Source organism: Nonomuraea sp. NPDC005692 (assembly GCF_040631115.1).
GTDB lineage: Bacteria > Actinomycetota > Actinomycetes > Streptosporangiales > Streptosporangiaceae > Nonomuraea.
This window is the reverse complement of the sequence record NZ_JBEXYU010000030.1, coordinates 57,129-112,102: the sequence shown is the minus strand read 5'-3', so window position 1 is coordinate 112,102 and position 54,974 is coordinate 57,129. Positions and strand designations below refer to the sequence as shown.

The window sequence follows — 54,974 nt, the reverse complement described above, 5'->3', positions numbered from 1 at the left end:
AGCGTCCCAGCCTGCCGTCCACCCGCAGCGGCCCGCAGCCGCGCTCGGCGCGGGCGGCGTTGGTGAGCGTGACGACCCGGGCGGCCATGCCGGGGATCACCTTGGCCTGGTCGCCGCCGCCGGTGAACACCTGGGTGGGGTCGTCCTTGGCGTCGAAGCCGGCGATCTGCCCCTCGGGGGTCTTCGTGGGCTTCGGGGTGGATCTGCCGCGCGGCGTCCTGACCGTACTGGCCTGTCGCGGGATGCGGTCCAGCTCGGGCTGGGCCTTCTGCACGGCGGTGGGGGCGGGACGCGCGGTGGCCGCGGCCGGCGGTGCGGTCTCGTTGAGGTAGATGTGGGCGGTGGGCTCGACGTCGTCGGACAGCCGGCCGAGCAGCACGCCGGTGAACAGCGCGGCCATCAGGCAGGCCAGCACACCCAGGCTGTTCCGGCGCCGCGCGCCCCGCTGGGTTTGCCGGGTGTGAGAGTTCCGCCACATACCGCAGCTAACGATAGAGATGTCGGGTACTGGGAAAGAAGGGATCCCAGGGAAACGAAATGGAACCGTTCTGCTGTCAGGTAGAATCGTGCAGGGTTACCGGTCTTTTGACCTGCGCGCCTGTAGGCGGGTAACCTAATCGTTCGTTGTGTGCATAGGTCCAGCGTGACCGATGCGCGGCGCGTCCGGCGTCATCTCCCATCATCAAGCCCATCGGGCTCGGGAGACGGAAGGTCCGGGCTGCCGTGTGCCCGCACCGACCGACCCATGTAGCTGTCGCATCCGACAGCGCCGAAGACGCGAGCAAAAGAAGGCTACGACCGTGCGCACGTACTCACCGAAGCCCGCCGACGTCCAGCGTCAGTGGTACGTCATCGACGCGACCGATGTCGTGCTGGGCCGGCTGGCCAGCCACGTCGCGAACCTGCTCCGCGGCAAGCACAAGCCGATCTTCGCCAACCACGTCGACACCGGTGACTTCGTCATCGTCATCAACGCCGACAAGATTGCGCTGAGCGGTAACAAGCGTGAGCAGAAGAAGGCGTACCGTCACTCGGGCTACCCGGGCGGTCTGCGTTCCGTCACCTATGGCGAGCTCATGGACAAGCGGCCGGAGAAGGCCGTCGAGAAGGCCGTCAAGGGCATGCTGCCGAAGAACTCCCTCGGCCGGAAGATGGCCAAGAAGCTGAAGGTCTACGCGGGTTCCGACCACCCGCACCAGGCCCAGCAGCCGGTGCAGTTCCAGATCACCCAGATCGCCCAGTAGTAGTTCGAAAGAGTTAGAGGAGAACCGTGGCTGAGCCCACCGGTGTCGAGACGGTCGTCGAGACCGAGCTGGAGGAATTCTCCGGCGAGGACTTCCCGTCCGAGTACACCACCGAGTCCGCTGCCAGCGCTGACGCGCCCGTGCGCAAGCCCGTCACCACGGGTAACTCGTACGGCACCGGTCGCCGCAAGGAGGCGATCGCCCGCGTGCGCATCGTCCCCGGCACCGGCAAGTGGACGATCAACGGTCGTTCGCTGGATGTCTACTTCCCGAACAAGGTCCACCAGCAGATCGTCAACGAGCCCTTCGTGGTCCTCGGCGCCGAAGAGGCGTTCGACGTCATCGCGCGCATCGACGGCGGCGGCGTCACCGGCCAGGCCGGCGCGCTGCGCATGGGCCTGTCCCGCGCCCTGGCGATCCTGGACGTCGACGTCAACCGCCCGCCGCTGAAGAAGGCCGGCTTCCTCACCCGTGACGCCCGCGCCACGGAGCGGAAGAAGTACGGCCTCAAGAAGGCCCGCAAGGCTCCGCAGTACAGCAAGCGCTAAATTGGCGCGCCTTTTCGGCACCGACGGGGTACGTGGGGTCGCTGGTCGCGACCTCACGGCCGAGCTCGCCATGGACCTGTCCGTGGCGGCCGCCCATGTACTCGGTGATGCGGGCGCGTTCGCGGCCACGGGACGTCGTCCCGTGGCCGTCGTGGGCCGGGACCCGCGAGCCTCCGGGGAGTTCCTGGAGGCCGCAGTGGTCGCCGGCCTCGCGGCGTCCGGAGTGGATGTGCTGCGCCTCGGCGTGCTGCCCACCCCGGCCGTCGCCCATCTCACCGCCGCGCTCGGCGCCGACCTCGGCGTCATGCTGTCCGCCTCGCACAACGCGGCGCCGGACAACGGCATCAAGTTCCTGGCCAGGGGCGGCTTCAAGCTGTCCGACGCGGTCGAGGACGAGATCGAGCGCCGGCTCGGTGAGAGCTGGTCCTTCCCCGTCGGTTCGGGGGTCGGCCGCGTGCGCGACGCGTACGGCGAGGCCGACCGCTACATCTCGCACGTCCTGACCACGATGACCGCCGCGCTCGACGGCCTGCACGTCGTGGTCGACTGCGCGCACGGCGCCGCCCACATGGTCGCGCCCGAGGCGCTGGTGCGTGCGGGCGCCCGGGTCGAGGCCATCGGCGCCAGACCCGACGGGCTCAACATCAACGCCGGGCACGGCTCCACCCACCTGGACAAGCTCCAGCAGATAGTCGTGTCCAGGGGCGCCGATCTGGGCGTGGCCTACGACGGCGACGCCGATCGCTGCCTGGCGGTCGACCACACCGGCACGGTCGTCGACGGCGACCAGATCATGGCGGTGCTCGCCGCCGCCATGCACGGCGACGGCCTGCTGTCCAAGGACACCGTGGTCGCGACCGTCATGTCCAACCTGGGCTTCAAGCTGGCGATGCGCGAGACCGGCATCACCGTGATCGAGACCGCGGTCGGCGACCGTTACGTCCTCGAACGCATGAAGTCCGACGGGTTCAACCTGGGCGGCGAGCAGTCCGGTCACGTCATCCTGCTCGACCACGCCACCACGGGCGACGGCCTGCTCACCTCGCTCCACCTGCTGGGCGTGGTGGCCAAGTCGGGCGTCCCGCTGAAGGAGCTGGCCTCGGTGATGACCCCGCTGCCGCAGATCCTGATCAACGTCAAGGACGTCGACAAGGGCAAGGCGTCGGTGCCCGAGCTCATCGCCGCCGTGGCCGAGGCCGAGGCGGAGCTGGGGGAGACCGGTCGGGTGCTGATCCGGCCGAGCGGCACCGAGCCCATGATCCGGGTGATGGTGGAGGCCGCCTCCGAGGAGCACGCCAACCAGGTGGCGGGCCGCCTGGCCGACGTGGTCCGTACGGCCTGCGCCTCCTGACGCGCCTGGGCGGGTACGGCCTCGCGCCGTACCCGCCGGGCCGCTACTCGTCGCCGGTGAGGGCGAACACCCGCAGCCTGCGGCCGGCCCAGAAGACCGCGCCCACGGTCACGACGACCAGCGCCGGCACGGCGAAGCCCATCGCGACCTTCGACCCCAGGAAGGGCGAGTCGGAGATCTGGTCGGCGATGGCCATGGCCCACTCCTGGATGGAGAACTTGCTCGCCCCCTCGATGAAGCTCACCACGGTGACCTCCCAGACGAGGGCGTAGATGACGCCGATCGTGACCGCGTGCTTGGTCACGACCCCGAGGAGCAGGAAGAGCCCGGCGTAGGCGATGCCGGCGATCAGGGCGCCGAGGGCGAAACCGGCCGCGATGCCGTCCTCGCCGCCCACCAGGATCCAGGCCGCCACGTACGTCGGCAGAGCCCCGAACACGGCCATGAGCGAGGCCGCCACCCCGAACTTGGTCAGGGCGATCACGGGCCTGGAGATGGGCTTGGACATCAGGTGGATGACGGTGCCGTCGTCGATCTCCGGCGCGATGACGCCGGTGCCCGCGATGACCCCCAGCAGCGGCAGCATCGCCTTGATGGCGAAGTCCTTCATCAGGTCCACGGCCAGCTTCTGGTCGGCGCCGGTCACCACGCGCAGCAGCACGGCCAGGGCGATCAGGGCCAGCGGGAGCAGCAGGAGCAGGATGATGCGGCGACGCCCGAGCAGTGAGCGGTACGTGATGCCCGCGACCACGGTGTTCATTCAGGTGCTCCTGTTGATCAGGTAGGCGAAGACGCTCTCCAGGTCCTCGTCGGCGGGGGAGACCTGGTGCAGGCGCACACCCTCGTCGCGGGCGACGCGGGGGAGCAGCCGGGCGAAGCGCCGCAACTCGGTCGCCTGGACCTCCAGGCCGTCCGGGCGGAGCGTGATGCCGCCGGCCGACTCGTCGCGGATCAGGGCCGCGGCGAGCTTCCTGTCGTCGCTGGAACGGATGACGAACAGGTGGGGCCTGTCGGTCATCAGGCGCCTGATCTCGCGGAAGTTGCCCGAGGCGGCGTGCCGGCCGGACACCAGGACCTCGATGTGCTGGGCGACCCGCTCGACCTCCTCCAGGATGTGCGAGCTGAACAGGATCGTCTTGCCCGCGGTGCCCATGGCGCGGATGAGGTCCATCAGGTGGAGGCGCTGGCGCGGGTCCATGCCGTTGAACGGCTCGTCGAGCAGCAGCACGGCCGGGTCGTGGACGAGGGCGGCGGCCACCTTGACCCGCTGGCGCATGCCCTTGGAGTACGTCTCCACCCGGCGGTCCTTCGGCTCCTCCATCTCGACCGTCGCCAGGGCCTTGCGGGCGGCCTCGACGGGGTCGGGGAGGCCGTGGAGGCGGGCGGCGGACAGGACGAACTGCCAGCCGGTGAGGAAGCCGTACACGCCCTCGCGTTCCGGGACCAGGCCGATATTTCGGTAGATGTGGTGGTTCTTCCAGACCTGGGTGCCGTCCAGCGTGACCGAGCCGCCGGACGGCGCCAGGAACCCGGCCATCATGTGCAGCAACGTCGACTTGCCGGCGCCGTTGGGCCCGAGCAGGCCGGTGACGCCGGGGCCGATCGTCATGGTCACGTCGTTGACCGCCACCACGTTGCCGTACCAGCGGGACACCTGGGAGAGCTCGATCTTCATCGCGAGGCCGCCTTCCTGTAGCGCAGCGCGAGAGCGGCCAGGCCCACGCCGATCAGCACCACCAGGATCGCCGCGGAGGCGGGACCGTTGGGATACTGACCCTCGGCGTGGGTCGGGGTGCCGAACAGCCACGACTGCACGGAGTCGACCAGCCAGAACGGGTTCATCAACCAGGCCCAGGCGGCCCCCGACTCGTTCCCGGTGTTGAGCATCGTGCCGTAGAGCAGCGGCACCGACGCCGAGGACAGCAGGTAGACCGTGATCACCGAGGCCACCCCCAGCCCACGCCGCGGCGTGAACGAGGCGAGGGCCAGGCCGAACGCCGACAGCAGCAGCGCCAGCACCAGCGCCATGAGCAGCGCGCCGAGGTACTCGCCGGTGGCGGGCGGCCCCGGCATGTCCACGACCAGCTCGCCGATCCACAGCAGCGTCAGCGGCCCGGCGACCAGCAGGAACAGCGCGGCGGTCATCGCGATCACCTTGGCGGCCACGTACTGGAAGACCGAGATCGGCCGCGACAGGTACAGGGGCAGCACGCGGTGGCGCAGGTCGGGGGCGACGACCGTGGGGGCCTGGGAAGCCAGGAAGATGGCCACCACGGCCTGCATGAGGACCGCGAACCCGCTGTAGGGGATGCCGCGCTGCTGGGCCAGCGCCATGAGCGCGATCGACACCACCATGGGCAGCAGCATGATGACGACCAGCGCGAACGGCACGATTTTGCTGCGCGCCGGACGGCCGAGGCCGAAGATGCCGCGCAGGCTGTGGACGGTGAGCGCGCGGGTGGCGTACGCGCCGCCCATGCGGGGGCCGTCGTAGTGCCGGTAGCCGATGTCGTAGATCTCAGACATTGGCCGCCTCCTCCCTGAAGACGTCCTCGATGCGGTGGCGTCCCTGTTCGAGGCGGATCAGGCACAGGTCGAGGTCGACGGCGGCGTCGCGGACGGCGTCGTAGGTCTCGGGCCCGAGCACCTTGACGACCAGCAGGCGGCCCTGCTGGGAGACGGTCTGGCCGGTCTCGGTCAGGCGCCGGGCCAGGGGCTCCAGGCCGTCCTCGACCTCGACCGTGACCGTCTGGGTGGCCTGGGTGAACTCCGAGATCGCCGACGAGCGCAGCAGGCGGCCGCCGTCGATGACGATCACGTGGTCGCAGATGCGTTCCAGCTCGCCCAGCAGGTGGGAGGTGACCAGCACGCTGATGCCGAACTCGGTGCCGATACGCCTGATCAGCGTCAGCATCTCGTCGCGGCCGCGCGGGTCGAGCCCGTTGGTGGGCTCGTCGAGGAAGACGAGTTTGGGGTCGTGCACGAGAGCCTGGGCCAGCTTGACCCGCTGCTTCATGCCGGTGGAGTAGCCGCCGATCGGGCGGTAGCGCTCTTCGGCCAGGCCCACGTGGCGCAGCACGTCGGCGGCGCGCTCGCGGGCGGCCGTACGCGGCAGCCCGGAGATCCTGGCGAGGTGGACGACCAGCTCGGTCGCGGAGACGTCGGGAGGGAGGCATTCGTGCTCGGGCATGTAGCCGACGAGCCGGCGGATCTCGGCGCCCTGCGCGGTCACGTCGAGGTCGAGCACCCGCGCGGCGCCCTGGCTGGGCGGCAGCAGGCCGAGCAGCATCTTGATCAGTGTCGACTTGCCCGCGCCGTTCGCCCCCACCAGCCCGGTGACGCCGGATCCCACGGTCACCGTGAGCCCGTCGACCGCGGTGACGGTGGGGAAGCGTTTGGTCAGCCCCTCGGTGGCGAGGATGTGCATGTGGCGGACCCTACCCGGCGCGGGGTGGGCCTGGCCTCGTTCACACGGATGAACGCTGTCCTACTTGAGGCCAGAATTTCCGCTGGACCAGGAGCGTGGCCGTACCCGAGATGATCATGCCGAGGATGTTCACCGCGAGCTGCGAGACCGACCCCGCGACCTCCGCCCAGTCGCCGAGCCCCAGCGCGACGGCGAGGTAGCCGGCCGCCGGGACCGTGGTGACCGAGATGAACACGCCGATCAGGGCCGAGGACTTGCCCGCCGTCACCGACAGGACGCCCGCCGCCCCCGCCAGCAGCGCCACGATGAACGACCATTTGTCCGGCTTGACGATGAACTGCACCTCCGCGTTCACCTTCAGGTTGCCGATGTCGATCCAGCCCAGCCAGTTGGAGACCAGCGCGCAGGCGAAGGTGATGGCGATGGCGACGGTGAAGCCGATGACCAGGGTCCGCAGAGCGGTGGTGATCAGGCGTCCGCGCCGGCCCAGCAGGCCGAAGCAGATCGCGGCGATCGCGCCGAACTCCGGGCCGAGCACCATCGCGCCGACGATCAGGATGGGCGAGTTCTGCAGCACGCCGATGCCCGCGAGCTGCGTCGCGATGGCCAGGAAGGCCAGGTAGGCCCAGGTGATGCGGGACTCGCTGGAGACCTTGTGGGCCAGCTCCTCCCACACCACCGCGTCGTCGGGATCGCCGGGCGCCTCCTCGACCGCCGCCGTGGCGGCCCTGGACAGCGACAGGTCCACCTGCTCGATGGCGATCGAGCCGACGTCCTCCACCCACTTGAGCCGGCTGATCACCACGTTGGCCGCCTCGCGGGCGGCGTCGCAGAGGACGACGTCGCCCGCCGGCTCGCGGGCCGCCCCGGGCAGCACGATGACGTTGGTGACGCCCGTGCACTCCTGCAGCAACGCGACGGCCTCGTCGGTGCGGTCGGCAGGGATGATCAGTCGCAGATGCAGCACCCCGCCATTGTTGTCCATCGGACATTGACGTTGCGTTGACCGCCGTACGCGAGGCTGCCTCACATGACTCGCTTCAGATGCCACGATCACGGTGAGGACTGCTGGTTCGCCGACATCGACGACCAGGAGTGCGCGGGCCGGTTCGCCGCCTACGTCTTCGACGAGGTGTTCAGGTCCGGCGAAGCCGTACCCGCCTGACCGCGTGGTCGGCGCCCTTCTGCAGGACGAGATCGGCGCGTCCCCTGGTGGGGGCGATGTTCTCGACCAGGTTGCGCTCGTTGATGTCGCGCCACACGTTGACCGCGAAGTCCGTGGCCTGCTCGTAGGTGAGCTCGGCGATGTACTTGAAGTAGGACTTCGGGTCCTCGAAGGCCGTGCGGCGCAGCTTGTGGAACCGTTCGACGTACCAGGTGCGGATGTCCTCGACCTTGGCGTCCACGTAGATGGAGAAGTCGAAGTAGTCGTTGACGGCCAGGGACGTGGGCGGGGCGGGCTGGAGGACGTTCAGGCCCTCGATGATCAAAATGTCTGGATTTTTCACGACCTGGCGGGCGCCGGGGACGATGTCGTACTCCAGATGGCTGTAGACCGGCGCGTACGCCTCGGGAGCGCCCGCCTTGACCTCCGCCACGAACCTGACCAGCGCGCGCCGGTCGTAGCTCTCCGGGAAGCCCTTGCGCTGCATGATGCCCTTGGCCTCCAGCACCGCGTTGGGGTAGAGGAAGCTGTCGGTGGTGATCAGCTCCACGTGCGGGTGCTCGGGCCAGCGGGCCAGCAGGGTGTGCAGCAGCCGCGCCGTGGTCGACTTGCCGACCGCGACGCTCCCGGCGATGCCCAGGATGTACGGCACGCGCGTCCCCGCATCGCCGAGGAAGGCGCTCAGCACGCTGCTGCGCTGCTTGGACCCGGTGAAGTGCAGGTTGAGCAGCCGGGTCAGGGGGAGATAGATGTCGGTGACCTCGGTGAGGTCGATGGGGTCATCGACGCCGCGCAGGTCTTCCAGCTCGTCTGCGGTGAGAGTCAAGGGCGTGTTCTTGCGGAGCTCGCTCCACTGCTCCCTGCTCAGTTCCACGTAGCCGTTGTTCACCTAGGCAGCGTAGCGATGGGGGACAAATGCGATCATGGGCGGGTGCGCCGCGGCGGATATCCACAGCCTGTGGATAAAAACGTGGGATTACCAAAGGATGATTCCGGGAAGAAAGACCGGTCCTGACGATCCGGGCGTGCCGGAACCGGCGGGCGGCTACTGTTCCGGACGTAGCCTCCCGGGAGGTCTTGTGGATCGCCGTCGCTTCCTCGCCAACGTGCTGGCCGTGGCCGGGCCCTTCGCCGGGGTCGCCTGCGCCGGGGCCAGGGGCGGCGTGCGGCCCGCCGTCGGCTACGGGCCCTTGAGACCGGTCGCCGACCTGCGCGACGGCAAGGTGCGCCTGCACCTCCCCGACGGGTTCCGGTACCGCTCGTTCAGCGCCGCGGGCGAGAAGTTCTCCGACGGCACCACCGTCCCGGGCAGGCACGACGGCATGGCGGCCTTCAGCGGCCCCAAGGGGGGCACGATCCTCGTCCGCAACCACGAGGTCACCGGGCCGGTCGGCGCGTTCGGCGACAAGGGCACCGCCTACGACCCGGCGGCCGGCGGCGGCACCTCGACCCTCCACGTCACCCGCCACGGCGAGGTGATCAGGAGCGGCCCCTCGCTCAACGGCACCATGACCAACTGCTCCGGCGGGCCCATGCCCTGGCGGGCCTGGGTGAGCTGCGAGGAGACGGTCAACGGCCCCGACGTGGGCGACGACCCGTCCGGCGGCGACAACAGCAAGCTCAAGCGCAGGCACGGCTACCTGTTCGAGGTGCCGGTCGGCGGGGTCGCGAGCGCGCGCCCGATCAGGTCGGCCGGCCGCTTCCCGCACGAGTCGGCCGCCTTCGACCCCTCCACCGGAGCCGTCTACCTCACCGAGGACAACTTCTCCTTCCCCTCCGGCTTCTACCGCTACCTGCCGCCCAAGCACCCGATGCGGGAGGGGCGGCTGCTCGACGGCGGCCGGCTGCAGATGCTCGCCGTCAGCGGCGTCGAGCGCGCCGACCTGTCGCGCGGGCAGCGGGCGGGGGCCGCCTACGCCACTCGCTGGGTGGACATCGACGAGCCCGACCCCCGCTTCACCGGCAGGCCGCCGTACGAGGAGGCCGTCCAGGCGGTGGGCCGGCAGGGGCGCGCGGGCGGCGCGGCGATCTTCGCCAGGCTGGAGGGCGCGGTCTTCCACCAGGGCGTGGTGTACTTCGTCTCCACCCAGGGCGGGGCCACCGCGCCGGGTGACCGGCCGCCTCCCGGGTTCGGCGACGGGCGGGGCCAGGTGTGGGCGTACGAGACGTGGAGCGGGCGGCTCAGGCTGGTCTACGAGTCGCCGCGCTCGTCGGCGCTCGACCTGCCCGACAACGTGACCGTCAGCCGGCGCGGCACGCTGGTGCTCTGCGAGGACGGCGACGGCGACAACTTCCTGCGCGGCCTCACCAGGACGGGCGAGATCTTCGACTTCTGCCGCCTCCAGCCGATCCCGGGCGATCCGGGCGCCGAGTTCGCCGGCTCGACGTTCGGGCCGGGCGGCCAGACGCTCTATGTCAACGTCCAGGCCGTCCAGGGGCGGTCGTTCGCCATCTGGGGGCCGTGGGAGCGCGGCCTGTTCTGAGTAGCCTGGGACGATGATCCTGGGTATCGGAGTGGACATCGTCGACATCGCCCGCTTCGAGGCGGCTCTCGAACGTACACCGCAGCTGCGCGAGCGGCTGTTCACCGACATCGAACGGCCGCTGCCGGCGCACTCGCTGGCCGCCAGGTTCGCCGCCAAGGAGGCCGTGGCCAAGGCGCTCGGCGCGCCCAGGGGGCTCGGGCACCTGGAGGCCGAGGTGCGCTGCGACGAGCTGGGCAAGCCCGAGCTGCACGTGTCGGGCAAGGTCGCCGAGGTGGCCTACGGCCTCGGGGTCAAGCGCTGGCACCTGTCGCTCAGCCATGACGGGGGCGTCGCCGTGGCCTATGTGATCGCGGAGGGATAGCTTCGGATCATGCGCGCGAGGGAGTGCCGTCGCGTGGCGGAGTGGCGGGAGCGAAGCGACCAGAGCGGGGAAGGGCGGCGGCATATGGCGACCGAGCAGCCGAACGGAGTGAGGCCATGAGGACCGCCTACACCGCCGACCAGATCCGGGACGCCGAGCGCACGCTGATGGCGCGCCTGCCCGAGGGCACCCTCATGCAGCGGGCCGCCCACGGTCTCGCCGCCGCCTGCGCCGACCTGCTGGGCCGGGTGTACGGCGCCCGCGTCGTGCTCCTGGTCGGCAGCGGCGACAACGGCGGTGACGCCCTCTACGCAGGTGAGCGCCTGGCCCGCCGGGGAGCCAGGGTCGAGGCGGTCCTGGCCGGCGCCAAGACGCACGAGCTCGGCCTGCGCGCCTTCCTCGACGCCGGAGGCCGCGTGGCCGGCCCACCAGCCGTGCGGGACGCCGACCTGATCGTGGACGGGCTGGTGGGCATCGGTGCCACGGGCGCGCTGCGCGAGCCGTACGCCCGGCTGGCCGAGGAGGCGAACGCGGCCCACGGCACGATCGTCGCGGTCGACGTGCCCAGCGGCGTCGAGGCGAGCACCGGGCGGGTCGCGGGCGCGGCGGTGCGGGCGCGGGTGACGGTGACGATGGGGGCGTACAAGACGGGGCTGCTGGTCGATCCGGGCGCCGCGCACACGGGCCGGGTCGAGCTGGTCGACATCGGGCTCGGCCCCTTCCTGCCCGACCCCGACGTCGCGGCGCTGACCCGCGCGGACGTGGAGGACCTGCTGCCCAGGCCGGGCAACGAGTCCGACAAATACCGCAGGGGCGTGCTCGGGGTGGCCGCGGGCAGCGACCTGTACACCGGCGCGGCCGTGCTGGCCGTGGGCGGCGCGCTGCGGGCGGGCGCGGGCCTGGTCCGCTACGCGGGCACCCACGAGCCGGTCCAGCAGGTGCGCGCCCATTGGCCGGAAGCGGTGATCACCCCGCTCGACCGGCCGTCCGTCGAGGGCGTGGGCCGCGTCCAGGCGTGGCTGCTCGGCCCGGGGCTCGGCACCGGCGACTGGGCGCACGAGCTGGCCGCCCGAGTGCTGGCCTCGGACGTCCCCGTGCTGATCGACGCCGACGGGCTCACGCTGGTGGCCCGCGACCGGTCGCTGCTGCGCAGGCGGGCGCCCGTGCTGATCACGCCGCACGCGGGCGAGCTGTCCCGGCTGATCGGCGTGAGCCGCGACGACATCGAGGCCGCCCGGCTGGAGCACGCCCGCCGGGCCGCGGCCGAGCTGGGCGTGACCGTGCTGCTCAAGGGCTCGACCACGGTGGTGGCCGAGGAGGCCAGGCCGGTCCGCGTCAACGAGACCGGCACGTCGTGGCTGGCCACCGGGGGCACCGGCGACGTGCTGTCGGGCGTGGCGGGCGCGCTGCTGGCCCAGGGGCTGTGCTGCTACGACGCGGGTTCGGTCGGCGCGTACGTGCACGGGCTGGCCGGCCGGCTGGCCGCCCGCGGCGCCCCGCTCACCGCGGCCGGGGTGGCGGCGGCCGTTCCGGAGGCCATCCGCTCCGTCCACGGCGAACCCCGTCCCTGAGCGGCGCGAACCGCGCTCGACCACCCGTCTGAGCTGCCACACTGGAGAGATGTACTCCTCGATGGCCACCCCCGCCGAGGCGCGGGTCGACCTGTCCGCCATCCGGCACAACGTGACCCTGCTGAAGGAGCGGGCGGGCGGCGCCGAGCTGATGGGGGCCGTCAAGGCCGACGCCTACGGGCACGGGCTGGTGCCCTCGGCCAGGGCCGTCCTGGAGGGCGGCGCGTCCAGGCTGGGCACGGCCTTCGTCGCCGAGGCGCTCGCGCTGCGCGACGGCGGCGTCACCGCGCCCGTGCTGGCCTGGCTGATCACCCCCGGCGAGCCCCTCGACCGGGCCGTGGCCCACGACATCGAGCTGTCTGCCGCCCATGAGGGCCTGCTCGACGAGATCGCGGCCGCCGCCCGGCGCGTGGGCCGTCCGGCCAAGCTGCACCTGGAGGCCGACACCGGCATGAGCAGGGGCGGCGCGCCGCTGGCCGCCTGGCCGGGCCTGCTGAGCAGGGCGCTCGCGCTGCGGGCGGAGGGCGTCGTCGAGATCGTCGGCCTGTGGTCCCACTTCGCCTGCGCCGACCTGCCCGGCCATCCCTCGGTCGAGCAGCAGCTGGAGGCGTTCGAGAGCGCGCTGAAGCAGGCCGAGCAGGCGGGCGCCGCCGGGTCGTCGGTGATCAGGCACCTGGCCAACTCGGCCGCCGTCATGACCCTGCCCGCCGCCCGCTTCGACCTGGTCAGGCCGGGCATCGCCATGTACGGCCTGAGCCCCGTCCCCGAGCTGGGCGACTTCGGGCTGCGTCCGGCCATGACCCTGACGGCCAGGATCGCGCTCGTCAAGCGGGTCCCTCAGGAGTCGGGGGTCTCCTACGGTCACCTCTACGTCACCGACCACGAGACCACCCTCGGCCTCGTGCCGCTCGGCTACGCCGACGGCATACTCCGGCACGCGTCGGGAAGAGCCGAGGTGCTGGCGGGCGGGCGCCGCCGGAAAGTGGCGGGCCGGGTGTGCATGGACCAGTTCGTGATCGACGTCGGCGACGACCCCTTGTCGCCGGGCGACGAGGTGGTGCTGTTCGGTCCCGGCGACGGGGGCGAGCCGACTGCCCAGGAATGGGCGGATACCCTCGGCACGATCACTCATGAGATCGTGACCAGGATCGGTTCCCGGGTGCCACGGGTCCACCAGCATGTGACGGCGGGCACTCCGGAGCGGCCATGAGCGGAGAAGGATCGGGGACATGACGACGACAACACGGCGGCGCAGGGTCGGAATCGCCGGCGCGATCGTCGGAGCGGCGTCGGCCGGTGTCGCGGCGGCGGCTCTGGCCAAGCGCTACGCGGTCGGCCGGATCAGGCTGCGGCACGACGAGGAGGCCAGCGAGCCGTTCGGCGAGCTGCGCGGCAGGGAGCGCACGCTCGTCACCTCCGACGGGGTGGCCCTCCACGTCGAGATCGACGGCCCCGAGGACGCGCCGCTGACGATCGTGATGTGCCACGGCTACTGCCTCAACCTCGAATCGTGGCACTACCAGCGCAAGGAGCTGCGCGAGAACCACCGCGTGGTGCTGTGGGACATCCGCTCCCACGGCCGCTCGCAGCGCGGCACGGCCGACGACAGCACGATCGACCGGCTGGGCCAGGACCTCGCCGAGGTGATCGAGGAGTTCGTGCCCGGCCCGTGCGTGGTGGTCGGCCACTCGATGGGCGGCATGACGATCATGGCGCTCGCCGACAGCCATCCTGAGCTGTTCGGCGACAAGATCCGGGCGGTCGCCCTCATCGCGACCTCGGCGGGCAAGCTGGCCGAGCTGACGCTGGGGCTGCCGGCGATGGTGTCCAAGGCCGTGCACAAGGTGGCGCCGTCCACGGTGTCGCTGCTGGGCAGGAAGGGCGCGCTGATCGACAGGACCCGGCACGCGGGCAGCGACATCGCGTTCCTGATCACCCGCTACATGGGCTTCGGCGACTCCGCGAACGTGAGCCCGACCGTGGTCGACTTCGCCGAGTCGATGATCAGGCAGACCCCCACCGAGGTGTTCGCCGCCTTCTACCCGGCCCTGATGAACCACGACAAGCTGTCCGCGCTGCACGTCCTCGACCCGGTCCCGACCGCCATCGTCTACGGCGAGCGCGACTGGCTGACCCCGCCCGACCACAGCAGGGCCATCGCGGCGGCGCTGCCCAAGGCGCAGGTCACCGAGATTCCCGACACCTCCCACCTGATCCAGCTGGAGCGCCCGGGGATCGTCAACGACGCGCTGCGCGACCTGATCAAGCGAGTGGAGTTGTAGTGCGACTGGCGACAGCGGAGGACATGCGGGCCTACGGCGCGCGCCTGGCGGCCCACCTGCGGCCCGGCGACCTGATCGTGCTGTCCGGCCCGCTCGGCGCGGGCAAGACCACGCTCGTCCAGGGCATCGCGGAAGGTCTCAAGGTACGCGGGCCGATCACCTCGCCCACCTTCGTGATCGCCAGGGTGCATCCGTCGTTGCGGCAGGGCCCGCCCCTGGTGCACGCCGACGCCTACCGGCTCGGCGGCGACCTGGAGGTCGACGACCTCGACCTCGACGCCTCGCTGGAGGAGTCGGTCACCGTGGTCGAGTGGGGCGAGGGCCTGGTCGAGGGGCTGGCCGAAGACCGGCTGGAGATCCACATCGACCGGGAGACCGGCGACGACGCCCGCCTGGTGACCCTGCGCGGGGTGGGCGACCGATGGGCCGACACGCCGTCTGATCCGGCCGAAGGCTAAAACCTCCGTCAATTTCCGGCAAAGCTGTCACCCTTGACGTACCTGACCGAAGACATAAATCATGATCGTTGGTCAGGGATTTGCCCAGAATTTCTGGGTATCAGGAGGGGCGACATCCACATTTTTGGTGGATGCTGGGTGCAAGACGGCAAAGTGGGGTGCGGCGGTGCTCAGGGTCAGGCGAGTCGCGTACGCGGGTGCCATCATGGTGGTCGGGCTGACCGGGTGTGCGGCCTCGGCCGAGACCACACCGACAGGCACACCGACGGCCACAGCCACGACGTCCACCACCGCCACCACGACGACCACGGCCACCCCGACCGCCCCGCCGGCCACCAAGAGGCCGAGCATCGCGGTCCAGGTCAACCCCGACCGGGTCACCGCGGGGGAGACGTCCAAGGTGTGGATCCTGGCCAACTGCCCGCTGCCGTCCGGCGGCCCGGCCCACACCGGCACCGCGACCTCGCGGGCGTTCCTCAACGGCGTCCCGCTCAACCCCGTGCCGGCCGGGTCGGCCACGCCGACCGCGACCAGCAGCCCGGCGAACGGCTCGCCCTGGGTGCGGGGCGAGGCGACGGTCTCCGGCACGGTCAAGCGCGGCTCGTACACCGTCGACGTCAAGTGCGACGGCACCAACGACGTCGGCAAGGCCACGCTCAGGGTGGCCAGGGCCGAGGCCGACCCGACCGGCGTGCCCACCAAGGCGCCCAAGGCGGGCGGCGGCGGCACCTTCGGCCGTGACGTCGACGACGAGTCCTCGATCCCGCTGGGCCCGGCCGGCGCGCTGGTGGCCCTGGTCCTCGTCGGAGGCGCGGTCGTGATGGTCAAGCGGCGCAGCCGGGCTTGACCGATGGCACGTCCAGGACGGGTGGTGCTCGCGGGCGCCGTCACGGGCCTGCTGCTGGTCGCCTTCGGCAAGAGCATGCAGAACTCCTCCACCCCGGCGGCGAGCGTGGTGCCCAAGAGCATCGACATCCCGTCGCTCGATCTTGAGGCCCCGCTGATGAAGCTCGGGCTGAGCAAGGACGGCGAGGTCGAGCTGCCGCCGTACGAGAAGCCGAAGATGGCCGGCTGGTACAGCGGCAGCGCGGTGCCCGGCGAGAAGGGCGCATCGGTGATCATCGGCCACGTCGACACCAAGACCGCCCCCGCCGTGTTCTACAAGCTCAGGCAGTTGCGCAAGGGCGAGACCGTCAAGGTGGAACGCAGCGACGGCAAGGTCGTCAGCTTCAGGGTGGACGCCATCGAGCAGGTCTCCAAGGACCACTTCCCCGCCCGGCGGGTGTACGTCGACGACGGGCTGAAACTCGTCACCTGCGGCGGAAAGTTCGACTCCGCCAAAGGCGAATATGTCGACAACATCATCGTCTACGCGTCCCGAGCCTGATCATGGAGTAATGAGCACTGACCACAACCCGCCGGCGTCCGGCGCCCGCGTGCCCTGGCAAGAGGTCCATCCACTGGTGCGCGAGGCGGTCGAGGGCTTCCTCGGCAGCCGCGTCGTGGAGGCCGTCACCCAGGAGGGCGGCTTCTCGCCGGCGGCCGCGGTGCGCCTGCGGACCGAGGACGGCCGGCGCGCGTTCGTCAAGGCCGTCGGTCCCGAGCCCAACCCCGACAGCGTGCGCATCTACCGCTCCGAGCTCAGGAACGCCGCCGCGCTCCCCGAGTCGGTCCCCGCGCCCAAGCTGCTGACGGCGTTCGAGCTGGAGGGCTGGGTGACCCTGGTCTTCGAGGACGTCGAGGCCGCGCACCCCGCGATGCCGTGGCGGCGCGACGAGCTCGACCGGGTGTTCACGGCCCTGAAGGAGATGTCCGCCGCGCTCACCCCGTCGCCGATCGAGGCTCCCACGGTCGGCGAGGTCATGGGCGACTCCTTCCAGGGCTGGCGCAGACTCCTCGGCGAGGACACCGCCGGGCTCGACCCGTGGGCGCTGCGCCACCTGCCCGAGCTGGCCGAGCTGGAGTCCGGCTGGGCGACGGCGGCGGCCGGCGACACCCTCGTCCACGCCGACCTGCGGGCCGACAACATCCTGCTCACGCCCGACCGCGTCTACGTGGTCGACTGGCCGTGGGCCTGCCTGGCCGCGCCCTGGTACGACCAGGTGGCCATGCTGCCGTCGGTCGGCATGCAGGGCGGTCCCGCCCCCCACGAGCTGTTCGACGATCCCGACCCGGCGGTCACCGCCGTGCTCGCGGCCCAGACCGGCTACTTCGTCCGGAACGGCCGGCTGCCGGATCCGCCTGGCCTGCCCACGCTCAGGGCGTTCCAGCGGGCGCAGGGAGTGGTCGCGCTGGAGTGGCTCAAACGGCGTACCGGCTGGGTGTGACCCGTCCGGCGGGTAGGCTAAACAGTCGTGCTGGTCCTGGCCTTTGATACCGCGACGCCCGCCGTCACCGCCGCCCTCCACGACGGCGAGCGGGTGCTCGCCGAGTCCACGACGATCGACGCCCGCCGCCACGGCGAGCTGCTCGTCCCCACCATCGAACGCGTGCTGACCGAGTCGGGCGCCGCCCTGCGCGACGTGACGGCCCTCGTCGCGGGCAGCGGCCCCGGGCCCTACACGGGCCTGCGCGTCGGCCTGATGACCGCCCAGGGGCTCGCGACGACGCTCGCCGTCCCCGCGTACGGCATCTGCACCCTCGACGCGGTCGCCTACGGCAGCGGGCTCGGCGAGCCGTTCCTGGTCGCCACCGACGCCCGGCGCAAGGAGGTGTTCTGGGCGCGCTACCAGGACATGCGCACGCGTGCCGACGGCCCGTTCGTCGACCGGCCCGCCGACGTGCCCGTCGAGGGCCTGCCGGTCGTGGGCGCCGGCGCCGGGCTCTACCCCGACGTCCTGGGCCGCCACGACGCCCCGCCCTATCCCTACGCGGGCGCGCTGGCCGCGCTGGCCGCCGAGCGGCTGGCCGCGGGCGTGCCGCTCGACCCGCCGCGGCCCATCTACCTGCGCAGGCCCGACGCCGTGGTGCCGGGCGCGCCCAAGAGGGTGACGGCGTGAGACTGCGGCCGATGACCGAGGCCGACCTGCCCGCGGTCATGGCGATCGAGCGGGCCACGTTCCCGCTCGACGCGTGGAGCGAGGGCATGATGCGCGGCGAGCTGGCCGACATGCCGCGTTCGCGCCACTACGTGGTGGCCCTGGCCGACGACGAGATCGTCGCCTACGCCGGCATCGCGGTCGCCGCCGACCAGGCCGACGTGCAGACCATCGCCGTGCTGGAGAAGCACCAGGGCACCGGCTTCGGCAGCGCGATGCTGACCGAGCTGCTGGCCGAGGCGCGGCGCAGGGGCGCGCGCGAGATCTTCCTGGAGGTACGCGCCGACAACCCGCGCGCCCAGGCCGTCTACCGGCATTTCGAGTTCGAGGAGATCGGCACCCGCCGCCGCTACTACGACGACGGCACCGACGCGATCATGATGAGAAGGAAGCTGGATGGCTGACGCACCCCTGGTCCTGGGCATCGAGACGTCGTGCGACGAGACCGGCATCGGCATCGTCAGAGGCCACACGCTCCTCGCCAACACCATCGCCTCCAGCATGGACGAGCACGCCAGATACGGCGGCGTGGTGCCCGAGGTCGCCTCCCGCGCCCACCTGGAGGCCATGACGCCCACCGTCGAGGCGGCGCTGGCCGAGGCGGGGCTCAAGTTCTCCGACATCGACGCCATCGCCGTCACCGCCGGGCCGGGCCTGGCCGGGGCGCTGCTGGTGGGCGTGGCCGCCGCCAAGTCGTACGCGCTGGGCCTCGGCGTCCCGCTCTACGGCGTCAACCACCTGGCCGCCCACGTGGCCGTCGACCAGCTCGAACACGGGCCGCTGCCCAAGCCGTGCATCGCCATGCTGGTCTCCGGCGGCCACTCCTCGCTGCTGCTGGTGCCCGACGTGGCCCAAGACGTCATCTCGCTCGGCTCGACCGTCGACGACGCGGCCGGCGAGGCGTTCGACAAGGTGGCCAGGGTGCTCGGGCTGCCCTTCCCCGGCGGCCCGCACATCGACAGGGCCGCCCGCGAGGGCTCCGGCACGGCCGTGACCTTCCCCCGCGGCAAGATCGACGACGGCACGCTCGACTTCTCCTTCTCCGGGCTCAAGACCGCCGTCGCCCGCTGGGTCGAGGCGCGCGAGGCGTCCGGGCAGTCGATCCACGTGCCCGACGTGGCCGCCTCCTTCCAGGAGGCCGTGGTCGACGTGCTGACCCGCAAGGCGTTGCAGGCGTGCAAGAAGTACGACGTGCACGACCTGCTGATCGGCGGCGGCGTGGCGGCCAACTCGCGGCTGCGGGCGCTGGCCCAGGAGCGCTGCGACGCGGCGGGCGTGCGGCTGCGCGTGCCCCGGCCGGGGTTGTGCACCGACAACGGGGCCATGGTCGCCGCCCTGGGGTCCGACCTGGTGGCGGCGGGGATCACCCCCTCGACCCTGGAGATCCCGGCGGACTCGTCGCTGCCGATCACGACGGTCCACGTCTGAGCCCTGGCGGCGGGGCGTCCCCCCGCCGCCAAGCGGTGCTCAGTCCTTCGTCCTGGTGGGCCGGAGCAGGGCCTCGGCCAGCGCCAGCATGGTCTCCTCCAGCGCGGCCAGCCGCTTGGTGAGGTCGTCGGTGGCCGGCTGCACGATGCCGCTGACCGTCTCGCTCAGCTCGTCGCGGTCGGGCCGGGAACGCACCAGCTCGGTGAGCGCGTCGGCGGCGGCCGACAGGCGGTCGGCCTGCGCGCCGGCCTGCGACTCGATGAGCTCGCCGACCCGCTCGGGGATGGCCAGGGCGGCCGGGAGCTGGCTGACGTGCTGGTTCATGGCCTCGATGCGGTCGTCGACCGACTCCAGGTGCTCGCCGGCCTGATCGGCGCGGGCGGCCAGGCCGTTGAGGTGCGTGTCGAGGCCGTTGAAGCGGCTGTCGAGCCCGCTGAACTGGCCGTCGAGGGTGTCGAACCGGGTGATCAGGTGCTCTTCCGCCTCGACCAGCCGCTCGTCGATCGACTCCATCTGGTTGTCGAGCTTGTTGAAGCGGCCCTCGCTGCGCACGGCGGTCTCGGCCAGGCGCTGGTCGGTGGCCGACGCGCGGTCGTCGAGCGCGCTCAGGCGGCCGTCGAGGGCGTCGAAGCGGTCGTCGTGGCGGACGAGGTGGCCGTCGATGGTGCCCATGCGCTTGCCGAGGCCGCCGAGCTGGCCGTCGACCGAGGTGAGGCGCTTGTCGACGCCGCTGATGCGGCCGTCGACGCCGTCGAGCCTGGTGTCGATGTCGGCCAGGCACTCGTCGGCCGACTCCAGCCGGCCGTCGAACCCGGTGAGCCGGGTGTCGAGGCCCATGAGCCGGCCCTCGACCCGGTCGAGCCGGGAGTCGACGCCGTCGAGCCGCCCGCTGAGCCGCAGCTCGCTCTCCCCGAGCTGGACGGCGAGGTGCTGGTCGGCCTCGTCGAGACGGGCGGTGAGCCGCTGCTCGACGTCGGCCAGCCGGACCGTGAGCCGCTGGTCGCCCTCGTCGAGCCTGGCGGCCAGGCGCTCGTCGGCGCGGTCGAGCCGCTCGTTCAGGCGCTGGGTCAGCCGCTCGTCGGTCTCGTCGAGGCGGCCGGCCAGGCGTTTGTCGGCCTCGTCGAGGCGGGCGGCGATGTGCAGGTCGGTGTCGTCGAGCCGGCCGGTCAGGCGCTGCTCGGCCGCGTCGATCTTGACGGCGACCTGCTGCGACGTGGCCGCGACGCTCTCGGCCAGCTCGCCGACCACGCTCTCGACCCGCTCGGCGCGGCCCGACAGGTCGGCCACCGACTTGTCGAGCCGGGTGAAACGGCTGGCCGCGGCCTCCATGCTGGAGTTGAGCTGCGTCAGCTTGGCGGCGAAGTCGGACATGTTCTGGGTGATGCCGTCGGTGGTGTCGAGCACCGACTGCAGGCGGTTGAGCGCCTCGTCGACAGCCTCGCCCACGGTGCCCAGATCCGCCCACAGGCTCGGCAGCTCGGCCACCGGCGCGACCCGGGCGTCGACGTGGCCGATCTTCTCCCCGACGGCGTCGACGTGGTCGCGCACGGCCTCGACGTGCTGGGCCAGGCCCTCCGCCCACATCGGCGGCTTGGCGGTGATGTCGTCGAGCCGCCCGCTCACCGCCTCGAGGGTGCCGCTCAGGCCGCCGAGCTCGCGTTCGCGCACCTCGCGCAGCAGCCACTCCATGCCTTCAAGACGCTGGCGGATCTCGTCGAGCACGGCTCCCTGGGTGCGCTGCTCGTAGACATGGTCCTGGGCGGCGCGCGCGAGGAGGTCTCGCATCCTCTCGGAGATGGCGGACTGGCCGCCTGCCTGAAGAAGGGTGGTGTGGTTGGAATGGTCCACCGAAAGGCTCCTTCGCTCGCCGACGGTCTGCCGCGCAGCGGTGGGATAGGTCCGGTTTGCAGATGAAAGGGCGAGTACGCGGGTTACCGCATAAGGGGGAGAACTCCCGCCCGTCCACCTTAGCCCTTCGATCAAGGTCAGGCGGCGTCGAAGTGAAAGATCGTATTTAGCGGAAGAATGACCGCTTTGGATTGTTCAGGCAGGTGGGATGGGGTTGCAGATGATAACTGAAGGCTTATCGAGAATGCGGGTCAGGATAATGACGACCGAGTTCTCGCCGGAAAGCCGGAGATCGGCGCGCAGGCGTTCGATGTCGATCGCGGACGCGCGTTTCTTGATGGTGACATTCCCGATCCGCCGTTCACGGAGAGCCGCGCGGAGCTTTTTCAGCGAGAACGGCATGACCTCGTCCACCTCGTACCCGGAGGCCCACGGGGTGTGCCTGGGCTCGTCGGCGGTGATGTAGGCGATCATGGGGTCGGGCAGGCGTCCGCCGATCATCTCGGCCACCTCGCCCACGAGGTGCGCCCGGATCGCGGCGCCGTCGGGCTCGTAGACGTAGCGGCCCACCGGGCCGACGGCGGCCTGGGCCCCGGTGGCGGCCAGGGTGTGGCCGCCGGGCAGCAGGGTGGCGCGCCGGGCGGGGCCGGTCCGGGAGCCGGTCCAGATGGTGGCCTCCTTGACCTCGCCCTTGTAGGAGACCCATTCGGCCTCCGCGCCCTCGGGGATGAACTCGTACGGGATGCCGGGGGCGACCTTCAGGCAGGCCCGCGGCGCCCGCGCGACCAGGTCGAGCACGACCGGCCAGGGCGGCGAGTAGGCCATGGGATCGAACGTCCGGCCCTTGCCGCTGCGCCGGGCCGGGTCGGCGAACAGCGCGTCGTACTCCTCGGGCCGGACCAGCGCCGCGTCGCCCACGCGCACCCGCACCCGGTCGGCCAGCCCGAGCGCGTCGGCGTTGGCGCTCGCCACGGCGACGGTCAGCGGGTCGAGGTCGACGGCGTCGACGGCGCAGCCGGCGCGGGCCAGCGCGAGGAGGTCGCCGCCCACTCCGCAGCAGGCGTCGATCACCCGCCCGCCGCCCATGCGCCGGGCGCGGTGGTCGGCGACCTCCCGGCGGGTGGACTGCTCCAGGCCGTGCGGGGTGAAGTACATGACCGCGGCGTCCGCGCCGAACTTCGCCGCGGCGCGCTCACGCAGCGCCGCCTGCGTCAGCGCGGCGGAGGTGAGCGCCGCGTCGTAGGTGCGGCGCAGCCTGGTCGCCGCCGCGACCGGATCGGTCCCGGCCAGCTCCGCGGCCTCGGCGAGCGCCCGCTGCCCGCGCGGGGTCAGCAGCTCGCCGAAGGCGTCGAGATCCATGTACGCACTCCGCTCACAACTCAGGATCGCTCACAACTCGGGGCCGCTCACAACCGGGGGCCGCTCACGACTCGGGATCGCTCATAGGGAAGTGTCGCCCAGGGACACCAGCAGGCTGCGCAGCAGCCCGGCCAGGGCCTCGCGCTCGCCCTCGGACAGCCCGGCGAGCAGCCGCTCCTCGTTGGCGGCGTGCAGGACGAGCATCTCGTCGGCGACCCTCCTGCCCTCGTCGGTGAGGGCGACCAGCGTCATGCGCCGGTTGTGCGGCGCCGGCCAGCGGTGGACCAGGCCGCGCCGGACCAGGTGGTCCATCCGGTTGGTGAGCGCCCCAGGGCTGACCATGGCCGACGTTGACAGGTCCTTCATGCACATGGTGGCATCGGCGCCGCTGCGCAGCAGCGTGGCCAGCATGTCGAACTCCCACGCCTCCAGCCCGTGCTCGGCCAGGAAGTCCTTGACGCCGCGCTCCAGCAGGCGCGAGGCGCGCGAGACCCGGCCGATCACACCCATCGGGGACACGTCGACGTCGGGCCGTGTCCGCGCCCACTGTCCGAGAATCACGTCCACCGCGTCATCCACGAGGCTCACCCTACCAAAGCTTCGACGTTGAAATGTTTGGGATCGTGCGGTACTGTCCTCAACGTCGAAATGTTCAACGTAGAAATTTTCGAGGTAGGATCATCATGAAGGTGCTGGTGCTGGGCGCGACGGGGTACATCGGCGGCGCGGTGGTCGAGCGGCTGGCCGAGCAGGGGCACGAGGTGGCCGTCCTGGTGCGGCCGGCCGCCGACGGGTCCCGGCGCGTGCCGGGCGTGGCCGACGAGCGTCACGGAGACCTGGCCGACGTCGCGGGGCTGGCCGCCGCGATCACCCCGGACATCGACGCGATCGTGGTCGCCGCCCAGCTCGGCGGCGACAAGGAGGCCGACCTCGCCGCGATCGGCGTGCTCGCCGCGTCGGGCCGGAAGGTGGTCTTCACCAGCGGCGTGTGGGTGCTGGGCGCCACCGCCGACGGGCACGAGGACAGCCCGGCCGACCCGATTCCGCTCGTGGCGTACCGGCACGAGATCGAGCAGCTGGTCATCGACGGCGGCGGCTCGGTGATCCGGCCCGGCGTCGTCCACGGGCGCGGCGGCGGCATCCCCGCCCTGATGCGCGCGCAGGCCGCCGAGCGCGGCGCCGGCGTGTACGTCACCGCCGGCGGCGAGCCGCACACCTGGACGTTCGTGCACGTCGACGACCTGGCCGAGCTCGTCGTGGCCGTCCTGGAGAAGGGCGGCGCCCGCGTCTACCACGGCATCAGCGAGGAGGCCGTGCCGGTCGCCGAGGTGGCCGAGGCGGCGGCCCGGTCCGCGGGCGTCAAGCCGCAGGCCGAGCCCTGGCCGCTGGCCGAGGCGGCCCAGGCGCTGGGAGCGGGCTTCGCCGAGGCGCTGGCGCTCGGCCAGCGCATCAGCGCGACACGCACGCGCGCCGAGCTCGGTTGGAACCCCTCCCGGCCCGGTGTCGTCGCCGATCTGACCGAGGGCTCCTACGTCTGATCGCTCTGAGCAGACGCGTTCGTGTTGACTGTCAAGGCCCTCTTGCATATGTTTCCTGTTGGCACTCTCACCTTGAGAGTGCCAACGTGCGACGAGGCAGGTCTGACACCCGCGACGGCAGGCCCCGCTGGTCGCCTCTTCTAGATCATTCAAATCTGAAGGGGAGGTCCGATCGTGACGACCGCCACCAAGGTTCCCGTTAAGCCGCTCGGCGACCGCATCGTGGTTCAGCCGCTTGAGGCAGAGCAGACCACCGCTTCCGGTCTGGTCATCCCGGACACCGCCAAGGAGAAGCCGCAGGAGGGCAAGGTCCTCGCGGTGGGCCCCGGCAACTGGGATGAGGACGGCGACAAGCGTATTCCGCTCGACGTCTCCGAGGGCGACGTCGTCCTCTACAGCAAGTACGGCGGCACCGAGGTCAAGTACGGCGGCGAGGAGTACCTGGTGCTCTCCGCCCGCGACGTTCTCGCGATCATCGAGAAGTAAGCCGGTTGTGTCGAGCCCCGGGCGCTCTTGAGGGCCCGGGGCTTTCGACGCCAGGAGAGGACTTTCAGCATGGCGAAGATCCTGCAGTTCGACGAGGACGCCCGTCGCGCGCTTGAGCGCGGTGTCAACGCCCTCGCGGACGCCGTGAAGGTAACCCTCGGCCCGCGTGGCCGTAACGTCGTCATCGACAAGAAGTTCGGTGCGCCGACGATCACGAACGACGGTGTGACCATCGCTCGTGAGATCGAGCTGGAGGAGCGCTACGAGAACCTCGGCGCCCAGCTCGCCAAGGAAGTAGCCACCAAGACCAACGACATCGCGGGCGACGGCACCACCACCGCCACCGTGCTGGCCCAGGCGATGGTCCGCGAGGGCCTGCGCAACGTGGCCGCCGGCGCCTCGCCGCTGTCGCTCAAGCGTGGCATCGACAAGGCCGCCAAGGAGATCAGCGACCGGCTGCTGGCCAGCGCGCGCGAGGTGGGCGACAAGAAGGAGATCGCCAACGTCGCCACCATCTCCGCCCAGGACGCCAAGATCGGCGAGCTGATCGCCGAGGCGTTCGACAAGGTGGGCAAGGACGGTGTCCTCACCGTCGAAGAGTCCAACGCCATGGGCATGGAGCTCGAGTTCACCGAGGGCATGCAGTTCGACAAGGGCTACCTGTCGGCCTACATGGTGACCGACCCCGAGCGCATGGAGTCCGTCCTGGAGGACGCGTACATCCTGCTCACCCAGGGCAAGATCTCCTCCATCGCCGACTTCCTGCCGCTGCTGGAGAAGGTCGCCCAGACCAAGAAGCCGCTGCTCGTGGTCGCCGAGGACGTCGAGGGCGAGGCCCTGGCCGTCCTGGTCACCAACAAGATCCGCGGCACCTTCACCTCCGTGGCCGTCAAGGCCCCGGGCTTCGGTGACCGCCGCAAGGCGATGCTCCAGGACATGGCGATCCTCACCGGCGGCCAGGTCGTCAGCGAAGAGGTCGGCCTCAAGCTGGAGCACGTCGGCCTCGAGGTGCTCGGCACCGCCCGCCGCGTCGTCGTCACCAAGGACGCCACGACCATCGTCGACGGCGCCGGCGACCAGCAGGCGATCGAGGACCGCGTCAAGGAGATCAAGATTGCCATCGAGCAGTCCGACTCCGACTGGGACCGCGAGAAGCTGCAGGAGCGCCTGGCCAAGCTCGCCGGCGGTGTGTGCGTGCTGCGCGTCGGCGCCGCCACCGAGGTGGAGCTGAAGGAGAAGAAGCACCGCCTCGAGGACGCGATCTCCGCGACCCGCGCCGCGATCGAGGAGGGCATCGTCTCCGGCGGTGGCTCGGCCCTCATCCACGTGGGCAAGGAGCTCGACGACCTCGGCCTGACCGGCGACGAGGCCACCGGTGTCGGCGTCGTGCGCCGCGCGCTGGTCGAGCCGGCCCGCTGGATCGCCGAGAACGCCGGCCTGGAGGGCTACGTGGTGACCCACAAGGTCGCCGAGCTGCCCGCCGGCCAGGGCCTCAACGCCGCCACCGGCGAGTACGTCGACCTGATCGCCCAGGGTGTCATCGACCCCGTCAAGGTGACCCGGTCCGCGGTGCAGAACGCGGCTTCGATCGCGGGCATGCTCCTGACGACCGAGGCGCTCGTGGTGGACAAGCCCGAGGAGGAGGCTCCGGCCGCCGGCCAGGGCCACGGCCACGGTCACGGCCACTGACCCGCCTGTTTCCCCCGCGCCCGTACGGCCCGCACCGGTTCCCTCCGGCGCGGGCCGTCGGCTTTCAGCCAGACCGTCACGTCTCTGCCACGTCTGCTGCGATCTCTTGCCTGGACCAGGGATCAGAACTGGGCTCCCACGGCGTCTTCCCCCTGCCGCCGACGTCTCGGTCTCCTGCGACCGACGGCCGATGGCAGCGAGGCTGCAACGAGAACACCGACGGCCTGCTGCGCAGTAGTTCCCCGAGGGCGCCGACTCGGTCCCCACCCGCGAGTGACTCGACGCCGTCGCCGCAGAGCTGCCCGTCCGGCCTCGCAAGACGCTGGACCGGGACACCCGGCTGAGCGCCTCACGGAGCTCCTGGCGGCCTGCGCCCGAACCTCGAAGCGGCGAGATCGGAGTGCGCCTGTCTCCGCAACCTTCGGTCACGGCGTCGTTTGCGCGAGTTCCTCAAGCTGCTGGACGACCTTGTCGATCGGCGCAGAAGCGTCGATCTCGAGCGTGGAGGTGGCCCTGAGCAGCGGCTCGACGTCGGCCAGGGCACGCAGGACGGCTTCACGCTCCTCAGGGCGCTTGCCGAAGGGGTTGTTGGTGCGTGTCGCGATGCGAGCAAGCATGACCTCAGCGGGCGCGCTGAGCAGGACGACGTGGTCGAAGTGCGGGTAGAACCGGCCTTGATTGGACTTGCAGCCGGCCACGAAGAGTGCGCCCTCACCGTGGTTGGTGAGCAGGTCAATGATGGCCGGCTCACGCCACACCCAATCAGTGGATCCGTCCGACAAGGTCACCCAGTGGCTCCACTGGTCGCTATCAGTGTCAACGGCGCGATGGCCCCGGGCCGCCAGCATCTCCAACGCCGTGGACTTGCCGGTTCCCGACATCCCCGTGACCAGGATCTTCGCCATCGGAGGAGACTACCGAACCGTCCCGACCTCGGCCGGCTTCAGCTCACCCACGTCGGCGATCTGGTGGCGTCGGCCATGGGCTTCCGCAGTCCCCGCAACTCGGACCACGGAAGCCCGCTCGGCTCGCTTGCCTGCCGCCGCCAGTAAGTGATCACAGCGTTGTGACGCCCCTCGGACACACCCCCTTGGGCGGCCCGGTGGCTTTCGCGGGGCGGCGTGGGTCGTCGCCGGCCGGCGGGTCCGGGAGCGGGTGGGACGGGTGCGGGGAGGGGGCTGGTGGGTTTCGGGGGTGAGGAAATGCGGCTGGGGCTGGTGGGGCGGAAGGCGGTGGGGGCGGGGGAAAATGGGGGAAGAGGTGGATTATTGGAGTAAACCGGCAGTCCGGGTTAAGCGTCGGGGTCTGGCAATTGTCGTGCATTTCGGCTTATGGGGTGAAACATTATGTCAGCTTATAAGGCTTAGTGTGGTCGACTGATTACTGTTAGTTATCGTCGCTTCAATGTGACCAATCCGTAGCCGTTCGCCATGGGGACAGGCCCGATCAGTGCGGGCATCATGCCTATCGTGAGCGAGGGAAGCGTCGCCGACGCCAAAATTGGGGTAAGGCTCGCGTCGAGACTTCCGGCACGGACGGATGACTCCGACCTTAGGGAACTGACGAGCCTCGCCGTGCAGGGAGATCGCAGTGCGATCGAATCCCTGCTCGGGGAGTTGCGTCCCATGGTGGTGCGGTATTGCCGCGCCAGGCTGGGCAGGGTTTCAGGGCAATATCACATTGCCGATGACGTAGCCCAGGAGGTGTGCATCGCGGTGTTGTCCGCGCTGCCGCGATACCGGGACATGGGGCGGCCATTCGCGTCCTTCGTGTTCGGGATCGCCTCGCACAAGGTGGCCGACGCGCTGCGCAGCTCGGTGCGCTCGGCCGTGCCCACCCAGGATCTGCCCGACGGGCCCGACGACGGCCCGGGGCCCGAGGAGACGGTGGTCCGCTACATCGAGGTCGAGCACGCGCGCAGGCTGCTGGCCAGGCTGCCCGACAACCAGCGGGAGTTGCTGCTGTTGCGGGTGGTGTCGGGGCTGTCGGCCGAGGAGACCGGTAATGTACTCGGTATGTCACCAGGTGCGGTCCGCGTAGCCCAGCATCGGGCGCTGGCCAGGTTGCGGCAGATGGCCGAGCTGGAGTCGGCTTGACGCCGGAGGACGAGCTCCATGCGCTTCTCGAGGCCGACGACCTGCTCCAGACCGACGAGCTGCTCGACGCGGTCGCGCGGGGCCGGGCGCGGGACTCGTCCGACCCTGCGGTGCGGTTGCTGGGCGCGCTACTGGACGATGTCTCGGAGGAAGTCGATCAGCGGCGCTCCTCCGTGTCGATGACGCCGTCGACATAGCCTCGGGCGTACTCCCAGCTGACGTAGTCGGCGGGGTCGGGGTGGAAGGCCGGCTCGTGCACCTGGGGCTGGCCTTTCTCGATCATCTGGCGAAGGTTGCCGCGCAGCAGCTCCCAGTCGAAGAAGTGCTGCTCGCCGCACTCGGGGCAGTCGAGCACGAGGCCCAGCACCCCCTGCGGTTCGAGCAGGGAGCGAAAGACCTCGACGTCTGCCAGGTCGGTGATGGCCTCGTCGCGCTCGGCCGCGGTGAGTGGCTCGGCGTCGTCGAGAGCGCCCATCGCCGAGGACGGGTCGTTCGGGTCGTCCGCGAACGGGTCGCGGGGGACGTCTTCCAGCACCTTCCCACCATATGACCGAAGCGGCCCCGGCGGAGAGTATTAGCTGAGCCATCCCCGTCTGGCGGCCTCCACGCCGGCGTGGAACCGCGACTGGGCGCCCAGCTCGGCCATGGCGTCGGCGAACCTCGCTCGCACCGTACGGACCGAGACGCCGAGCTGGCGGGCGATGGAGTCGTCGCACACGCCCTGCGCGGCCAGACGGAGCACCTGGACCATCCCGTCGCCCCTGCGCCCCCAGGGCAGCGGCACGGCGCGGCCCCACAGCTCCTGGAACAGCGAGCGCAGCATGCCGACGACGATCGGCGTGCGTACCAGGTAGAAGTTGTAGGCGTGGTCGGGCAGGTTGCCGCCCCACAGGGCGGGCAGGCCGGCGACCTCGGGCCCGGCCGTCATGAACCAGCTCGGCACCCGGTCGAGCGTGCGCACCCTGCCGCCGGTGTCGAGCAGCCGGGTGAGCTGATCGCGTACGCCTGGCAGGCTCAGCGTGGAGACCGGAATGATCGCCTGAACGGTAAGAAGTTGCCGTTTTTGCGCATCAATCCATGGGTCCGCAAATTTACGAACAAAATCTGCCATTGTGCGCTCATCCGGGATTGCAGTCAACAACTCCATGGGCGGCGATTGCACGGCTATGCCGACCACGCTCTCGTAGAGGACGTCCGCGCCGTTCACCATCTCCACCGGGAATGTCCCGCTCTGATAATCGCGGCCGGCGTCGTAGTCGTGGATCAGGCCGCGGATGGAGCCGAGCGCGGAGTCGATCCTGCGGCTCTCCTCGGCCAGCCGGTCGAGCCGCTCGGCGATGACCCGGCCGAGCGCCGCCGCCGGGTGCCTGGCCAGGTACTCGCCGGACTGCTCGTCGACCACCCCCAGCCTGACCAGGTCGTCGAGCTGACGGCCGACCTTCTCGACGGGGCCGTCCATGGCCTGGGCGAGGTCGGTGCGCGTGGCCCTGTGCAGGCGTAGCAGCGCCGTGTAAAGGGCGGTCTGCGCCGGGTCGAGGCCCAGCGTCTCGAAGGGCTCTGCAACGCGCCTGGGCTGATTACGCATTATGGGCGGCTCCGTCGGGGGGACACGGGCGTGCCGCGAGGATAACCCCGTACCGCCTGCGTGTCCGGGGCTTGCCGTGGAATCGTCGGCGGAACGTGCAACTTCGTGCAATTGCACGTTTTCACATTGCGTCGTGCCGTTGAGTGACGCACGCTTTACCTAGCGTCGGCACCCTGAAGCGGGGCCTTGCGGCAGCCGCCATCAGGACGCGGAGGGGGGTTCGGTGGCGTGAACACGCCGCCAGGCCTGGGTGCCGGTGGCCGGGGGATGGGACGGATCACCGACCGTCCCATCCCCCTGCACTTTGCGCGTTGCGGACGGCGAGGCCGGGCGCACGACGGGGCGTGGGGCCGTCGTGCGCCCGGCTTCGTTGCGTTTTGGAGCCAGGCCCTAGACTTAGGTCAATCAGCGCAGAGGTCAGGAGGGGGCCGAGGCATGTCCAAGTTCACCGAGATGGGTTTGACCTTCGACGACGTGCTGCTGGTGCCCGGCTACTCCGATCTCCAACCAGGTGAGGCCGACACCAGATCTCGTCTGTCACGGGACATCACGCTGTCCATCCCGCTCGTCTCCGCGGCCATGGACACCGTCACCGAGGCCCGCATGGCGGTCGCCATGGCGCGCCAGGGCGGCATCGGCATCCTCCACCGCAACCTGTCGGTCGAGGAGCAGGCCCAGCAGGTCGACCTGGTCAAGCGGTCCGAGGCCGGCATGGTGACCAACCCGGTGACCTGCAGCCCCGACGACACGCTGGCCGACGTCGAGCGGCTGTGTGCGACGTACCGGATCTCCGGCGTGCCGGTGACGGACGTGGCGGGCACGCTGGTCGGCATCGTGACCAACCGCGACATGCGCTTCGAGAGCGACCAGACCCGTCCTGTGCGCGAGGTCATGACCAAGATGCCGCTGGTCACCGCGCCGGTGGGGGTCTCGCGCGACGACGCGTTCGCGCTGCTGCGGCAGAACAAGATCGAGAAGCTGCCCCTCGTCGACTCCGACGGCAGGCTGCGCGGCCTGATCACGGTCAAAGACTTCACCAAGAGCGAGCAGTACCCGCTGTCCACCAAGGACGCCGACGGCCGCCTGCTGGTCGGCGCGGCCGTGGGCGTCGGCGGCGACGCCGAGCTGCGGGCCAAGGCGCTGATCGAGGCCGGGGTCGACGTCGTCGTCGTCGACGTGGCCCACGGTCACTCCAAGGGCCTGGCCGACATGATCGCCAAGCTCAAGGCCAACAGCAAGGTCCAGGTCATCGGCGGCAACATCGCGACCAGGGCGGGCGCCCAGATGCTGGTCGACGCGGGCGCCGACGCGGTCAAGGTCGGCGTCGGCCCCGGCTCCATCTGCACCACCCGCGTGGTGGCCGGCGTGGGCGCGCCGCAGGTGACGGCCATCCACGAGGCGTCCAGGGCGTGCGCCCCGGCCGGGGTGCCGGTGATCGGCGACGGCGGCCTCCAGTACTCCGGCGACATCGTCAAGGCCATCGCGGCCGGCGCCGACACGGTCATGCTGGGCTCGCTGCTCGCCGGCTGCGAGGAGTCGCCGGGCGAGCTGATCTTCATCAACGGCAAGCAGTTCAAGTCGTACCGGGGCATGGGGTCGCTCGGCGCGGTGCGCAACCGCGAGCGCGGCGGCACCTCCTTCAGCAAGGACCGCTACGCGCAGGCCGACGTCGGCGGCGACGACAAGTACATCCCCGAGGGCATCGAGGGGCAGGTGCCCTACCGCGGGCCGGTCGCGGCCGTCGCCCACCAGCTCATCGGCGGGCTGCGCCAGGGCATGTGGTACGCCGGGTGCCGCACGATCGAGCAGATGCACACCGACTGCGAGCTCATGCCGATCACGGCAGCGGGCCTCAAGGAGAGCCACCCCCACGACATCCAGATGACCGTGGAAGCTCCGAACTATCACAGAAGGTAAGTTCATGACTCAGCAGGTGGAGATCGGCCGGGGCAAGACCGGGCGGAGGGCGTACGCGCTCGACGAGATCGGGCTCGTGCCCTCGCGACGCACCCGTGACCCGGAAGAGGTGTCGATCGCCTGGCAGATCGACGCCTACCGGTTCGAGCTGCCCGTCGTCGTCGCCCCCATGGACAGCGTGGTCTCGCCCGCCACCGCGATCGAGATCGGCCGGCTCGGCGGCCTGGCCCCCCTCGACCTCGAAGGGCTCTGGACGCGCTACGAAGACCCGTCCCCGCTGCTGGAGGAGTGCGCCGCCCTCGACGCCGCGGCCGCGACCCGGCGGCTCCAGGAGATCTACGACGCGCCGATCAAGGAGGAGCTGATCGGGCGCCGGATCGAGGAGATCCGGGCGTCCGGGGTGACGACGGCCGTCCGCCTGTCGCCGCAGCGCACGGTCCAGTACCACAAGGCCGTGATCGACGCCGGCGTGGACATCTTCGTCATCCGCGGCACCACCGTCTCGGCCGAGCACGTCTCGGGCCGCGCCGAGCCGCTCAACCTCAAGCAGTTCATCTACGAGCTCGACGTGCCGGTCATCGTCGGCGGCTGCGCCACCTACACCGCGGCGCTGCACCTGATGCGCACGGGCGCGGCGGGCGTGCTGGTCGGCTTCGGCGGCGGCGCCTCGCACACCACCCGCAACGTGCTGGGCGTGGCCGTGCCGATGGCCACCGCGATCTCCGACGTGGCCGCGGCGCGCCGCGACTACATGGACGAGTCCGGCGGCCGGTACGTCCACGTGATCGCCGACGGCGGCATGGGCACCTCGGGCGACATCGCCAAGGCCATCGCGTGCGGGGCCGACGCCGTCATGGTGGGCTCGCCGCTGGCCAGGGCGTCCGAGGCCCCCGGCCACGGCTTCCACTGGGGCTCCGAGGCCCACCACCCCGACCTGCCGCGCGGCCGTCGCGTGGAGTTCGGCACGGTCGGGACGCTGGAGCAGATCCTGCACGGCCCCTCCAGCGTGGCCGACGGCTCGATGAACCTGATGGGCGCGCTCAAGCGCACGATGGCCTCCACCGGCTACTCCGACATCAAGGAGTTCCAGCGGGTCGAGGTCGTGGTCGCGCCGATCCAGCGCTGACCGACATCTGGCCGGCGTCTGACCGACGTCTGACCGGCGTCTGACCGACGTCTGCGACGGCTCCCGGGGGTTGCGGCCTCCGGGAGCCGAGTGCTTTCCGGGGTTCCCGCCGTCCCGCCGTGTCGAATCGGGCCGCCGCCGTTCGTGTAGGACGCATAAGGGGACGCACGTGTCGGCGAGGTGGTTGCAGCATGTCCGATCAGGTCGAACGGGCCTTCCGGGAGGAGTACGGCCGCGCGGTGGCGGTGCTCGTCCGCGTGTTCGGTGACATCGACGTCGCCGAGGAGGCGGTGCAGGAGGCGTTCGCGATCGCGTTGCGGCAGTGGCCGCAGGCGGGCCCGCCGCCGAGCCCGGCCGGCTGGATCATCACGACCGCCAGGAACCGGGCCGTCGACCGGTTGCGCAGGGAGTCGGGCCGCCACGACAAGCACGTGCAGGCGGCGCTGCTGAACGTCCGGGACGAGCCCGCCGAGGAGGGGCCCGTGCGGGACGAGCGGCTGCGCCTGATCTTCACCTGCTGCCATCCGGCGCTCGCCCCGCACGCCCGGGTGGCTCTCACGTTGCGGCTGCTCGGCGGGCTGAGCACGGCCGAGATCGCGCACGCGTTCCTGGTGCCGGAGACGACCATGGCCCAGCGGCTGGTCAGGGCCAAGAGCAGGATCCGGCGGGCGGGGATCCCGTACCGGGTGCCGGCGGCGGCGGACCTGCCGGACCGGCTGCGCGCGGTGCTGGCGGTGGTCTACCTGATCTTCAACGAGGGCTACACGGCCAGTTCGGGCGAGCGGCTGGTGCGCGAGGACCTGTGCGCGGAGGCCGTCCGGCTCGGCCGGCTGCTGGCCGAGCTGATGCCGGACGAGCCCGAGGTGTGGGGCCTGCTGGCGCTGATGCTGCTGGTCCGGTCACGCCGGGCGGCGCGCACCGCGGGCGGCGGCGAGCTGGTGCCGCTGCCCGAGCAGGACCGCGCCCTGTGGGACCGCGCGCTGGTCGAGGAGGGGCAGACGATCGTACGGCGCTGCCTGCGGTGGGGACGGCCGGGGCCCTACCAGGTGCAGGCCGCGATCAACGCCGTGCACGGCGACGCGGCGAGCGCGGGGGAGACCGACTGGCGGCAGATCGTCCAGCTCTACGACCTGCTGCTGGCGTTCAGGCCGGGGCCGGTCGTGGCGTTGCACCGCGCGGTGGCGGTGGCCGAGGCGGAGGGCGCCGAGGCGGGTCTGGCGCTGGTGGAGGGGCTGGAGGTGACAGGCTATTACCTGTTCCACGCCGTACGGGCCGACCTGCTGCGGCGGCTGGGACGCGACGGGGAGGCGGCGCAGGCGTACGGCGAGGCCATCGCCCGGGCGGGCAACGAGGTCGAGCGGGAGTTCCTGCGCCGCAGGCGCGCGACGTTGAGGGGGACGTGAGATGGACCGGGTGTGCGTGGTCACGGGGGCCAACCGGGGGATCGGGCTGGAGGTGGCCAGGCAGCTCGCGGCGGCGGGCGACACGGTGGTGCTGACCGCCAGGGACGAGCGCAAGGCCGTCGAGGCGGCGGCCGGGATCGGCGGCGGCGAGGTGCTGGCGCGGCGGCTCGACGTCGCCGACGAGCAGTCGGCGGCCGGGCTGGCGCGGGAGCTGGAGAAGACCCATGGGCGGGTCGACGTGCTGGTCAACAACGCCGCCATCCACTACGACACCTGGCAGCGGGCCTGCGAGGCGGACCTGGGCGTGGTGTCGGAGGCGCTGGAGACGAACCTGCTGGGCGCCTGGCGGGTCACGCTCGCGCTGCTGCCGCTGTTGCGCGGCGGCGCGCACGGCCGGATCGTCAACGTCTCCAGCGAGATCGGCTCGCTGGCCTCGATGGGCGGCGGCACGCCCGCGTACACGGTGTCGAAGACGGCGCTGAACGCGCTGACCAGGATGCTCGCGGCCGAGCTGCGCGAGGACGGCATCCTGGTCAACTCCGTCTGCCCGGGGTGGGTGGCGACCGACATGGGCGGCCCGGGAGGGCGGCCGGTCGCCGAGGGCGCGCGGAGCGTGTTGTGGGCGGCGGACCTGCCCGACGACGGGCCGACCGGCGGCTTCTTCCGCGACGGGCAGCCGCTGCCGTGGTGACGCGTTCGCGGGCGCGAGCTCGTGAGGCGGGCCGTATCCTGCCGTAGCATGGCCGATCTTGTGTACACCCACGTCCTCGACTTCGACGGCGACGTCGTCACCAAGCGGTATGTCGACGGCAAGCCGGGGGCGGCCGAGCGCGAGTGGCGGGCGCTCACCCTGCTGGCCGAGCACGCTTCGGGCCTGTCCCCGCGGCCGATCGCCTTCGAGGACGGCGTCGTGCGCATGACCAGGATCGCCGGCGTGCCCCTGCGCGGCCTGGCCGTCGAGGAGGTGCCCCTGACCGCCATGGCCGAGGCGCTCACCGAGCTGTACGAGGCCGTCCCGCCCGGCGTGCTGGCGGCCGTCCCGGTGCGCCCGTGGCAGGCCGAGGCGCTCGCCGGCCAGGTCAGGGAATGGCTGGACGCCTGGCGGCCGCGCGGCCCGCGGGCCGACCGCGCGGTCAAGGAGGGCCTGCGCTGGCTGGCGGGCCGGCGTCCGGGGGAGTCGGGCGTACGGCCGGTTTTCGGGGCGGGCGACGGCAACCTGGCGAACTTCCTGTGGGACGGCGCCCGCGTGCGCATCGTCGACTTCGAGGACTCCGGCCGCAGCGACCTGGTCTACGAGCTGGCCGAGCTGTCCGAGCACGTCTCGATGTGGGTGGACGGCGAGGTGGAGATCGCCGACCGGTTCGAGCTGAGCGGGCCGCAGGCACGCCGGCTGCGCGACTGCCGCAGGTTGCAGAGCCTGGTCTGGCTGTTCCTGCTCTCGCACGACAGCCCGCGCAATCCCCCCGGCACCTTCGATCGTCAGGTCGAGAGGGTGCTGCGATCATTGGAGGCATGAGACTGGCGCAGGAGGCCGACAGGGCCGCCGTCGAGCAACTCGTCCATGACGCCTACCAGCCATGGGCCGAGATCATCGGGACGCGGCCGCTGCCCATGGAGGCCGACTACGCGGCCCTCATCGGCGCCGGCCGGGTGCACGTCACCGACGGCCTGGAAGGGCTGGTCGTGCTCATCCCCGAGGAGGGCACGCTGCTGGTCGACAACGTGGCGGTCCGGCCCGACCTGCACGGCAGAGGCATCGGCCGGGGCCTGCTGGCCTACGCCGAGCGGGAGGCCGCCCGGCTCGGCCTGCCCGCCCTGCGCCTCTACACCAACGTCAAGATGGCCTCGAACATCGCGCTGTACACCTCGCTCGGCTACGCCGAGATCGGCCGGGCCGACCTCGACGGCCGGTCGGCCGTGGTGATGCGCAAGGAGCTCAGCCGGTGAGCACGCCCAGCAGGTGACTCACCTCGCGGGCCACGGCGTCGCGGCCCGCGTTGAGGTATTTGCGGGAGTCGACCACCCGCTCGTCGTGGGCCAGGTAGTCGCGTACGGCCCGGGTGAACGCCTTGTTCAGGTGGGTGGCGATATTGATCTTCTTCATGCCGTTGCGTACGGCCTCGCGCAGCACGTCGTCGGGCACGCCGGACGAGCCGTGCAGCACCAGCGGCACCGGCACCGCCGCCCGCAGCTCGGCGATGAGCTCCAGGTCGAGCACGGCGTCCTTGGTGGTCATGGCGTGCGAGGTGCCGACGGCCACGGCGAGCGCGTCGACGCCGGTCCTGGCGACGTAGTCGACCGCCTCGTGGGGCTTGGTGCGGGCGCCGGGCGCGTGCACGCCGTCTTTGCCGCCGACCTCGCCGAGCTCGGCCTCCACCCAGACGCCGCGCTCGTGGCACCAGGCCGCCACCTCGGCCGTGGCGGCCACGTTCTCCTCGTCGGGCAGGGCGGAGGCGTCGTACATCACCGAGCCGAGGCCCAGCGTGACCGCCTCCTCCACCAGCGCGCGGTCGGTGGCGTGGTCGAGGTGGACCGCGACCGGCACCTCCGCGCGGCGCGCGACGGCCAGCGCGGCCAGCGCGACGGGTTCGAGCGCGCCGTGGTAGCGCACGCAGTTCTCGCTGATCTGCAGCACGACCGGCAGGCCGAGCGCCTCGGCGCCGGCCACGATCGCGGTGGCGTGCTCCAACTGGATCACGTTGAACGCGCCCACCCCTGCGGGGGACTGCCGGACGATGTCGCCTATTCCGGCGAGGGCCATGACGAGCTCCTTACGTGATGATGATCTGGGGGTGTATGTCGGCGTAGACCTCGCCGTCGAAGTCGCCGGCGACCGGTGCGGCCACGGCGGCCGCGCCCAGCGCCGCGGCCCGCCGCAGCCGGTCGGGCCACGGGGAGCCCTCGACCAGGCCCAGCGCCAGCCCGGCGACCAGCGAGTCGCCGGCCCCGGTCGGGTTTCCGCGCACGGTGTAGGGCATCCGGGCCCGGAACGTGCCCTCGCCGGTCACCGCGAGCAGCCCGTCGGCGCCCATGGAGACGACCACGGCCTCGGCCCCCCGCTCGCGCAGCGCCTGGGCGCCCTCCTCGGGGGTGCCGCCGGGAACCGCCCTGGCCAGCTCCTCGGCGTTGGGCTTGACGACGGCCGGACGGCCCTCCGGGGCGCGCCGCAGCGGATCGCCGTCGGCGTCGACGATGGCCGGCACGCCCGCGCGGGCGGCGACGGCGGCCAGCGTCGCGTAGACGTCGGCGGGGACGCCGCGCGGCACGCTGCCGGAGACCACCACCGCGTCGGCGCCGGCCAGCAGCGACGTGTACCGCTCCACGAACGCGGCCAGCTCGGCCGCCGTCACCTCGGGGCCGGGCTCGTTGAACAGCGTGGCCCCATTCGGCTCGGAGACCACCAGCGTGGTGCGGGACTCGGCGGCGATGCCGGTCAGCGCGGCGGGCAGCCCGGCGGCCCGCAGGTCGTGCTCGATCGCGCGCCCCGTGGGCCCGCCCGCCAGCCCCGTGACCAGGACCTCCTGGCCGAGGGCGGCCAGCACGCGGGCCACGTTGACGCCCTTGCCGCCGGCGCGCCGGTGGACGGCGCCGACCCGGTTGACGCCGTCCCAGGCGACGGACGGGACCTCGTAGGTCACGTCGAGCGCGGCGTTGAGCGTCACGGTGATGATCATCAGGGCTCCGAGATCCAGTCGCCGTTCTTCATCACGCCGTCGACCTCCAGCTCGCCGGAGAGCACCACCAGGTCGGCCGCCTTGCCGACGGCGATCGAACCGATCTCCTCGGCCAGGCCGAGCACCCTGGCGGGGGTCAGCGAGGCCACCTGGACCGCGTCCGGCAGCGACATGCCGAGCTCCCGCACGCCGCGGCGGAAGGCGGCGTCCATGGTGAGGGTGGAGCCCGCGATCGAGCCGCCCTCGACCAGCCTGGCCACGCCGTCGGTCACGCGCACCCGCATGGGGCCGAGCACGTAGTCGCCGTCGCCGAGGCCCGTGGCCGCCATCGCGTCGGTGATCAGCACCGTCCGGCCGGGACCGGCCACCTCGTAGGCCAGGCGCAACATCGCCGCGTGCACGTGGACACCGTCGTTGACCAGCTCGACCGTGACGCGCTCGTCCTCCAGCAGGGCGGCGATCGGGCCGGGCGCGCGGTGGCCGAGCTGCGGCATCGCGTTGTAGAGGTGGGTGGCGACGGTGGCGCCCGCCTCGATGGCGGCGATCGCCTGGTCGTAGTCGGCGTCGCTGTGGCCGAGCGCCGCGATCAGGCCCTCGCCGACGGCCGTGCGGATCGTGTCGAGCCCGCCGGGCAGCTCGGCGGCGACGGTGACCATGCGCGCGTGCCCGCGCGCGGCCTTGACCAGCCCCGACAGCTCCTGCGGCGACGGCTCGCGCAGCAGGGCGGGGTTGTGCGCGCCGCAGCGGGCCTTGGCGATGTACGGCCCCTCGAAGTGGATGCCCGCCAGCAGCCCCTCCTCGCACAGCTCGGCCAGCGAGGAGGCGGCCCTGGACAGCTCGTCGAGCGCGTCGGTGACCAGGCTGGCCATCATCGTGGTCGTGCCGTGCCGCCGGTGCAGGGCCACGGCGTCGCGGGCCTTGTCCTGGTCGCCGGTCGGGAACGACCCGCCCGCGCCGCCGTGGTTGTGGATGTCGACGAACCCGGGGACGACGTGCCGCCCCCCGAGGCTCAGGCCGGGGCTGGGGGCCGATCCGTGGCCGACATGCGTGATGCGGCCGTCTTCGATGGTCAGCCACCCTTCGTGCACCCCTTCGGGGGTCACGATCCGGGCATCGGCGAGAGTAAGGCTCATGAAGAAAGGATCACAGATCGCGTGAGGTGCATGGGCTCGTCGGGGTTCAGCCCACGGGCGAAGGCCCGCGCGACCGCCACCCGCTGGGCGCGCACCAGCTCGGCCATGGGGTCGAGGCCGCTCTCGAAGAACGTGCCGCCGGTCGCCTCGACCTGCTCGCGCAGGCCCTCGGGGGCGGTGCCGAGCATCCACGTGACGCGGCCGGGGCCCGCGATGCTGATCGGGCCGTGCCGGTACTCCATCGCCGGGTACGCCTCCGTCCACGACCGGGACGCCTCGCGCATCTTGAGCGCGGCCTCCTGGGCCAGGCCGACCGACCAGCCGTTGCCGAGGAAGCTGAACTGCTCGGCCTCGACGAGCTCGGCGGGCAGCGGCTCGGCCAGGGCCCGCTCGGCGTCGGCGATCGCGCCGGTCAGGTCCTCGCCGAGGCTGGCACGGAGCATGGCGAGCTGGGTGGTGGCGAAGCGGGTCTGCACGACGGATGTCTCGTCGGCGTAGTCGAGCACGATGACCTCGTCGGCGGCCGTCATGACCGGCGTCTTCGGGTCGGCGGTGATGGCCGTCTTACGGGCGCTCGTCCTGGACAGCAGCTCCAGCACCTCGGTCGTGGTGCCGGACCGGGTCAGCGCGAGCACCCTGTCGTACGAGCGGCCGATCGGCGCCTCGGAGGCGGCGAACGCGTCGGTCTCGCCCAGCCCGGCCTGCTCGCGCAGCGTGGCGTAGGCCATCGCGATGAACCATGACGTGCCGCAGCCGACGACGGCCACCCGCTCGCCGGGCTCGGGCAGCGCGCTTGCGGGCACGTCGGCCACCGCGCGGCGCCAGCAGGACGGCTGGGACTCGATCTCGGCTTCGGTATGGGTGGTCACCGCGTTCCTCCACGTTGGTGTTTGTTTCTGCCTTTTTTATACAGTAAAAGCGCAGTTTTGTGCAGTGGTCGCTCTCGCCTCCCTGCCTGTGCCACGCTTGATCCCGTAGGGATCTCATTGGAGGCTTCGTGTCCCGCTACGACCGCTGGAACGCCATCCTGGAGCTGCTCGCCCAGGAGGGCAGGCTGTCGGTGGAGGAGGCCGCCCAGGCGCTCGACGTCTCGACCGCCACGATCCGGCGTGACTTCGACCAGCTCGCCCAGCAGCAGATGCTCATGCGCACGCGCGGCGGAGCCGTCGCCCAGAGCGTCAGCTACGACCTGCCGCTGCGTTACAAGACGGCCAGGCACGCCGACGAGAAGCACCGCATAGCGGCCGCGGCGGCCGACCTGGTCAGCCCGGGGGCCGTGGTCGGGCTCAACGGCGGCACCACGACCTCCGAGCTGGCCCGCACCCTCGCCACGCTGTCCACGCTGGAGAGCGGGTTCACGATCGTCACCAACGCCCTGAACATCGCCGCCGAGCTGACCGTGCGGCAGCACGTCAAGATCGTGGTCACCGGCGGGGTGGCCAGGCAGCAGTCGTACGAGCTGATCGGGCCGCTGGCCTCGGGCGTGCTCGAACAGGTCACCCTCGACGTGGCCTTCCTCGGCGTCGACGCGATCGACGTCGAGCTGGGCGCCTCGGCCCACCACGAGGGCGAGGCCAGCGTGAACAACCTGCTGATCAGCCGGGCCGCCCAGGTCGTCGTGGTGGCCGACTCCTCCAAGGTGGGCCGGCGGGCCTTCTCCCGCATCTGCCCGATCGAGCAGATCGACACGCTGGTCACCGACGAACGGCTCTCCGACGAGCTCACCGGCCGGCTCACCGAGGCGGGTGTCAAGGTCGTACGCGCCTGAGCCGTCCCTTGCGTTACATGGAACCGGGCGTACGGGTAGGTACTGACCGCAGTCGACGCAAGGGGAGACGATGACGGCGGGTAGGAGCGTGGCCCGGCTCGGGCCCACCGAGCGCGCGGCGGCGCTGGCGGAGATGTCCGCCCAGGAGTTCGACGTGGTCGTGGTCGGCGGCGGCGTGGTGGGGGCGGGCACCGCGCTCGACGCCGCGACCCGGGGCCTCGACGTGGCCCTGCTGGAGGCCCGCGACTTCGCCTCCGGCACCTCGTCGCGCTCGTCCAAGCTCATCCACGGTGGCCTGCGCTACCTGGAGCAGCTCAACTTCGACCTGGTGCGCGAGGCGCTGCAGGAGCGGGCGCTGCTGCTCCAGCGCCTGGCGCCGCACCTCGTCCGGCCGGTGCCGTTCCTGTTCCCGATGACCCACTTCGGCTGGGAACGCCCCTACGTGGGAGCCGGCGTGGCGCTCTACGACACGCTCGGCTTCGCCTCCGGGCTCACCCGCGGGGTGCCGGGGCATCGGCACCTGTCCAGGTCACGGGCGTTGCGGCTGGCCCCGGCGCTGAAGAAGAGCGCACTCACCGGCGCCGTCCAGTACTGGGACGCCCAGGTCGACGACGCCCGCTACGTGATGACCATGCTGCGCACCGCCGCCACGTACGGCGCCCGGATCGCGCCCCGTGCCCAGGTGGTCGGGTTCCTGCGGGAGGGCGAGCGGGTCACCGGCGTGCGGGCGCGCGACCTGGAGACCGGCGCCGAGTTCGACGTACGCGCCCAGCAGGTCGTCAACGCCACGGGCGTGTGGACCGACGACATCCAGGAGCTGGTCGGCGGGCGCGGCCAGATCCACGTACGGGCCTCCAAGGGCATCCACCTGCTGGTGCCGCGCGACCGCATCCACTCCCGCACCGGCATCATCCTGCGCACGGAGAAGTCGGTGCTGTTCGTGATCCCGTGGGGCCGCCACTGGATCATCGGCACCACCGACACCGAGTGGACGCTCGACAAGGGCCATCCGGCGGCCTCCCGGGCCGACATCGACTACCTGCTCGACCACGTCAACGCCGTGTTGTCGGTGCCGCTGACCCGCGACGACGTCGAGGGCGTCTACGCCGGGCTGCGTCCGCTGCTGTCGGGGGAGTCCGACCAGACGTCGAAGTTGTCGCGCGAGCACGTCGTGGCGCATCCGGTGCCGGGGCTGGTGATGATCGCCGGCGGGAAGTACACGACGTACCGGGTCATGGCCCGCGACGCGGTGGACGCGGTGGCGCACGGGCTCGACCAGCGGGTGCCGCGCTCGTGCACCGACCGTATCCCGCTGGCCGGGGCCGAGGGCTACCAGGCGTTGTGGAACTCCCGCTACCGCCTCGCCCACTCCGCCGGCCTGCACGTCGCCCGCATCGAGCACCTGCTCCAGCGCTACGGCTCGCTCATCGACGAGGTGCTGGAGCTGATCGAGCACGATCCGTCGCTGGGCCGGCCGCTGGCCGGGGCCGACGACTACCTGCGGGCCGAGATCGTCCACGCCGCCACCCACGAGGGCGCCAGGCACCTCAACGACGTGCTGACCAGGCGCACGCACATCTCCATCGAGACCTTCCACCGCGGGCTGGCCGTGGCGCAGGAGGCCGCCGAGCTGCTGGCCGGGCCGCTCGGCTGGGACGCCGAGCAGGTGAAGCGCGAGGTGGAGTACTACACCAAACGCGTCGAGGCCGAGCGGCGCTCGCAGGAGCAGGACTCCGACCAGGAGGCCGACGCCATCCGGCTGGGCGCCCCGGAGATCGTGCCCGTGGTCGCGCCGGAGCGCGGGTGACCGTTCCGGCGGACCGGTCACCCGCCCTCACAGCGGGTCAGCGCAGCGGGATCCACGCCTGACGGGCCAGCGTCGTGGCGTCGTTGACCTGGAGGCCGTCCCAGGACAGCGTCCAGAGGGCGTCGCCGATGATGATCGAGCGCTGGATGCCGGGCTGGTAGGCGTAGTCCTTGTCCTGGTGCGTGGGGTGCTTGATCATGCCGAGCTTCGTCACGGCCGAGTCGTCGATCTTCAGCACGAGCGCGCCCGACTCCTTGGGGGTCATCAGCGGGAGCACCGACAGCCCGGTCTTCGGCCAGTACAGGAACGCGTGCGGGTCCCACTCGGCCTCGGAGCCCGACTCCTTCTGGAAGAGCTGCGACAGCCTGCGCGGGGCGGCCGGGTCGCTGACGTCGAACAGCGAGACCTGCGTGCCGAGCGTCCTGCCCTTGTCGCTGGCCTCCTGGCCGATGCCGATCAGCCTGCCGTCCGCGCCGGGGTGCAGGTAGGCCGAGTAGCCGGTGATCTTCAGCTCGCCGGTCACCTTGGGGGCGGCCGGGTCGCGCAGGTCGAGCGTGTAGAGCGGGTCCACCTGCTTGAACGTCACGACGTAGCCCACCGGGCCGATGAACCGGACCGAGTAGATGCGCTCGCCCTTGCCGAGGCCGCCGACCTCGCCGACCTTGGCCATGGTGGCGGCGTCGAGCACGTACACGCTGCTGGCGCTGTTCTTGCCGTCGGCGGAGGTGAGGGTGGTGGCGACGCGGAGGTGGTCCTCGTACTCCGACAGCGAGTACTGGTTCAGCAGGCGGCCGGGGACCTTGCCGGAGGCCACGTACGAGGGGGCGCCGGCGGCGCTGATGTCGAACCGGTGGACCTCGGTCTCCTCGGGCGGCGCCGTCGGAGTGGGGTCGGGCACAGGCTCGGAGGTGGCCGGCGTGGCGGGCGTGGCCGGGGCGCTGCTCGTCACGGCCGGGTCGCTCGGGGTGGGCTCGACGGCCGGGGCCGCCCCGTCGGTGGCCGTCGGCACGGGCTCGACCGGCATCGGCTCGGTGACCACCGGGAACCACCAGCGGGGGTTGCTGGCGACGTACAGGCTCTTGCCGCTGCCGTAGACGGTGTCGCCGTCGGCGGCCAGGCTGATGGGCTCGGTGCCGGTCGCGGCGACGTCCTGGGCCAGGTCGATGGTGTGCACGGTGAGCAGCGAGGTGCCGGTGTAGTCGGCGGGGTGGCTGACCCGCTCGCACTTGACCGTGTCCTTCCTGACCGCGCCGGACCCGCCGGTGATCTCGACCGTGGGCAGCCAGGCGGACAGCGGCGCCCGCCGTACGACGTCCTGGTTGGCCTTCTTGCGGTCGGCCTCGGTGGCGTCCGGGCTCTTGGGCTCGGGGAAGGTGATGTCGGGCTGGCTGCGGGTGACGAGCCGGACCGTGGAGCCGATCATCCGGGCGTCCACGTACGAGCCCTGCGCCCGGATCGTGCTCAGCACCTTCGGCTGCCCGGCCAGGTCGACCACGACGTAACGGGTCTCGCCGGGCGGCGCGAAGGACTTCACCATGATGTCGCCGCCGCGGAACAGCACCAGCGCGCGGTCGCCGGAGAGCAGCAGGTCGGCGGGGGTGAAGGTGGGCTCGTCCTTCTTGGTGAGCTTGACCGACGCGGTGACCTTCCTGGTCGCCGTGTCGATGATCCGCAGGGTGCCGTCCACGACCGTGACGATCCGGTTGCCGTCGGTCTTGACCAGGTCGGGCTCGTCCACGCCCGCTTCGTGCACGTTCGTGGTGGAGTGGTCCGGGGTGTTGGAGGTGGTCTTCGCCCTGGCGGTGGCGGCGGTGTCCTCCATGTACATGATCTGCGGGCCGCCGAAGCCCCACGGGCCGACGTTCTCCGCGGCGTGCTCCCGCAGGCCCGACAGCATGTCGTCGCAACTGTCGTAGGCGACCAGGCGGACGGCGTCGAGCGTGACCTTCGGCACGGGCGCCTGGCCCGTGGCCGCCGAGGTGCAGGCCGTCGTGGCCATGGCGAGGGCCGCGGCGGTCACGGCCGTACGGAACAGCGTCTTCATGACCTCCATGACGGCTGCGCGGGCCGGATGGTTCAGGAGCCCTTGGCCGGGTTGGCGGTGAAGACCGGGCTGAAGTCGACGTCGCCGGGCACGTCGAGGATCCTGCGGAGCAGGGTGCCCTTGAGGTCGACGACCTGGATCTCGTCCTTGGTGTTGTTGTCCTGCTCCCAGCAGTAGAGGTGGGTGTCGTCGTACCAGCCGAGCACCTTGTCGCAGTCGGAGGTGAACTTGTGCGTGCGGTCGCCCGACTTGACGTCCCACACGCAGGTGTCGCCGTCGCTGCCGTTGGGGCACTCGGACAGGAGCGACTCGCCCGAGGGGGAGAAGACGTCCTGGGTGCCGGCGGGGAGCTTGCCGACCGAGCGCAGGTCGCGGGTGGCCTTGCCGTCGGCGTCGAAGAAGCGCAGGCTGCGGTTCTTCTCCGGGCCGTAGATGTTGATCACGCCCGCGCCCTCGCCGTCCCAGCCGAAGGCGGTCTTGCGGACGGCGGAGTCGTCCACCATGACGATTCCGGCCTTCTTCGTGGCGACGTCCACGATGACGAAGCCCGGGTAGGTCCAGGTGTCGCCGCTCTTCCGCTCGATGTTGAGCAGGATCTTGGAGCCGTCCTCGGACCAGCTGCGGATGCTGGCGATCAGCGGGCCGCGGACGGTCTTGATCGTGGTGCGCTCGCCCGTCTGGCGGTCGCTGACGATGATGTAGTCGTGGTTGTCGTCGGTGTACTTGCGGCCGCGGGTGGCCAGGTAGCGGCCACCGGGGGAGACGTTCGACTCCCAGTTGCCGGCGTACTTGCGGAACGGCCCGCGCAGCGAGTCCCTGGCGTGGTCGACCCAGTCGTCCTTCTTCTTGTCGTAGATCTCGTAGGAGGTCAGGACGATCGCGTCGGAGGCGTTCTCGTAGAGGCCGATCGCGGCGCCGGGCAGCGCCTTGCGCGGCCCCTCCTTGGGGACGGAGACCGGCGCGACCGACGGCGTGGCGGGCGGAACGCTGCGCCCGGACGGCCGGGCGGACGCGGGCGTCGTGACGCCGCCGTCGGCGGCCAGGGTCGTCCTGTTGTTGGTGATGATCACGACGAGCCCGGCCAGCACGAGTAAGGCGACGCCCAGCGTGGCCCCGATGATGAGCGGCGCCCTGCTCTTCCCGGCCGGCCGCCGGGGCTGGACGCCCGGGTGGGTGGGCTGCGCGTACGGGCCGGGCGGGTGCCACTGCTGCTGCGGGTACGGCTGCGGGCCCCCGGGCACCGGCCCGGTCATCGGCCCGTGCGGCGGCGGCCCGTGCGGCGGTCCCTGTGGCGGTCCCTGCGGTTGCTGCTGGGGCGGCGCCGTCATCGGCCCCGCCACCGGTCCGGTCCTGGGCGGCCCGGCGGGGACGGCCTCGGCGGCGGCCGCGGCGAGGATGGGCGAGTTCGCCGGCATCGGGTGCTGGAGCAGGCGCATGATCACCTGCTCGGCCGTCGGCCGCTGCGCCGGGTCCTTGGCCAGGCACGCGGCCACGACGTCGCGCAGCGCGCCGTCGAGCACGCCCAGGTCGGGCTGCTGGTTGAGGACCCGGTTGATCACCGCGGGCATGGTGTCGCTGCCGAACGGCGCCCGCCCCGACGCCGCGTAGACCATGGCGCTGGCCCACGAGAACATGTCGGCGGCCGGCCCGACGGTGTGGCCCATGATCTGCTCGGGCGGCATGTACGACGGCGTGCCCACGACCATGCTGCTGATCGTCGAGGTCGCGTTGAGCGCCCGCGCGATGCCGAAGTCGATCACCCGCGGGCCGTCCGCGCCCAGGATGACGTTGGCGGGCTTGAAGTCGCGGTGGACGATGCCGGCCTGGTGGATGGCGGCCAGCGCGGTCGCGGTGCCGATGGCCAGCCGGTGCAGCGTGGATCCGGTGCGCGGCCCCTCCTCCTGCACCACCCGCTGCAGCGAGGGCCCTTCGATGAACTCGCTGACGATGAACGGCCGGTCCAGCTCGACGCCGGTGCCGAGGACGGCCGCGGTGCAGAACGGCGCCACCTGCTGGGCCACCTGGACCTCGCGCAGGAACCGTTCGACGCTCACGTCGTCGCCGGACAGGTCGGGACGCAGCAACTTGACGGCGACGTGCGCGCCGGAATGATCTTTCGCGAGGTAGACGACGCCCTGGCCGCCCTCGCCAAGCCTGCCGAGGAGATCCATGCCGGCCAGACTCGCCGGATCTCCCGGGCGTAGCGGAGCGAACGATGGCATAAGAGGATTCTGACCCCACCCCGCGAATCCGCAAAAACTACCCGCCGGTAGCCGAGCGGAATATCCTTCGGGCATGCACGTCACGTCCAGCGGCAAGACCCGGGAGATCACCGCCCCCTTCACCGGCGAGCCGCTCGCCGAGCTGCCCATTTCCACGGCCGACGACGTACGCCTGGCCTACGAGCGAGCCAGGGCCGCCCAGGCCGAGTGGGCTGCCAGGCCCGCCGCGGCGCGGGCCAGACCGTTCCTGCTGCTGCACGACGCCATCCTCGACCGCAGGGACGAGATCCTCGACATCGTCCAGAACGAGACCGGCAAGGCCCGCAAGCACGCCTTCGAGGAGGTGCTCGACGTCGCCGGGTGCAGCCTCTACTACGCGCGGCGGGCGTCCGGCCTGCTCGCGCCGCGCACCCGCAAGGGCATCTTCCCCGGCGCCACCCGGGTGACCGAGCTGCGCCAGCCCAAGGGCGTGGTCGCGCTGATCTCCCCGTGGAACTACCCGCTCTCGCTCGGCGTCACCGACGCCGTGCCGGCGCTGCTGGCCGGCAACGCGCTGGTGCACAAGCCGGACACCCAGACTGCCATGTCCACGTTGTGGACCATCGACCTGCTGGCCGAGCTGGGCATGCCGCGCGAGATCTGGCAGGTCGTGCTGGGCGAGCCCGCCGAGATCGGCGACGCCCTGCTCGACGACGCCGACTACGTCGCGTTCACGGGTTCGACCAGGGGCGGCAGGAAGATCGCCGAGGAGGCGGCCAAGCGGCTCATCGGCTGCTCGCTGGAGCTCGGCGGCAAGAACCCGATGGTGGTGCTCGAAGACGCCGACGTGCCGCTCGCCGTCCAGGGGGCGATCCGGGCCTGCTTCACCAACGCCGGCCAGCTCTGCCTGTCCATCGAGCGGCTGTACGTGCACGCGTCCGTGTTCGACGACTTCGCCGCGCGCCTGGTCAGGCAGGTCGGCAACCTCAAGCTCGGCGCGGGCCACGACTGGTCGGTCCAGATGGGCTCGCTCACCTCGCAACGCCAGCTCGACGCGGTCAGCGCCCACGTGGACGACGCCGTGGCCAAGGGCGCGACCGTGCTGACCGGCGGCCGGGCCAGGCCCGACCTCGGCCCGCTGTTCTACGAGCCGACCGTGCTCACCGGCGTGCGCGACGACATGGACCTGTGCCGCAACGAGACGTTCGGGCCCGTGGTCGCCCTCTACCCCTTCGACTCGGCGGAGGAGGCGATCGAGCTGGCCAACGACACCATCTACGGCCTGAACGCCTCCATCTGGACCACCGACCCGGCCCGCGGCCGCGCCCTGGCCGCCCGCGTCAAGGCCGGCACGGTCAACATCAACGAGGGGTACGGCTCGGCCTACGCCTCCTACGACGCGCCCATGGGCGGCATGAAGGCGTCGGGTCTCGGGCGCCGGCACGGCGCGGAGGGCCTGCTGCGCTACACCGAGTCCAAGACCGTGGCCTCGCAGGCGTCCTGGCTGGGCTTCGAGCCGCCCTTCGACCTGACGTACGAGACGTGGGCCGACGTCCTGGCCGGCACCCTCAAGGCGATGCGGAAGCTGCGGATCAAGTGACGTTCGACGTTCTGGTCATCGGGTCGGGGTTCGGCGGCAGCGTCTCGGCGCTGCGGCTGAGCGAGAAGGGGTACAAGGTAGGCGTGCTGGAGGCGGGCCGCCGGTTCGACGAGTCCACGCTGCCGGCCACCTCGTGGAAGCTGCGCGACTTCCTGTGGGCGCCCTGGCTCGGCATGAAGGGCATCCAGCGCATCCACGTGCTGCGCGGCGAGCGCGGCACCGGCGTGATGGTGCTGGCCGGGGCCGGGGTGGGCGGCGGGTCGCTGGTCTACGCCAACACCCTCTACGAGCCGCTCGACCCGTTCTTCCGCGACCCGCAGTGGGCCGGCATCACCGACTGGAAGTCGGAGCTCGCCCCCCACTACGACCAGGCCAGACGCATGCTCGGCGCGGTCACGAACCCCACCTTCACCCGGGCCGACGACGTCATGCGCCGGGTCGCCGAGAAGATGGGCGTGGGCGACACCTTCCACCTGGCCCCGGTCGGGGTCTACTTCGGCGAGGACGGCGTCGACCCGTACTTCGGCGGCGCGGGGCCGCGGCGGCGCGGCTGCATCGAGTGCGGGCAGTGCATGACCGGCTGCCGCCACGGCGCCAAGAACACGCTGGTCAAGAACTACCTCCACCTGGCCGAGCGGGCGGGCGCCCGGGTCTACGCCGAGTGCACGGTCACCTCGGTGCGCCCGCTGCCCTCCGGCGGCTACCGGGTCGTCGCCCGCCGGACGGGGTCGGCGCTGCGCCGCCGTTCGTTCACGGCCAAGCAGGTGATCTTCGCGGCCGGCACGTACGGCACCCAGCGCCTGCTGCACAAGCTGCGCGCCACCGGCGACCTGCCCGGCCTGTCGCCCAGGCTCGGCACGCTGACCAGGACCAACTCCGAGGCCCTGCTCGGCTTCGAGCGCACGTCGGCGGGCGGCGAGAAGCTCAACAGGGGCGTGGCCATCACCTCCTCCATCCACCCCGACGCCGAGACCCACATCGAGCCCGTGCGTTACGGCGACGGCTCCAACGCCATGGGCCTGCTGCGCACCCTGCTCGTGGACGGCGGCCAGCCGAGGTGGCCGGCGCTGTTCCGGGAGATCGCCGCGCGGCCCCTGGAGGCGCTGCGACTGCTCGACCTGCGCCGCTGGTCGGAACGGACCGTCATCGCGCTGGTCATGCAGGCCAAGGACAACTCGATCACCATCCGGCGCACCCGCTGGGGGCTGCGCTCGGCCCGCGGCCACGGCGAGCCCAACCCGACCTGGATCCCGGCCGGGCACGAGGCCGTCCGGCACGCGGCGGCCGAGATCGGCGGGGTGCCCGGCGGCACCTGGCTCGACCTGTTCGACATCCCGACGACGGCCCACTTCCTCGGCGGCTGCGTGATCGGCGACTCGCCCGAGACCGGCGTGATCGACGCCTACCACCGCGTCTACGGCCACGAGGGGCTGCACGTCGTGGACGGCTCGGCGGTGTCGGCCAACCTCGGGGTGAACCCGTCGCTCACCATCACCGCGCAGGCCGAGCGGGCCATGTCCCTGTGGCCCAACGCCGGCGACCCCGATCCCAGGCCCGCCACGGGCTCGCCGTACGTCCGGCTGCCGCCGGTGGCTCCGCGCCGGCCCGCCGTGCCGGAGCGGGCGCCGGGCGCACTCCGTCTGTATACACTGTAAACGTGACCGAACCAGGGACGGCCGCGCGCATCGAGGCCGTGGCCCGGCGCATCCTCCTGGAGGAGGGCGCCGACGCCGTCAGCATGCGGCGCGTCGGCGAGGCCGTGGGCGTCACCGCCATGGCCATCTACCGGCACTTCCCCAACAGGGACGCGCTGCTGCGCGCCGTCGCCGACGCCGCCGCCCGCGAGCTGGCCGAGGCGTGGGCCCGCAGGCCCGGCACGGGCGACCTGGAGCAGCGCATCATGGCGGCGCTCGACGACTTCCTCGACTTCGCGCTCGGCAGCCCCCACCTGTACAACTTCCTCACCTCCGACGCCTGGGCGCGGGCCCGCCGCTTTCCCGACGACTTCCGCGACGGCCAGGGCCCGCCGTTCAGCGTGGTGGTGGCGCTGGCCGAGGAGGGCATGCGCGCGGGGGTGCTGCGCGAGGACGACCCGCTGGAGACCGCGCTCGCGGTCACGGCGAGCACCCAGGGCCTGGTCCAGCAGTACCTGAGCGGCCGGATGAGCATGGCCGAGCCCGACTTCCGCGCCCTGTGCCACCGCACGGTGACCCGGGTGCTCAACGGCGTGCGGAATAAACCATCTGTGCCCCTTTGTCCTTGACGGACATGAAGATTCGTTACGCCGGTGGCCCGACCGCCGTCATCGAGCTGGGCGGCGTCCGGCTGCTGGTCGATCCCACCTTCGACGCGCCGGGCGACCACCCGGTCGGCGCCAGGGTGCTCAAGAAGACGGCCGGCCCCGCCTTCGGCCCCGACGAGGTGGGCCCGGTGGACGCCGTGCTGCTCTCGCACGACCAGCACCCCGACAACCTCGACGACGCGGGCCGCGCGTTCCTCGCCACGGCGCCGCTGGTGCTGTCCACCGCCTCGGCGGCCGAGCGCGTCGGGGAGCCGGTGCGCGCCCTGCCCAACTGGAGCGAGACCGAGGTCGGCCCGCTGCGGGTGACCGGCGTGCCCGCCCAGCACGGCCCCGACGGGACCGAGCACCTGACGGGCGAGGTCACCGGCTTCGTGCTCAGCGGCGAGGGCCTGCCCACCGTCTACGTGAGCGGCGACAACGCCTCGCTCGACGTCGTCCGGGCCGTGGCCGCCAGGTTCCCGCGGATCGACGTGGCGCTGCTGTTCGCGGGCGGCGCGCGCACCCCGCTCGTGGACGGCTTCCTGACGCTGACCAGCGAGGACGCCGTCACCGCCGCCGACATCCTGGGCGCGCGGCACGTCGTCCCGGTGCACTTCGAGCAGTGGGCGCACTTCACGCAGGGCAGGGACACGCTGGAGAAGGCGTTCGCGGGGCTCGGCGAGCGGTTCGTGCTGCTCGCCCCTGGCGAACAGGTGGAGCTTTCCTGACCTCGTCCTGACATGGTGGTCCGGTGAGCTGGAGCACGCGCGCGCTCGACGCGCTGGCCGCCGGGCCGCCGACCAGGCTGATCGACTTCCCCGTCCGGGTCCCGGGCGTGCGCCTGCTGCTGAAGGACGAGTCCGGCCAGCCGACGGGCAGCCTGCGGCACCGGCACGCCAGGGCACTGTTCCGGCGGGCCGTGCTCGACGGCCTGATCACCGAGGGCACCACCGTGGTCGAGGCCACCGGCGGCAACGCGGCGGTCGCGCAGGCGTGGTTCGCCCGGCGGCTCGGCCTGCCCTACGTCGTGGTCATGCCGGGCGTGCGCGACCCGGCGCGGGCCCGCGCGGTCGAGGCGCTGGGCGGCGAATGCCGGTTCGTGACGCCGCCCCTGGCCATCTACGACGCGGCCAGGGAGGTGGCCGGCGAGGCCCAGGGCCACTTCCTCGACCAGTTCGGCCGGGCCGCCCCGCACGACCTGGCCGAAGAGCTGTTCGCCCAGGTCCGTCCCGACTGGGTGGTGACCGGCGCCGCCACCGGCGCGACCTCGGCCACGCTGGGGGCCGTGGCCGGGGAGCACGGCTGCCGGGTGGCGGTCGCCGATCCCGACAACTCCGCCTACTTCCCGGGCTGGACCCTCGACGTGCCCGACTACGCCACCGGCATGCCCTCGCGGATCGAGGGCGTCGGCCGTCCGCGCGTGGAGCCGGGGTTCCGGCCCGACCTGGTCGATCTGGTGGTGCCGGTGCCCGACGCGGCGAGCGTGGCGGCGGCCAGGCACATCAGGGAGGTCACCGGGCTGCCGGTGGGCGGCTCGTCCGGCACCGCGCTGTGGGCCGCGCTCGACCTGGCCGGGCGCATGCGGGCCAGGGGCGAGAGCGGCACGATCGTCTCGCTGGTGGGCGACGCGGCCGAGTGGCACCTGGCGACGTACCACGACGACGCCTGGGCCGCCGGCAAGGGCCTCGACGTCGCCGGCCGCCTCACCGAGCTGCGGCAGCGGGTCTGATCCAGCCTTCCAGCCCCGCCAGGAAGTCCTCGAACAGGTGGCGGTGGATCGTGTGCTCGGCCCCCGTGACCACGCGCACCTCGAATCCCTTGCCCCGCAACTCCTCCTGGAACGCCGGCGGCACCAGGAAACTCGGGTCGGCCACCTGCACCAGCGACGGCACGACGGGCGCGGGCGTGAAGTCCATGCCCGACGCCTCGACGAGCGACAGCGCCGACCCGCGGTCCCAGCGCGCGAGCATCTCGACCTCGACCGCCACCTCCTCGGCCGAGAAGCCGGGGTGCAGGGCGGCGATCAGCTCGCCGGTCTCGTCGGTGAAGTCCGCCATCGACTCCAGCGCGCCGCTCTCCGGCGTCGGCAGGCGGAAGGCCGGGTCGGAGTAGATCGCCCGTCCGGGCATGAGCCGTTCGACGGCGAGGCCGAGCGTGAGGCCGCCGAGGGAGTGCCCGATGGCCAGCTCGGGGCGCGCGGGCACCGACTCCGCCAGCGACGAGGCGAACAGCTCGGGCGGATAGGCGTCGGCGCGGGGGCTCTCGCCGTGGCCGGGGAGATCGACGGCGATGACCCGGTAGCCGCGCGCGGCCAGCTCGGGGCCCACCCGCCACCAGCATCGCGAGTCGGCCATGATGCCGTGGACGAGGACGGCCAGGCGGTCGCCCGACCCCCATTCACGAGTGTGCAGCTTCATGCGGCAACCTCTCCTGCTTATACGTATAAGCAGTTGATACCATCCACCCCGTGAACACGACAAGGGGGGACCGCCCGCCGACCAGCGTCGACGTGGCCAGGGCCGCGGGGGTCTCGCAGGCCACGGTCTCCTACGTGCTCACCGACAACCCCCACGCCCGGGTGAGCGAGGAGACCCGCAGACGGGTCCGCGACGCCGCCGCCCGGCTGGGCTACGTGCCCGACGCCGCCGCCCGCGCGCTGCGTACGGGCCGCAGCGACATCGTGCTCATGCCGCTGTCACGGGCCAGGACGGGCCGGCTGGCGCAGCAGGTGTCCGAAGAGCTGGAGGAGGAGTTCAGGGCCCGCGGCTACACCCTCGTCCAGTACGGCGAACGCGCCCTCAAGGGCGTGGCGGCGGCCAGGAGCTGGCTCGCCCTGCGGCCCTCGGCCGTCCTCGTCGAGGCCGCCCGGTTGACCAGGCCCGCTGTGGAGCTGCTGCACGCCTCGGGCGTCCGGGCCGTCATCGGCCTGTCCGACCAGCCCTCGCCCCTGGTGCCGGCCGTGGTGTTCGACCACCGGGCCCTCGGCGCCGTGGCGGCCCGCCACCTGGTCGAACGGGGCAGCCGGCGGCTGGCGGCCGTCGTTCCCCGGGAAGAGGGCATCGACGCCATGGGGCGGGCCCGGCTGGCGGGGGTGCGGGAGGTCGTCCCCGGGGCCGCGCGCATCGACCTGGCCTTCTCCGAGGAGGAGGCGGGGCGGGTCGTCCGCGCGGGCGACCTGCCCGACGGCGTCTTCGCCTACAACGACGAGTACGCGATGCTGCTGATCAGCGCGTTGCAGGACGCCGGTCTGCGGGTCCCCGGCGACGTCGCCGTGGTCGGCGCCGACGACCTGCCGATCTGCACGCTCATGCGGCCCCGGCTGACCAGCGTGCACTTCGACGCCACCGCGAGCCCGGCCGACCTGGCGGGCGAGATCGACGGGATCGTCCGCGGCGTGCGGCCGTCCGTGGCCGGCGAGGTCGTCGCCCGGTTCGAGCCCCGGCTGGTGGCCCGGGCCAGCGCCTGAGGCCGCCGCAGGGCGCGTAACGAGTTGGACGCGCGTCTTGTCAGCCCTTCCCCTGCGACCTACAGTCCAGAGCAATCGTCGGTGATACGTATCACCAGTGCTCCGAAAGGTCCCCCCATGGCTGAAACTCTGAGTGGCGCGCTCAGGGACACCCGGCGCGTCGGGCCGCTCTACCTGACGCTTCCGCTGGCCAACGTCGCCGTCATGTTCCTGTGGATGAGTGTGGGCGCGTTCGTCCTGCCCGTGCACGTGCAGCGCATCACCGGCGTCAACGACGTGGCCGCGCTGGGCCTGGCCAACTCGATCGGCCCGCTCATGGCCACCCTCGCCAACCCCGTCTTCGGCCAGATCTCCGACCGGACCAGATCGCGCTTCGGCCGCCGTTCGCCGTGGATACTCGGCTGCGTCCTGCTCGGCGTGCTCGCCCTGTTCGCGCAGGCCGGCGTGGGCAGCGTGCTCATGCTCGGCATCAGCTGGGCGGGCGTGCAGACCATCATGAACGGCTATCAGGCCGCCATGACCGCGATCCTGCCCGACCGGGTCCCGCCGAGCCGGTACGGCACCTACTCCGGCCTGTTCGGGCTCGGCACGCCG

Annotated in this window: 56 protein-coding genes (2 of these 56 cut by a window edge); 36 read left to right on the top strand and 20 right to left on the bottom strand. The window is 71.7% G+C overall.

From position 1 onward, the window contains the following. Nucleotides 1-478, bottom strand: partial view of a CAP domain-containing protein gene (locus tag ABZ459_RS40920; RefSeq protein ID WP_357982746.1) — the 5' portion only. It extends 284 nt beyond the left edge of the window; 478 of the gene's 762 nt are visible here — the first part of the coding sequence; its start codon is at nucleotides 476-478; its stop codon lies off the left edge, out of view. A 322-nt stretch (nucleotides 479-800) separates the two neighbouring features. Between ABZ459_RS40920 and rplM the strand changes: the two genes are divergently transcribed. From rplM to glmM, 3 genes are read left to right on the top strand one after another with little or no spacing between them, the layout of a single operon-like run. Then, a complete protein-coding gene (gene rplM / locus ABZ459_RS40915) occupies nucleotides 801-1,244 on the top strand; it encodes a 50S ribosomal protein L13 (protein ID WP_352328322.1) in 444 nt (147 codons plus the stop codon). A 26-nt stretch (nucleotides 1,245-1,270) separates the two neighbouring features. Then, a complete protein-coding gene (rpsI, locus tag ABZ459_RS40910; RefSeq protein ID WP_125644639.1) occupies nucleotides 1,271-1,792 on the top strand; it encodes a 30S ribosomal protein S9 in 522 nt (173 codons plus the stop codon). Between the two features lies 1 nt (nucleotide 1,793). Further along, complete coding sequence (glmM, locus tag ABZ459_RS40905; RefSeq protein ID WP_357982743.1) at nucleotides 1,794-3,143, top strand: phosphoglucosamine mutase; 1,350 nt, start codon at nucleotides 1,794-1,796, stop codon at nucleotides 3,141-3,143. A 43-nt stretch (nucleotides 3,144-3,186) separates the two neighbouring features. On the opposite strand, the gene ABZ459_RS40900 is transcribed toward glmM, so the two are convergent. From ABZ459_RS40900 to ABZ459_RS40880, 5 genes are read right to left on the bottom strand one after another with little or no spacing between them, the layout of a single operon-like run. Further along, nucleotides 3,187-3,903, bottom strand: a complete 717-nt coding sequence (locus tag ABZ459_RS40900) for an ABC transporter permease subunit (RefSeq protein ID WP_357982740.1) — start codon at nucleotides 3,901-3,903, stop codon at nucleotides 3,187-3,189. Beyond that, nucleotides 3,904-4,818, bottom strand: coding sequence for an ABC transporter ATP-binding protein (locus ABZ459_RS40895; protein WP_352362865.1), 915 nt, complete (start codon nucleotides 4,816-4,818; stop codon nucleotides 3,904-3,906). It lies immediately after the preceding gene. Continuing rightward, nucleotides 4,815-5,669: an ABC transporter permease gene (locus ABZ459_RS40890; protein WP_357982736.1), complete on the bottom strand. Its 855-nt coding sequence runs from the start codon at nucleotides 5,667-5,669 to the stop codon at nucleotides 4,815-4,817. Before ABZ459_RS40890 ends, ABZ459_RS40895 begins: the two co-directional genes overlap by 4 nt. Further along, nucleotides 5,662-6,570: an ABC transporter ATP-binding protein gene (locus ABZ459_RS40885; protein ID WP_352362861.1), complete on the bottom strand. Its 909-nt coding sequence runs from the start codon at nucleotides 6,568-6,570 to the stop codon at nucleotides 5,662-5,664. The genes ABZ459_RS40890 and ABZ459_RS40885 overlap by 8 nt, the downstream gene beginning before the upstream one ends. Before the next feature lie 40 nt (nucleotides 6,571-6,610). Further along, complete coding sequence (locus ABZ459_RS40880; RefSeq protein ID WP_357982733.1) at nucleotides 6,611-7,537, bottom strand: DUF389 domain-containing protein; 927 nt, start codon at nucleotides 7,535-7,537, stop codon at nucleotides 6,611-6,613. A 63-nt stretch (nucleotides 7,538-7,600) separates the two neighbouring features. Between ABZ459_RS40880 and ABZ459_RS40875 the strand changes: the two genes are divergently transcribed. Further along, nucleotides 7,601-7,735 carry a hypothetical protein gene (locus ABZ459_RS40875; protein ID WP_352318657.1) on the top strand — a complete coding sequence of 45 codons (135 nt, stop codon included), beginning with the start codon at nucleotides 7,601-7,603 and terminating at the stop codon, nucleotides 7,733-7,735. Here the strand turns inward: ABZ459_RS40875 and coaA are convergent. Further along, nucleotides 7,707-8,609, bottom strand: a complete 903-nt coding sequence (gene coaA / locus ABZ459_RS40870; RefSeq protein ID WP_357982807.1) for a type I pantothenate kinase — start codon at nucleotides 8,607-8,609, stop codon at nucleotides 7,707-7,709. The two genes, ABZ459_RS40875 and coaA, sit on opposite strands and share 29 nt — an antisense overlap. 205 nt (nucleotides 8,610-8,814) lie before the next feature. Here coaA and ABZ459_RS40865 point away from each other — a divergent pair, with 205 nt between their 5' ends. From ABZ459_RS40865 to tsaD, 12 genes are all read left to right on the top strand, one after another. Further along, nucleotides 8,815-10,218 (top strand): alkaline phosphatase PhoX, encoded by a 1,404-nt coding sequence (locus ABZ459_RS40865; protein WP_357982731.1) that lies wholly within the window; start codon nucleotides 8,815-8,817, stop codon nucleotides 10,216-10,218. A gap of 13 nt (nucleotides 10,219-10,231) precedes the next feature. Beyond that, nucleotides 10,232-10,582 (top strand): holo-ACP synthase, encoded by a 351-nt coding sequence (locus ABZ459_RS40860; RefSeq protein ID WP_357982729.1) that lies wholly within the window; start codon nucleotides 10,232-10,234, stop codon nucleotides 10,580-10,582. A gap of 116 nt (nucleotides 10,583-10,698) precedes the next feature. After that, complete coding sequence (locus tag ABZ459_RS40855) at nucleotides 10,699-12,153, top strand: NAD(P)H-hydrate dehydratase (protein WP_357982726.1); 1,455 nt, start codon at nucleotides 10,699-10,701, stop codon at nucleotides 12,151-12,153. A 61-nt stretch (nucleotides 12,154-12,214) separates the two neighbouring features. Next, on the top strand, nucleotides 12,215-13,363 hold the full coding sequence (alr, locus tag ABZ459_RS40850; protein ID WP_357982804.1) for an alanine racemase: 1,149 nt from the start codon (nucleotides 12,215-12,217) through the stop codon (nucleotides 13,361-13,363). A 19-nt stretch (nucleotides 13,364-13,382) separates the two neighbouring features. Continuing rightward, nucleotides 13,383-14,435 (top strand): alpha/beta hydrolase, encoded by a 1,053-nt coding sequence (locus ABZ459_RS40845; RefSeq protein WP_357982723.1) that lies wholly within the window; start codon nucleotides 13,383-13,385, stop codon nucleotides 14,433-14,435. Beyond that, on the top strand, nucleotides 14,435-14,893 hold the full coding sequence (gene tsaE, locus ABZ459_RS40840) for a tRNA (adenosine(37)-N6)-threonylcarbamoyltransferase complex ATPase subunit type 1 TsaE (RefSeq protein ID WP_357982720.1): 459 nt from the start codon (nucleotides 14,435-14,437) through the stop codon (nucleotides 14,891-14,893). The genes ABZ459_RS40845 and tsaE overlap by 1 nt, the downstream gene beginning before the upstream one ends. A 166-nt stretch (nucleotides 14,894-15,059) precedes the next feature. After that, nucleotides 15,060-15,740 carry a hypothetical protein gene (locus ABZ459_RS40835; RefSeq protein ID WP_357982717.1) on the top strand — a complete coding sequence of 227 codons (681 nt, stop codon included), beginning with the start codon at nucleotides 15,060-15,062 and terminating at the stop codon, nucleotides 15,738-15,740. Nucleotides 15,741-15,743: 3 nt separating this feature from the next. Further along, on the top strand, nucleotides 15,744-16,280 hold the full coding sequence (locus ABZ459_RS40830; protein ID WP_357982714.1) for a class F sortase: 537 nt from the start codon (nucleotides 15,744-15,746) through the stop codon (nucleotides 16,278-16,280). A gap of 10 nt (nucleotides 16,281-16,290) precedes the next feature. Beyond that, nucleotides 16,291-17,220 (top strand): aminoglycoside phosphotransferase family protein, encoded by a 930-nt coding sequence (locus tag ABZ459_RS40825; RefSeq protein ID WP_357982712.1) that lies wholly within the window; start codon nucleotides 16,291-16,293, stop codon nucleotides 17,218-17,220. A 27-nt stretch (nucleotides 17,221-17,247) separates the two neighbouring features. Next, on the top strand, nucleotides 17,248-17,892 hold the full coding sequence (gene tsaB, locus ABZ459_RS40820) for a tRNA (adenosine(37)-N6)-threonylcarbamoyltransferase complex dimerization subunit type 1 TsaB (protein ID WP_357982709.1): 645 nt from the start codon (nucleotides 17,248-17,250) through the stop codon (nucleotides 17,890-17,892). Nucleotides 17,893-17,903: 11 nt separating this feature from the next. Beyond that, on the top strand, nucleotides 17,904-18,335 hold the full coding sequence (gene rimI, locus ABZ459_RS40815; protein WP_357982801.1) for a ribosomal protein S18-alanine N-acetyltransferase: 432 nt from the start codon (nucleotides 17,904-17,906) through the stop codon (nucleotides 18,333-18,335). Beyond that, a complete protein-coding gene (tsaD, locus tag ABZ459_RS40810; protein ID WP_357982706.1) occupies nucleotides 18,328-19,359 on the top strand; it encodes a tRNA (adenosine(37)-N6)-threonylcarbamoyltransferase complex transferase subunit TsaD in 1,032 nt (343 codons plus the stop codon). Before rimI ends, tsaD begins: the two co-directional genes overlap by 8 nt. Nucleotides 19,360-19,398: 39 nt before the next feature. Here tsaD and ABZ459_RS40805 read toward each other — a convergent pair whose 3' ends face one another. The 3 genes from ABZ459_RS40805 to ABZ459_RS40795 all read right to left on the bottom strand — a co-directional run bounded on the left by ABZ459_RS40805 (nucleotide 19,399) and on the right by ABZ459_RS40795 (nucleotide 23,145). After that, complete coding sequence (locus tag ABZ459_RS40805; RefSeq protein WP_357982703.1) at nucleotides 19,399-21,207, bottom strand: hypothetical protein; 1,809 nt, start codon at nucleotides 21,205-21,207, stop codon at nucleotides 19,399-19,401. Nucleotides 21,208-21,402: 195 nt separating this feature from the next. Beyond that, nucleotides 21,403-22,566, bottom strand: a complete 1,164-nt coding sequence (locus tag ABZ459_RS40800; protein ID WP_357982700.1) for a class I SAM-dependent methyltransferase — start codon at nucleotides 22,564-22,566, stop codon at nucleotides 21,403-21,405. An 81-nt stretch (nucleotides 22,567-22,647) separates the two neighbouring features. Then, nucleotides 22,648-23,145 carry a MarR family transcriptional regulator gene (locus ABZ459_RS40795; RefSeq protein WP_357982697.1) on the bottom strand — a complete coding sequence of 166 codons (498 nt, stop codon included), beginning with the start codon at nucleotides 23,143-23,145 and terminating at the stop codon, nucleotides 22,648-22,650. A 104-nt stretch (nucleotides 23,146-23,249) separates the two neighbouring features. Between ABZ459_RS40795 and ABZ459_RS40790 the strand changes: the two genes are divergently transcribed. The 3 genes from ABZ459_RS40790 (at nucleotide 23,250) to groL (ending at nucleotide 26,279) form a co-directional block, all read left to right on the top strand. Then, complete coding sequence (locus ABZ459_RS40790; RefSeq protein WP_357982694.1) at nucleotides 23,250-24,104, top strand: NAD-dependent epimerase/dehydratase family protein; 855 nt, start codon at nucleotides 23,250-23,252, stop codon at nucleotides 24,102-24,104. 171 nt (nucleotides 24,105-24,275) lie between these two features. Then, the gene (gene groES, locus ABZ459_RS40785; protein ID WP_226899011.1) at nucleotides 24,276-24,590 is read left to right on the top strand and encodes a co-chaperone GroES; all 315 of its coding nucleotides are present in this window, start codon (nucleotides 24,276-24,278) and stop codon (nucleotides 24,588-24,590) included. Between the two features lie 69 nt (nucleotides 24,591-24,659). Then, complete coding sequence (groL, locus tag ABZ459_RS40780) at nucleotides 24,660-26,279, top strand: chaperonin GroEL (protein ID WP_352318685.1); 1,620 nt, start codon at nucleotides 24,660-24,662, stop codon at nucleotides 26,277-26,279. Nucleotides 26,280-26,704: 425 nt separating this feature from the next. Here groL and ABZ459_RS40775 read toward each other — a convergent pair whose 3' ends face one another. Beyond that, a complete protein-coding gene (locus ABZ459_RS40775) occupies nucleotides 26,705-27,184 on the bottom strand; it encodes an AAA family ATPase (protein ID WP_357982691.1) in 480 nt (159 codons plus the stop codon). Between the two features lie 555 nt (nucleotides 27,185-27,739). On the opposite strand from ABZ459_RS40775, the gene ABZ459_RS40770 reads away from it, so the two are divergent. Then, a complete protein-coding gene (locus ABZ459_RS40770) occupies nucleotides 27,740-28,375 on the top strand; it encodes a sigma-70 family RNA polymerase sigma factor (RefSeq protein ID WP_090930520.1) in 636 nt (211 codons plus the stop codon). Beyond that, nucleotides 28,372-28,572, top strand: a complete 201-nt coding sequence (locus ABZ459_RS40765) for a hypothetical protein (RefSeq protein WP_357982688.1) — start codon at nucleotides 28,372-28,374, stop codon at nucleotides 28,570-28,572. The genes ABZ459_RS40770 and ABZ459_RS40765 overlap by 4 nt, the downstream gene beginning before the upstream one ends. On the opposite strand, the gene ABZ459_RS40760 is transcribed toward ABZ459_RS40765, so the two are convergent. Together ABZ459_RS40760 and ABZ459_RS40755 are read right to left on the bottom strand one after the other, a co-directional pair. Next, complete coding sequence (locus ABZ459_RS40760) at nucleotides 28,533-28,910, bottom strand: DUF5319 domain-containing protein (RefSeq protein ID WP_090930411.1); 378 nt, start codon at nucleotides 28,908-28,910, stop codon at nucleotides 28,533-28,535. The two genes, ABZ459_RS40765 and ABZ459_RS40760, sit on opposite strands and share 40 nt — an antisense overlap. 39 nt (nucleotides 28,911-28,949) lie before the next feature. Continuing rightward, the gene (locus ABZ459_RS40755) at nucleotides 28,950-29,960 is read right to left on the bottom strand and encodes a LuxR C-terminal-related transcriptional regulator (protein WP_357982685.1); all 1,011 of its coding nucleotides are present in this window, start codon (nucleotides 29,958-29,960) and stop codon (nucleotides 28,950-28,952) included. Nucleotides 29,961-30,395: 435 nt separating this feature from the next. Here ABZ459_RS40755 and guaB point away from each other — a divergent pair, with 435 nt between their 5' ends. From guaB to ABZ459_RS40725, 6 genes are all read left to right on the top strand, one after another. Beyond that, nucleotides 30,396-31,877, top strand: a complete 1,482-nt coding sequence (guaB, locus tag ABZ459_RS40750) for an IMP dehydrogenase (protein ID WP_357982682.1) — start codon at nucleotides 30,396-30,398, stop codon at nucleotides 31,875-31,877. Nucleotides 31,878-31,881: 4 nt separating this feature from the next. Beyond that, nucleotides 31,882-33,003, top strand: coding sequence for a GuaB3 family IMP dehydrogenase-related protein (locus tag ABZ459_RS40745; protein ID WP_352362831.1), 1,122 nt, complete (start codon nucleotides 31,882-31,884; stop codon nucleotides 33,001-33,003). Between the two features lie 191 nt (nucleotides 33,004-33,194). Continuing rightward, entirely contained in the window at nucleotides 33,195-34,406 is a 1,212-nt protein-coding gene (locus ABZ459_RS40740) for an RNA polymerase sigma factor (RefSeq protein WP_357982679.1), read from the top strand. 1 nt (nucleotide 34,407) lies between these two features. Next, a complete protein-coding gene (locus ABZ459_RS40735; protein ID WP_357982676.1) occupies nucleotides 34,408-35,097 on the top strand; it encodes an SDR family oxidoreductase in 690 nt (229 codons plus the stop codon). Between the two features lie 48 nt (nucleotides 35,098-35,145). After that, on the top strand, nucleotides 35,146-35,922 hold the full coding sequence (locus ABZ459_RS40730; RefSeq protein ID WP_357982673.1) for an aminoglycoside phosphotransferase family protein: 777 nt from the start codon (nucleotides 35,146-35,148) through the stop codon (nucleotides 35,920-35,922). Continuing rightward, nucleotides 35,919-36,353 (top strand): GNAT family N-acetyltransferase, encoded by a 435-nt coding sequence (locus ABZ459_RS40725; protein ID WP_357982670.1) that lies wholly within the window; start codon nucleotides 35,919-35,921, stop codon nucleotides 36,351-36,353. The genes ABZ459_RS40730 and ABZ459_RS40725 overlap by 4 nt, the downstream gene beginning before the upstream one ends. Here the strand turns inward: ABZ459_RS40725 and ABZ459_RS40720 are convergent. From ABZ459_RS40720 to ABZ459_RS40705, 4 genes are read right to left on the bottom strand one after another with little or no spacing between them, the layout of a single operon-like run. Beyond that, the gene (locus ABZ459_RS40720) at nucleotides 36,343-37,167 is read right to left on the bottom strand and encodes a class II fructose-bisphosphate aldolase (RefSeq protein WP_357982667.1); all 825 of its coding nucleotides are present in this window, start codon (nucleotides 37,165-37,167) and stop codon (nucleotides 36,343-36,345) included. The genes ABZ459_RS40725 and ABZ459_RS40720 overlap by 11 nt on opposite strands. Before the next feature lie 10 nt (nucleotides 37,168-37,177). After that, nucleotides 37,178-38,080, bottom strand: a complete 903-nt coding sequence (locus ABZ459_RS40715) for a 1-phosphofructokinase family hexose kinase (protein WP_357982664.1) — start codon at nucleotides 38,078-38,080, stop codon at nucleotides 37,178-37,180. Continuing rightward, nucleotides 38,080-39,213, bottom strand: a complete 1,134-nt coding sequence (gene nagA / locus ABZ459_RS40710; RefSeq protein WP_357982661.1) for an N-acetylglucosamine-6-phosphate deacetylase — start codon at nucleotides 39,211-39,213, stop codon at nucleotides 38,080-38,082. Before nagA ends, ABZ459_RS40715 begins: the two co-directional genes overlap by 1 nt. Further along, a complete protein-coding gene (locus ABZ459_RS40705; RefSeq protein WP_357982658.1) occupies nucleotides 39,210-40,082 on the bottom strand; it encodes a sugar isomerase in 873 nt (290 codons plus the stop codon). The genes nagA and ABZ459_RS40705 overlap by 4 nt, the downstream gene beginning before the upstream one ends. Before the next feature lie 128 nt (nucleotides 40,083-40,210). On the opposite strand from ABZ459_RS40705, the gene ABZ459_RS40700 reads away from it, so the two are divergent. Together ABZ459_RS40700 and ABZ459_RS40695 are read left to right on the top strand one after the other, a co-directional pair. Further along, the gene (locus tag ABZ459_RS40700) at nucleotides 40,211-40,981 is read left to right on the top strand and encodes a DeoR/GlpR family DNA-binding transcription regulator (RefSeq protein WP_357982655.1); all 771 of its coding nucleotides are present in this window, start codon (nucleotides 40,211-40,213) and stop codon (nucleotides 40,979-40,981) included. Between the two features lie 70 nt (nucleotides 40,982-41,051). Then, nucleotides 41,052-42,788 (top strand): glycerol-3-phosphate dehydrogenase/oxidase, encoded by a 1,737-nt coding sequence (locus ABZ459_RS40695; RefSeq protein WP_357982653.1) that lies wholly within the window; start codon nucleotides 41,052-41,054, stop codon nucleotides 42,786-42,788. Nucleotides 42,789-42,825: 37 nt separating this feature from the next. Here the strand turns inward: ABZ459_RS40695 and ABZ459_RS40690 are convergent, their stop codons facing one another. Further along, a complete protein-coding gene (locus tag ABZ459_RS40690; RefSeq protein WP_357982650.1) occupies nucleotides 42,826-44,832 on the bottom strand; it encodes a beta-propeller domain-containing protein in 2,007 nt (668 codons plus the stop codon). 32 nt (nucleotides 44,833-44,864) lie between these two features. After that, nucleotides 44,865-47,003 (bottom strand): serine/threonine-protein kinase, encoded by a 2,139-nt coding sequence (locus ABZ459_RS40685; RefSeq protein WP_357982647.1) that lies wholly within the window; start codon nucleotides 47,001-47,003, stop codon nucleotides 44,865-44,867. A gap of 124 nt (nucleotides 47,004-47,127) precedes the next feature. On the opposite strand from ABZ459_RS40685, the gene ABZ459_RS40680 reads away from it, so the two are divergent. Genes ABZ459_RS40680 through ABZ459_RS40660 form a run of 5 tightly spaced genes read left to right on the top strand, consistent with a single transcriptional unit; the run spans nucleotide 47,128 to nucleotide 52,643 of the window. After that, nucleotides 47,128-48,633: a succinic semialdehyde dehydrogenase gene (locus ABZ459_RS40680; RefSeq protein WP_357982644.1), complete on the top strand. Its 1,506-nt coding sequence runs from the start codon at nucleotides 47,128-47,130 to the stop codon at nucleotides 48,631-48,633. After that, nucleotides 48,630-50,288, top strand: coding sequence for a GMC family oxidoreductase (locus tag ABZ459_RS40675; protein WP_357982641.1), 1,659 nt, complete (start codon nucleotides 48,630-48,632; stop codon nucleotides 50,286-50,288). The genes ABZ459_RS40680 and ABZ459_RS40675 overlap by 4 nt, the downstream gene beginning before the upstream one ends. Nucleotides 50,289-50,290: 2 nt before the next feature. Continuing rightward, nucleotides 50,291-50,896, top strand: coding sequence for a TetR/AcrR family transcriptional regulator (locus tag ABZ459_RS40670; protein WP_357982638.1), 606 nt, complete (start codon nucleotides 50,291-50,293; stop codon nucleotides 50,894-50,896). Between the two features lie 5 nt (nucleotides 50,897-50,901). Beyond that, the gene (locus ABZ459_RS40665) at nucleotides 50,902-51,642 is read left to right on the top strand and encodes an MBL fold metallo-hydrolase (protein ID WP_357982635.1); all 741 of its coding nucleotides are present in this window, start codon (nucleotides 50,902-50,904) and stop codon (nucleotides 51,640-51,642) included. A gap of 23 nt (nucleotides 51,643-51,665) precedes the next feature. Next, nucleotides 51,666-52,643, top strand: coding sequence for a pyridoxal-phosphate dependent enzyme (locus ABZ459_RS40660; protein ID WP_357982632.1), 978 nt, complete (start codon nucleotides 51,666-51,668; stop codon nucleotides 52,641-52,643). Here the strand turns inward: ABZ459_RS40660 and ABZ459_RS40655 are convergent. Further along, complete coding sequence (locus tag ABZ459_RS40655; RefSeq protein ID WP_357982629.1) at nucleotides 52,618-53,331, bottom strand: alpha/beta fold hydrolase; 714 nt, start codon at nucleotides 53,329-53,331, stop codon at nucleotides 52,618-52,620. The genes ABZ459_RS40660 and ABZ459_RS40655 overlap by 26 nt on opposite strands. 50 nt (nucleotides 53,332-53,381) lie before the next feature. Here ABZ459_RS40655 and ABZ459_RS40650 point away from each other — a divergent pair, with 50 nt between their 5' ends. Further along, nucleotides 53,382-54,380, top strand: a complete 999-nt coding sequence (locus ABZ459_RS40650; protein WP_357982626.1) for a LacI family DNA-binding transcriptional regulator — start codon at nucleotides 53,382-53,384, stop codon at nucleotides 54,378-54,380. Between the two features lie 117 nt (nucleotides 54,381-54,497). Continuing rightward, nucleotides 54,498-54,974: the 5' portion of an MFS transporter gene (locus tag ABZ459_RS40645; RefSeq protein WP_357982623.1), read on the top strand. 765 nt of this gene lie beyond the right edge of the window; only the first 477 of its 1,242 coding nucleotides appear in the window; its start codon is at nucleotides 54,498-54,500; the stop codon falls past the right edge of the window.

Excerpts from the sequence above, each read along its gene's own strand:
- ABZ459_RS40900 (WP_357982740.1), bottom strand. The coding sequence starts at position 3,903 with ATGAACACCGTGGTCGCGGGCATCACGTACCGCTCACTGCTCGGGCGT.
- ABZ459_RS40895 (WP_352362865.1), bottom strand. The coding sequence starts at position 4,818 with ATGAAGATCGAGCTCTCCCAGGTGTCCCGCTGGTACGGCAACGTGGTG.
- ABZ459_RS40890 (WP_357982736.1), bottom strand. The coding sequence starts at position 5,669 with ATGTCTGAGATCTACGACATCGGCTACCGGCACTACGACGGCCCCCGC.
- ABZ459_RS40885 (WP_352362861.1), bottom strand. The coding sequence starts at position 6,570 with ATGCACATCCTCGCCACCGAGGGGCTGACCAAACGCTTCCCCACCGTC.
- ABZ459_RS40875 (WP_352318657.1), top strand. The coding sequence starts at position 7,601 with ATGACTCGCTTCAGATGCCACGATCACGGTGAGGACTGCTGGTTCGCC.
- ABZ459_RS40860 (WP_357982729.1), top strand. The coding sequence starts at position 10,232 with ATGATCCTGGGTATCGGAGTGGACATCGTCGACATCGCCCGCTTCGAG.
- ABZ459_RS40855 (WP_357982726.1), top strand. The coding sequence starts at position 10,699 with ATGAGGACCGCCTACACCGCCGACCAGATCCGGGACGCCGAGCGCACG.
- alr (WP_357982804.1), top strand. The coding sequence starts at position 12,215 with ATGGCCACCCCCGCCGAGGCGCGGGTCGACCTGTCCGCCATCCGGCAC.
- ABZ459_RS40845 (WP_357982723.1), top strand. The coding sequence starts at position 13,383 with ATGACGACGACAACACGGCGGCGCAGGGTCGGAATCGCCGGCGCGATC.
- ABZ459_RS40830 (WP_357982714.1), top strand. The coding sequence starts at position 15,744 with ATGGCACGTCCAGGACGGGTGGTGCTCGCGGGCGCCGTCACGGGCCTG.
- ABZ459_RS40825 (WP_357982712.1), top strand. The coding sequence starts at position 16,291 with ATGAGCACTGACCACAACCCGCCGGCGTCCGGCGCCCGCGTGCCCTGG.
- rimI (WP_357982801.1), top strand. The coding sequence starts at position 17,904 with ATGACCGAGGCCGACCTGCCCGCGGTCATGGCGATCGAGCGGGCCACG.
- tsaD (WP_357982706.1), top strand. The coding sequence starts at position 18,328 with ATGGCTGACGCACCCCTGGTCCTGGGCATCGAGACGTCGTGCGACGAG.
- ABZ459_RS40800 (WP_357982700.1), bottom strand. The coding sequence starts at position 22,566 with ATGGATCTCGACGCCTTCGGCGAGCTGCTGACCCCGCGCGGGCAGCGG.
- ABZ459_RS40790 (WP_357982694.1), top strand. The coding sequence starts at position 23,250 with ATGAAGGTGCTGGTGCTGGGCGCGACGGGGTACATCGGCGGCGCGGTG.
- groL (WP_352318685.1), top strand. The coding sequence starts at position 24,660 with ATGGCGAAGATCCTGCAGTTCGACGAGGACGCCCGTCGCGCGCTTGAG.
- ABZ459_RS40775 (WP_357982691.1), bottom strand. The coding sequence starts at position 27,184 with ATGGCGAAGATCCTGGTCACGGGGATGTCGGGAACCGGCAAGTCCACG.
- ABZ459_RS40770 (WP_090930520.1), top strand. The coding sequence starts at position 27,740 with ATGCCTATCGTGAGCGAGGGAAGCGTCGCCGACGCCAAAATTGGGGTA.
- ABZ459_RS40755 (WP_357982685.1), bottom strand. The coding sequence starts at position 29,960 with ATGCGTAATCAGCCCAGGCGCGTTGCAGAGCCCTTCGAGACGCTGGGC.
- guaB (WP_357982682.1), top strand. The coding sequence starts at position 30,396 with ATGTCCAAGTTCACCGAGATGGGTTTGACCTTCGACGACGTGCTGCTG.
- ABZ459_RS40745 (WP_352362831.1), top strand. The coding sequence starts at position 31,882 with ATGACTCAGCAGGTGGAGATCGGCCGGGGCAAGACCGGGCGGAGGGCG.
- ABZ459_RS40740 (WP_357982679.1), top strand. The coding sequence starts at position 33,195 with ATGTCCGATCAGGTCGAACGGGCCTTCCGGGAGGAGTACGGCCGCGCG.
- ABZ459_RS40735 (WP_357982676.1), top strand. The coding sequence starts at position 34,408 with ATGGACCGGGTGTGCGTGGTCACGGGGGCCAACCGGGGGATCGGGCTG.
- ABZ459_RS40730 (WP_357982673.1), top strand. The coding sequence starts at position 35,146 with ATGGCCGATCTTGTGTACACCCACGTCCTCGACTTCGACGGCGACGTC.
- ABZ459_RS40725 (WP_357982670.1), top strand. The coding sequence starts at position 35,919 with ATGAGACTGGCGCAGGAGGCCGACAGGGCCGCCGTCGAGCAACTCGTC.
- ABZ459_RS40720 (WP_357982667.1), bottom strand. The coding sequence starts at position 37,167 with ATGGCCCTCGCCGGAATAGGCGACATCGTCCGGCAGTCCCCCGCAGGG.
- ABZ459_RS40715 (WP_357982664.1), bottom strand. The coding sequence starts at position 38,080 with ATGATCATCACCGTGACGCTCAACGCCGCGCTCGACGTGACCTACGAG.
- nagA (WP_357982661.1), bottom strand. The coding sequence starts at position 39,213 with ATGAGCCTTACTCTCGCCGATGCCCGGATCGTGACCCCCGAAGGGGTG.
- ABZ459_RS40695 (WP_357982653.1), top strand. The coding sequence starts at position 41,052 with ATGACGGCGGGTAGGAGCGTGGCCCGGCTCGGGCCCACCGAGCGCGCG.
- ABZ459_RS40690 (WP_357982650.1), bottom strand. The coding sequence starts at position 44,832 with ATGAAGACGCTGTTCCGTACGGCCGTGACCGCCGCGGCCCTCGCCATG.
- ABZ459_RS40685 (WP_357982647.1), bottom strand. The coding sequence starts at position 47,003 with ATGGATCTCCTCGGCAGGCTTGGCGAGGGCGGCCAGGGCGTCGTCTAC.
- ABZ459_RS40680 (WP_357982644.1), top strand. The coding sequence starts at position 47,128 with ATGCACGTCACGTCCAGCGGCAAGACCCGGGAGATCACCGCCCCCTTC.
- ABZ459_RS40665 (WP_357982635.1), top strand. The coding sequence starts at position 50,902 with ATGAAGATTCGTTACGCCGGTGGCCCGACCGCCGTCATCGAGCTGGGC.
- ABZ459_RS40655 (WP_357982629.1), bottom strand. The coding sequence starts at position 53,331 with ATGAAGCTGCACACTCGTGAATGGGGGTCGGGCGACCGCCTGGCCGTC.